The sequence below is a fragment of the Cyanobium sp. NS01 genome (genome assembly GCF_014280235.1).
Lineage (GTDB): Bacteria > Cyanobacteriota > Cyanobacteriia > PCC-6307 > Cyanobiaceae > NIES-981.
In genome coordinates this window covers 280341-332715 of sequence record NZ_CP047940.1, presented here as the reverse complement: position 1 = coordinate 332715, position 52375 = coordinate 280341, and the positions used below count along the sequence as shown (strand labels likewise).

The window sequence follows — 52375 nt, the reverse complement described above, 5'->3', positions numbered from 1 at the left end:
GGGGTCGTTGAGCGCCACCAGGCCGCTCACCAGCACGATCGTGAGGGCGCTGGCATAGGGCACAAGGGTAGTGAAGCCGATCGCCACGGCGAAGAGCACCCCATAGGGAATGGCCAACAGGGTGAACACAACGATCTGAAGGCCGCTCAGGATCATCGCCAGCACCACCTGCCCGGCGAAATAGCCCCGGAACGTGCGGCTCAGGGTATCCACCACCAGGGATCGGACACCCGCCGGCAGCCACTGGGCCAGGCCAGCGCTGATCGACTCCCCGCCGAGCAACAGAAACACCGCCAGCACCAGCACGATCACCGTATTCACGGTGAGACCGACGGTCGCCCCGAGCAGACCCAGCAGCCGCTGGCTCAGCTGGCTGGCCAGCTTGCTGAAGCGGGTCAGGAGTTCACTGCTGAGGTTGCCGAAATCCGTGGGGATCCCCTGCTCCTGAGCCCAAGCCTCCAGCGCATCGAGCCACACCTCTCCCTGGGCCAGCCAACCCGGCAGCGCTGCGATGAGTTCGGCCAGCTGATCAATCAGGCGCGGCACCAGCCAGAGCAGGGCCAGGGCCAGTAACCCCATCGCCAGCCCCAGCACCAGCACCATCGCCAGACTGCGAGGCAGGCCCCGCTGGCGCAGCCAGCGGCTGGGGATATCCAGCAGGAAGGCGATGAGAGCGGCGGTGAGGAAGAGGGCTGGGAACGGCGCCAGCGGCAGCAGCAACTGACGCAGCACCCATAGGTTGAGCACGAGCAGGGGCAGGGCCAGGCCGATCTTCAGCCAGGGGGGGAGGACCAGACGCTCGAGCATCGCGGGGTGATCGCAAGGGGGAGAAAGAACGCCTCAGTCCATCTGGGCCAGGTAGGCCTCGCTGCCCAGCTGGCCGAGGCGCCCATCCTTGGCGCGCACCTGGCCATGCAGCTCAGCGCGGTAGGCCAGCAGGGCCTCCGCCAGCCGCCCATCGGCCGTGGCCAGGATCTGCACCGCCAGCAGGCCGGCGTTGGTGCCGTTGCCGATCGCCACCGTGGCCACCGGAATCCCGGCGGGCATCTGCACGATCGAGTGCAGCGAATCCACCCCGGAGAGGGCCCGGCTCTGCACCGGCACGCCGATCACCGGCAGGGTGGTGAGCGCCGCCACCATGCCGGGCAGGTGGGCCGCACCGCCGGCGCCGGCGATGATCACCTTGAGCCCCCGCCCAGCCGCCTGCTGCGCGAAGGCCACCATCTCCAGCGGTGTGCGGTGGGCGGAGAGCACCCGCACCTCGACCGCCACGCCAAAGCGCTGCAGCACCACCACCGCCGGCTGCATGGTGGGCAGATCGGAATCGCTGCCCATCACCACGGCCACGCGGGGTTCGGAGCTGGAACGGTCGCTCAAGGGGGCGGGCGCAGGATGGTCGCATTCTCCCGTGTGCCGCTGCGATGCGCTGGATCCGCAACGTCCGCCTGCCCCAGGCCCGCCGCTGCAGCCACGGCCGGCAGCAGCGCTGGCGGCTCGGCCTCGACGCCCACGACTGGATCGAGGTGCTGGAGCCGATCGACCCCGGCAGCAGCGTGGCCGGCGACGACTGGCAGGGCGACTGGCTGAGCCCTGCCGGGGTGGACCTGCAGATCAACGGCGGCCTCGGCCTCGCCTTTCCGGAACTCACGCCCGCCGATCTGCCCCGGCTGCTGGAGCTGCTCGAACTGCTGTGGCGCGATGGGGTGGAGGCAATCTGCCCCACCCTCGTGACCTGCGACAGCGCCGCCCTGCGCCAGGCCCTGGCCGTGCTGGATCGGGCTCGCCAGCAGCATCGCGACGGCCGCTGCCAGCTGCTCGGCGCCCACCTGGAGGGGCCCTTCCTCCACCCGGCTCGCCGGGGCGCCCACCCCCGGCAGCACCTGGTGGCCCCCAGCCTGGAGGCCCTGGCAGCGCGCATCGACGGCTTCGAGGACCAGATCGATCTGATGACCCTGGCTCCCGAACTGGAGGGCGCCGGCGCCGTGATCGCGGCCCTGCGCGAGGCAGGGGTGGTGGTGAGCCTGGGCCACAGCAGCGCCGATGAGCACCAGGCCGCCGAAGCGTTCAGAGCCGGCGTGGGCATGCTGACCCACAGCTTCAATGCCATGGCGGGCCTGCAGCACCGCAACCCGGGCCCGATCGCCGCGGCCGTGCTCGATGGCGGCGTGGCGCTGGGGCTGATCGCCGATGGCGTGCACGTGGCGCCGTCGATGGTGCTGCTGCTGCAGCGCCTGGCTCCCGAGCAGCTGGTGCTGGTGAGCGATGCCCTGGCCCCCTACGGCCTCGGCGAGGGCCGCCACCGCTGGGACGAGCGGGTGCTGCTGGTGCAGAACGGCTGCTGCCGCCTGGAGGACGGCACCCTCGCCGGGGTGACCCTGCCGCTGCTGAACGGGGTGCGGCGGCTGGTGGACTGGGGCGTCGCGGCTGAGCAGGCGATCGCCGCGGCCACGATCACGCCCCGGCGGGTGCTCGGAGATGGCCGCGACACCGCCACCATGCTGGTGGGCTCACCCCTGGCGGAGACCCTGCGCTGGAACTGGGAGGAGGGGGGAACCCTGGGCTGGCGGCGCTGCGCCTGAGCAGCCGCGGACCTGCGGGGCCCTGGGCCGCTCCTTAGGATCCGAGCCACTTTCTTCTGCCCCGATGCCTGCTGAGTCCACGGCCGTTGAGAAGGACGAGGTGAAGGGCTACTTCGAAACCACGGGTTTCGAGCGCTGGAACCGGATCTACAGCGACAGCGAGGACGTCAACAAGGTGCAGCGGAACATCCGCCTGGGGCACCAGAAAACAGTGGACAACGTGCTGGCCTGGTTGCAGGAGCAGGGTGATCTCTCCGGCCGCAGCTTCTGCGACGCCGGCTGCGGCGTGGGCAGCCTCAGCCTGCCCCTGGCCGGACTCGGCGCCGGCAGCATCGCCGCCAGTGATCTTTCCGAGGCCATGGTGGCGGAAGCCGCCCGCCGGGCCGCCGCTGCCGGCCTCAGCACCAGCCAGCTGCAGTTCCACGCCTCCGACCTGGAGAGCCTCACGGGGCGCTACGACACCGTGATCTGCCTGGATGTGTTCATCCACTACCCCCAGGCCGCCGCCGAGGACATGGTGCGTCATCTGGCCGCCATGGCCGAGAAACAGCTGATCGTGAGCTTCGCCCCCTACACCCCCCTGCTGGCGCTGCTCAAGGGCATCGGCCAGCTGTTCCCCGGGCCCAGCAAGACCACCAGGGCTTACACCCTGCGGGAGGAGGGCATTGTGAAGGCCGCCGCTGAAGCCGGCTTCACCCCCGTGCGCCGCAACCTCAACCAGGCCCCCTTCTATTTTTCGCGGCTGATCGCCTTCGAGAGGCAAGGCTGAAGCCTGGGCTCAGCCGGGCTCCAGCAGCAGCGCCTGACTGTCCTGGAACAGGATCGGCTCGCGGCCGGCCAGCTGCGCAGCACTGGGCTCCAGCCCGGGAGAGGCCAGCAGCAACCGCCAGGGCCCGGCCTGCTCCGGAAAGAGCTCGGGCAGGCCGAGCGCCATCGCCGCACCGCCCATGTGGGCCACCAGGGCCACGGTGGAGGCTTCAGGTTCAGGAGCCCGGCGCATCCCGTAGAAGATCGTCGTGGAGGGCGTGGTGAGCAGATCCAGCCGCTCGTCGTTGCTCAGGTTCTCGGCCAGCCAGGGCCGGGAACGGCGGAACTCGCGCAGGGCCAGGTTGAAGCCGGCCTGAACCGGATCCACCCGATCGGCATGGAGCCAGATGTTGCAGGCGGCATGCATGTCTTCCATGAAATGGCGGGCAAAGGCCTTCAGCCAGGCCACGTCCACCACCGCCGTGGTGCCGTCGTCGCCGGTGGGCACCCCGACCTGGCAGGCCAGGGCGATCTGCTCGAGGTCGTAGTCGTTGGCAGCGATGGAGCCGGTCAGCAGGGCCAGAAACTGGCGCAGCTGCGCCAGCTCAGCGAAGCCCAGCTGCTTGATCGCCTGGAACAGCCCGTCGGCGGCGTACAGCGCGTCGCTGAGCTGCCAGTCGAGGAAACCCGGAGCCTCCTCCGCCACCACCTTGACGCCGAAGCGGTCGTCGGTGTTGCGAAAGAAGCCCCAGGGCGCCCGCATCAGGCAGTGGATGAAATCCATGGGCAGGCCCGGACCGAAGCCATAGGTGAGGGCCCCGATCGCGCCGTTGTCGTAGGCGTTGGCCAGCACCTCCGGCAGCGTGCTGCCCAGGTGGGGATTGATCGGCTCGCCGGGATCCACCTGGGTGCCGCGCCGCAGGGTGTCGTGGTTGCCGCAGCCGGTGACCCAGCGGGACCCCAGCTGCATCTTTTCGCAGACCCGCCGCCACTTGCGGGCCCAGAAGCCATGCAGGGCCGGGGTGTTGTGGGCAAAGATCATGGGGCCCCACTGAAAGGCGTCGGGACGCTGCTCCACCAGGTCGCGGTAGCTGGACACCTCTTCCCAGCCCTCAGCCGGCCAGGGCCGGCCGTCTTCATAGATCACAAAGGGCCGCCAGCGCGCCGGGCCGATCTCCTGCACCAGATCGCCCATGCTCAGCAGGTAGGGATCGTCGTAGGCGACCCGGCCGGTGATCGGGTCGAAGTACTTGAAATCCTGGCCGCCGTCGATGCGGATACCGTCGGCGCCGGTGTTGACCTTGCGGCGCTGCATCTCCAGCAGGATCGCCCGCACCTCAGGGTTCTGGTGGTTCACATCCTGGCCATACATGTTCGGCCCCTTGAGAAAGCGGCCGTTCAGCAGGTCGATGGCCTGGTTGTCGGCGTGGCCATAGACCAGGTCGTACACCACTCGGATCGGGCCGGTGGGGAAGGTGTGCAGTTCGCTGATGAAGGCCACCAGCTCATCGGGCCGCAGGGTTTCGAGCAGGGCCGGATTGGTGGCGGCGCTGCCGAAGATCACGATGTCGTAGCCCCAGTTCTCCAGGTTGGGGCGCCGCAGCCGCACCCGCACATCCCCCGCCTCAGCCACGATCCCCTCGATTTCGGGATCGAGCACGTCCTCATCGTCTGGCCGCAGGCTGAAGTGGTCGTCGTCACCGCCTTGGCCGGAGCGCACCTCCACCGTGGGTTCGGTGGGCAACAGCTGCACCGCCTCGTAGCCGATCAGGTTGGTTTCGGCGGGGGTCAGCGCCTCGCCGCAGCGCAGTTTCGCGGCCAGCTTGCGGTAGAGCTGCGTGAGCCCGGAGAGGTAGCCATTGGGTGAGGCCGTGCGCACATGCAGCTGCAGGATGTTGCAGGGGGCCGGAATGGTGACGGGCTCATCGGCGATGAGGGCGTCGTAGTAGGCGCGATCGGCCCGGCGGGCCTGCAGACCCTCCAGGTCATAGATCTCGGCGGGGGCGTAGACGCCGTAGGGGAAGGAGTTGCCGAGGCAATCCCCCAGGGCGGTCACGGCATTGGTGTCAGGGCTGAGGTAGCGCAGCCAGTAGAGCGAACCGATCGTGGTGGCATCGCCGACCCGCAGGCCACTGATCACGCCCCAGTGGTAGTCACCCCACTTCTCGAGCTGCAGGTAGTCACGGTGGAAGCGCACCGTCTGCTCGGCCAGGGAGGGATCGATCGTCTGGCGGGGGGTGAACACTTCCAGCTGGATGTTCTTCGGCTGGATCACATCGCCGGAGAGTTCCGGCGTCCAGAAGCCGATCTCCACCAGCCCGTCGGGGCGCACGTGGGCCCCGAGCCGCGTGGCCAGCAGCCGCGCCTTCTCGAACAGGGTGCCCTCACCGGCCTCCACCGCCTCGGCCCAGGCCAGCAGCGCGGCGGTGGGCTCGGATTCCAGCTGGATGGAGGCGTCCCGTTGGAGGCTGGCAGAGGGGGGCTGGGGCATGGCCTGGCGGCGGGAACAGCCGGGGGCTCACCCTGGCATGGGGTCGGGGTCAGAGGCGCTGGCCCCATCGGCGGAACCGAGCAGGGGCGGGGGCAGCGGCGCCTCCAGCGCCAGCACCTGCCCGCCCGGCAGGGGCAGCCACAGCCGGTGGGCGTGGAGCCGGTAGCCGCCCTGCCCCGGCAGCACCGTGGGCCGGACCCCGCCACCCGGCAGGTAGAGGGGATCGCCCAGCAGGGGGGCGCCGAGGGCGGCGGCATGGATGCGGATCTGATGGGGCCGGCCGCTGGCGATCACCACAGCCACAAGACAGCCCTCAGCGCGGCGCTCCAACAGGGTGAAGTCGCTCTCAGCCGCCAGGGCTCCGTCGCCGCCAGCAGCCCAGATCCGGCCCAGCAGGGGGTGCGGGCACCGGCCGATCGGGGTGGTGATCCGCCGGCAGGAGCCCACGGCCAGCGACGCGGGCAGGGGAGCCGTGAGGGCGCGGTAGAGCTTGCGGCATCTCCCCAGGGCAGCCCCGGCGGCCGGGGGAGCCGCGGTGCTCTCCCGCAGCAGGGCACTGAGCCAGGCACGGGTGGCCTCACGGCGGGCACACACCAGCAGGCCTGAGGTGAAGCGACCCAGCCGGTGAACCGGGCGCGGCAAGCCGGCGGCAGCGTCAAGCTGGCCCTCCGCCACCTGCCGCTCCAGCAGCCGCAGCACGGTGTGCTCCAGGAAGCCACCGGCCGGCAGCACCGGCAGACCGCTGGGCTTGTCGATCACCAGCAGGTCGCCGTCATCGAACAGGGGGCTGGGCAACCCCGGCACGGCGGCCTCCTGCCAGGGGGGCCGATGCCACACCAGCCGATCCCCCGGGGCCAGAGGCCCATCGGCCTGGAGGCACTGGCCGTTCCTGCAGATCTCCCCGGCGGCGAGCCGCTGCCGCCACAGGGCCCGGGAGGAATGGGGGTAGCGGCGGGCGTAAAAGCCGCTGAGGCTGGGTTGGTGCAGGGGGTCGCCAGACGGATTCACCAGGTCGGCCGGCCGTACCCGGTCGCGATAGGCGTGCCCCTGGTTGAGGGCGACCGGCAGCCACGCTCCGGGTCGCCCTTCAGGCTTCACTCCACCAGGCCATGTTCCAGGGCGTAGCGCACCAGCTCAGTGCGGCTGGCGGTGCCGGTCTTGATGAACAGGCGGCTCACGTACTTCTCCACGTTGCGGATCGAGGTTTCCAATCGCCGGGCGATCTGCTTGTTCATCAGGCCCTCCGCCACCAGTTGCAGCACCGAGGCCTCCCGGGGGGTGAACACCAGGTCGCTGCTGCCCGGGGAGGATTTCGCCTGGCCGCCGCTGGCCAGCAGCGAGCGGATCTCGGTGATCTGCTTGGCCATCTGGCCGATGTCGGCATCGGCGAAGCGGGCGGCCTCGGCCAGCAGCCGCTCCTGCCGGCGCACGGCATTGCGCACCCGGGCCACCAGCTCGTCGGGATCGAAGGGCTTGGGGATGTAGTCGTCGCAGCCGGCCTGGAAGCCGGCGATGCGGTCAGCGGTCATGCCCTTGGCGGTGAGGAAGATCACCGGGGTGCCGCCGAGGCGCTCATCGGCACGCAGCTTGCTGAGCAGGCCGTAGCCGTCGCAGCGGGGCATCATCACGTCGCTGATCACCACGTCGGGCAGCAGCTCCTGGGCCTTCTCCCAGCCCTCCTCGCCGTCGGCGGCGGTGGTCACCGCGAAGCCCTCGTCCTCCAGGTAGGCCTGCACGGCCGTGCGCAGGCCCGGCTCGTCGTCGACAAGCAGCAGACGCGCCGGCGCCGGGGGGGTCTCGGCGGTGCTGGGGTCGGGCCCGGGGTCAGGGGAGGCGGGCGCTGCGAGGGGGTCGGTGCTCATGCCGTGCAGTCTGCAGAGCCTCAGCGGGGTCGTCCAGGCAGCACCTGCTCGGATTCCCGCAACGTGGTGCTGTAGCCCAGCTCCAGAGCGGTGGCCTTGAGCTCAGCAGGGTCGCGGCCCGCCTGCTCCGGATGGCAGACCGCCCACCACACCAGGTGATCCACCCGATTGGCGGGGGTGATCACGCCGCCGGGGTTGAGGGAGCGGATCACCAGCCGCCCCCCGTCCTCGGTGATCCACATCGGCTCCTCTTTGTCGCAGCGCACGGTGTCCGTCTGGATCGACACATCCGGCCCCAGCTGCCGCCAGAGCTGCATCCGCCAGAGGCCCGCGATGGTGGCATCGGGCTTGGGACCGTAGACCCCAAGCACCAGCATCCCCTCCGGACGGGGCCGCTCATCGAGCACCACCAGCCCCGGCGGCCGCTCCACCGCCGTGGCCTGGGCCTCTGCCGCCGGCGGCGGCGGCAACATGCTGCTCAGGAGGGCAAGGCCGGTGGCCGCCAGGGCCCAGGGCCCCCACGTCGTTGGCAGCATGGTGGGCGGCTCGGCTCCCCATGCTCGCCTATCTCGACCACCAAGCCAGCACCCCCTGCGATCCGGCGGTGCTGAACGCCATGGAGCCCTGGTGGCGGGAGCACTGCGCCAACCCCTCCAGCCGCCTGCACCGCGAGTCCCTGACGGCGGCTGCGGCCGTGGAGCGGGCTCGGGCCCAGGTGGCCGCGGCCCTCGGGGCTGAGCCCGGCGACGTGGTGTTCACCAGCGGCGCCACCGAGGCCAACAACCTGGCCCTCAAGGGGGTCTGCGAGGCGGCCCTGGCCCAGGGCGGCGAGCGGCGGCGGCTGCTGACCCTGGCCACCGAGCACCGGGCCGTGCTGGATCCGCTGCGCTACCTCGAGCGCCACGGCTTCCCACTCACGGTGCTGCCGGTGGACTCCGGCGGCCTGGTGCAGGAGGAGCTGCTGGCGGCGGCCCTGGGCCCGGATGTGCTGCTGGCCTCCGTGATGGCGGCCAACAACGAGATCGGCGTGCTGCAGCCGATCAGCACCATCGCGGCCCACTGCCACCACCACGGCGTGCTGCTGCATGTGGATGCCGCCCAGGCCGCAGGCCACATCCCGCTGGCGATGGCGGAGCAGGGGGTGGATCTGCTCAGCCTCAGCGGCCACAAGTGCTACGGGCCCAAGGGGGTGGGGGCCCTGCTGGTGCGTCAGGGGGTGGCGCTGGCGGCCCAGTTGCACGGCGGCGGCCAGGAGCAGCAGCGGCGCGCCGGCACCGTGGCCGTGCCGCTGGTGGTGGGCCTCGGGGAAGCCCTCAGCCGGGCCGTCGCCGATCAGCAGGAACGGGCAGCGCGGCTCGGCAGCCTGCGCGATCAACTGCGCCAGGAGCTGCTGGCGCTGGGGGGCATCACGCTGAACGGGGCCGCTGCGCCGCGTCTGGCCCACAACCTCAACGTCACGGTGGGCGGGGTGGACGGCGCCGCCCTGCACCGGCTGCTGCGCCGGAGCATCGCCGTGAGCAGCGGCTCGGCCTGCAGCCAGGGGTCCCCCTCCCACGTGCTGGCGGCCCTGGGCCGCAGCCGCAGCGAGGCCGCCGCCTCGATCCGCTTCGGGCTCGGCCGCAGCACCGGTGCGGCGGAGATCGAACGGGCCGTGGCCAGCGTGGAGGCGGCGCTGCGCCAGCTGCGCCCCTGACGGGCACTGTTCGGTGGCGAAGACCGCACCGGGCTGCTCAAACCCGCAGGCTGGTGAGCAGCACAAAGCCGGCGGCGCCCACCAGGGCCAGCAGGGCCTGGGCCACCTTGATCACCAGCATCCCGGCCACCACGGCCAGGCCCACCACCAGGGATCGCCGCAGCCGCAGCAGCCCGATCGGCCCCAGGGCCGTGGGGGCCGTGATCAGCTCCCCGAGGCTGGCCCCGAGCAGCGGGCCCAGCAGGGCCCCCAGCAGCGGGCCGCCCACGGGCAGGGCCGGCAGCAGGCCCAGCAGCCCCACCAGCAGGCCGAGCCCGGCGCCGATGTAGGCCCAGCGGGTGGCCTTCAGCCGCGCCGGCCCCAGCACCAGCCCCAGGGCGTCGGCGCCCCAGCCCAGCAGCAGCAGCAGGCAGGCCAGGGCGAAGGGCGGCCAGGCGGTGCTCCAGCCCACCGCCCAGACCCACAGCCCAGCCCCCAGGGGCAACAGCGCCAGGCCGGGCAGCAGGGGCAGCAGAGTGCCGGGAATGGCCAGCAGCTGGATCACCAGGGCGGCCCACCAGAGGCCATCCACCAGGGTGAGCGCAGGCAACGTGACCCCTGTCACCGCGAAACCACTCATGGCCGCCGGCGCGCCAGGCGGGCCTTGGCCGAACGGCTGCGGGGATTGGCCTCGGCCTCCTCGGCACTGGCCACCAGCGGCTTGCGGCTGATCCGCTCCAGCAGCGGATCAGTGCGGAAGGCCGTCTTGACCCGGCGGTCTTCGAGGGAGTGAAAACTGATCACCGCCAGCAGCCCTCCCGGCAGCAGCCAATGGGGCACCTGCTCCAGCCAGCGCTCGAGCACCCCGAGCTCATCATTGACGGCGATGCGCAGGGCCTGAAAGGTGCGGGTCGCCGGATGCAGCCGACCCCGGCGGGCCGCCGGCGGGTAGCAGCCCCCCACCAGCCAGGCCAGCTCAGCGGTGGTGCGCGGCTGGCGCGGGTCGTCCCACGGCCCCTGCTCCTTGATGCGGCGGGCGATGCGCCGCGACAGCCGCTCCTCGCCGTAGCCATAGATCAGATCGGCCAGGGCGCCCTCGTCGAGGCGATCCAGAAGAGCGGCGGCCGTTTCCCCGTCGCCGGGGTTCATGCGCATGTCGAGGGGACCCTCGCTGCGGAAGCTGAAACCCCGCTCAGCCACGTCCAGCTGGGGGCTGCTGACGCCGAGATCGGCCAGCACCGCCAGGGCGGGTGCGGGCGGGCGGTAGTCGGCGAAGTTGGTGGCCACGATCTCCACCCGGTTTCCGAAGGGGGCGAGGCGCTCGGCGGCGGCGGCGCGGGCGCTCGGGTCCTGGTCCAGCCCGATCAGGCGCAGGCCGGGATGGGCCTCCAGCAGCAGGGCGCTGTGGCCGCCGCCGCCGAGGGTGCAGTCGATCAGCAGGCCACCACCGGGATGCTGCCCCAGCAGCTCCCCCAGGGGCTCGAACCCCGCCAGCACCTCTGCCGCCAGCACGGGCCGGTGCTCAAACCCGGGCGGATCGGGGGGCAGCTCAGGTGGCAGGGGAACAAAGCGGGGCGCCAAACCTTCCTAAGATCCCGACACTCTTCCTCCGCCCCCCGGCCCCATGACGCAGCTGGAAACGCGCACGGAGCCGATGGTGGTCAACTTCGGCCCCCATCACCCTTCGATGCACGGGGTGTTGCGGCTGGTGGTGACCCTCGACGGCGAGGACGTGGTGGACTGCGAGCCGGTGATCGGCTACCTGCACCGCGGCATGGAGAAGATCGCCGAAAACCGCACGAATGTGATGTTCGTGCCCTACGTGAGCCGCATGGACTATGCGGCCGGCATGTTCTACGAGGCGATCGTGGTCAACGCTCCCGAGCGGCTGGCCAATGTGCCGGTGCCCCGGCGCGCCAGCTACATCCGGGTGCTGATGCTGGAGCTCAACCGCATCGCCAACCACCTGCTCTGGCTTGGACCCTTCCTGGCTGATGTGGGCGCCCAGACACCGTTCTTCTACATCTTCCGCGAGCGGGAGATGATCTACGACCTCTGGGAAGCGGCCACCGGCCAGCGGCTGATCAACAACAACTACTTCCGCATCGGCGGAGTGGCCGCCGATCTGCCCTACGGCTGGCTGGAGAAGTGCCTCGACTTCTGCGACTGGTTCGGCCCCAAGATCGACGAATACGAGAAACTGATCACCAACAACCCGATCTTTCGCAAGCGCATCGAGGGGCTGGGGGCGATCACGCGTGAGCAGGCGATCAACTGGAGCCTCTCGGGGCCGATGCTGAGGGCTTCCGGCGTGCCCTGGGATCTCCGCAAGGTGGATCACTACGAGTGCTACGACGATTTCGACTGGTCGGTGGTGACGGCCCAGGAGGGTGACTGCTTCGCGCGCTACCGGGTGCGGGTGCAGGAGATGCGCGAGTCGCTGAAGATCCTGCGCCAGGCCTGCGCCATGATCCCCGGCGGCCCCACCGAAAACCTGGAGGCCAGGCGCATGGCCGAGGGCAAGGGTGGCGAGGCCAGCGGCTTCGACTACCAGTACGTGGCGAAGAAGGTGGCCCCCACCTTCAAGATCCCCTCCGGCGAGCTCTACACCCGGCTGGAATCCGGCAAGGGCGAGATCGGCGTGTTCATCCAGGGCAACGACGACGTCACCCCCTGGCGCTTCAAGATCCGCGCCGCCGACCAGAACAACCTGCAGATCCTGCCCCACATCCTCAAGGGCGCCAAGGTGGCCGACATCATGGCCATCCTCGGCTCCATCGACGTGATCATGGGATCGGTCGATCGCTGAACTCGGAGCGTCCCGAAGCCCGCGCCGCCGCTTCCTGAGCCAACTGCAACGGGCCGGCTTTCTCCTGCCCGCCGGCCTCACCGGCTACCTCTGGTTCAAGGGCCTCCATCCCTCCCTACCGGGTTGGCCCTGCCCGCTGCGAGCCCTCACGGGACTTCCTTGCCCCAGCTGCTTCCTCACCCGCGCCACCAGCTCCAGCCTGCAGGGGAACTGGTCGGAGGCCCTGGCGCAGCATGCCTTCGGACCGCTCGTGGCCGGAGCCCTGCTGGTGTGGTCGCTGCAGGCGATCCGGCAGCGACGGCTCTGGCCTGGCGGCCTCAGGCTCAGACCCTGGCAGGGGGGCGCCGGCATCGCCCTGCTGCTGGGCTACTGGGGGGTGCGGATGGTGCTGCACTACCGCCTGGGGATCCCAGCCTTCCCCAGCCCATGAGACGCGCCCCTCAGCTCAGCACGCCCCGGTGATAGGCCACGTTCTGGATGTAGAAGCTGGAGACGGGAACTGCCACCAGGGCCCCCAGGCCGCAGGTGGCCACGGACACAACGGCGACGACCAGGCCCGTGAGGATCTCGATCCCCACGAATTCCCAGCCCCGCTGGGAGCGGTAGACGGCCTGAAACGAAGTCCGCAGGGCATCGAGCACCGGCAGGTCGGTGTTGAACACCTTGTTGACGTACACGGGTCCCACCAGGGCCACGGCAATCCCGGGCAAGACGCACAGCAGCAGGCCGATCACCACGGCAACGGTGAACAGCACACCCGCCAGCAGATAGCGCCAGGGGCGGGCCCACAGGGCCTGGAACGCCGCCTCGATGCCGATGGTGTCTCCCGTGGCGTAGTGAATGGCCGGGACGGCGGTGAACAGCACGCCCACCAGGCTGGAGAGGATCGAGAAGGGCAGCTGACCCAGCTGGCCCACGACCAGCGCCGTTCCGGCAGCGGCATCGGACATGTCCTCGCCGCCGGCCGCGGCGAACACGATCAGGTTGACGATCAGATAGATCGCCACCCCCACCCCACTGATCACCGCCGTGGCCACCCAGATCAGCAGCATCGTGGGCACATGGGCCAGGAAGGCTTCCCAGGCACGGATCAGGGTGGGCTGTTCTGTGGCGGCGGGGGAAGCCAAGGGCTTGGAGGCGCACTGTGGCGACTGTACGAACCCCTGGCGGGACTAAAACGCTGGGGTGACCACCGCCCGGCGTCATGGAACCCTCCCATTGGTTGCAGCTCAGCCGCACGGTGCGCTTCGGGGACACCGACGCCGCCGGGGTGATGCACTTCCAGCGCCTGCTGGGCTGGTGCCATGAGGCCTATGAGCAGAGCCTGGAGCGCTTCGGCGTGGCGGCGGCGGAGGTGTTCCCCACCCCCGGCAGCTCCCTGGCCGTGGCCCTGCCGATCGTGCACTGCCAAGCCGATTTCCTGCGTCCCCTGGGGTGCGGCGATGGGCTGGCGATCGCCCTGAAGCCGCGACGGCTCGATCCAGGCCGCTTCGAAGTGGGTTACAGCTTCTGCTGCAACGGCGATTCCGTGGCCCGGGGGCTCACCTGCCACGTGGCGATCGAAACAACAAGCCGCCGGCGCTGCCCCTTGCCGGCGGCGCTCAATCGCTGGCTGGAGGCCTCGAGCCTGGGGGGGGTGCAGCCGCTGTAGCCCAGTACAGAGCGGCCAGCTGCAGGGGCAGCAGGCTGGCCAGCACGGCGAGGAGGTGCAGAGAGCCGTCCTGGGGAATGGAGCCGAAGGCCCCAACGCTGATGCCGGCCGCAGCCAGCAGGATCAGCCCGCTGAAGCGCCGGGCCGGTTTGGCTGGAGCCGCCATCAGAACCAGTCCTTGACGGCATCGATGTAGGTGACCTGGAACTCCTCGTTGGTCTTGGTGAGGTAGAGGATCCCCTCGATCAGCCCGATCACCCCCATCACGAAACTGGCGATGCCACAGGTGACCAAGCCCCCGGCCAGGGACACCACGAGCATGATGATGCCTGCCTTGGTGTAGCCAAGGATGAATTTGTGTACGCCAAAGGCGCCCAGGAAGATCCCGGTGAGGCCCACAGCCAGTTTCTTGTTGCTCAGCTCGGCATCACTCAGGGTGGTCATTGCGGGGGTGACAGGCGATGGGGTCGTCCCCCGCTTCTAGCGATTCGAGCCAGCGCTGCCAACGGGCCCGGGGCCACTTGCCCAGGGCCGTGGGTGCCAGCGTGGTGCAGAGCTGCCAGGTTCGAGGCCGTTCGGCAGGGGGCCAGGCGGCCACGGCGGCCTGCAGCTGGGCCAGCAGGGCAGGGCCATGCGCCGCGGGCTGAGCCCGCACCAGGGCCACCAGGCGCTGGCCCCAGAGCGGATCGTCCACCGCCAGCAGCAGCACCTCCCTCAGCGGCAGGTTCGTGCTGGCGGCGAGGGCCCGCAACCTCGCCTCCAGCTGTTCGGGAAACACCGTTTCGCCGCCGCTGTGGATGGCGCCATCCAGCCGCCCCAGCACCTGCAGGCCAGCCCCGCCCAGCCGGGCGGCATCGCCGCTGCGCCACCAGCCCCCCGCCGCCAGCGGCAGCGGCTGCAGCACGCCCGCGCCCAGATAGCCCGGGCTGAGCCTGCAGCAGCGCATCTCCAGGGCGCCCTGCTGCGCCGCCAGACGCAGCTCCACCCCCTCCAGGGGCGGGCCGCAGCCCACCGCGCCGGCCAGGAACGCTTCGGGATCCAGGGCGGCGACCATGGCGGCGGTCTCGGTGGCGCCATAGCAGGGGGCCAGCCGCAGACCGGCCTGGCGGGCCTTCTGAGCCAGGGCCGGCGGCAGCGGCGCGCCACCCACCCAGATCACCGCCAGACGCTGCAGCCAGGCCAGCCCGGCCGGGTCGGCCAGCAGACGGGCCAGCTGGGTGGGCACCAGCGACAGCAGGGCCGGCGACTGCGTCGCGATGGGCAGATGGGCGGCCAGGGCCTGGGGCTGGCGCATCAGTGCGGAGGAAATCTGCCGGTGGGCGCAGCCCCAGCGACGCGAGCGCAGCCAGGGCAGCAGGCCGCTCACGTGGTGGCTGGGCAGGGGGTTGAGGTGCACGCAGGCGGCGGGGTCGAGGCCGATCCCCTCCAGCCAGCGGCCCGTGGCCGCGGCTGAGGCCTCCAGGTGGGCGAGCGGTTGCAGGCACCAGCGCCGCCCGCCCGGGCCACGGCTGCCGCCGCTGCCCAGCACCACCCCGGCCCCCCAGCGCTCCGCCAGCTGATGCAGCGTCCTGACCCCCGCCGCCCCGAGCGCCAGGGCCAGCGCCTGCTGCTCCTGGGGGCCGGCCAGGGCCACCAGCTCACCGCGACGCCAGGCCGCCTCCAGCTGCTCTGGCCCCAGGGGTTGCTCGGGCCTCACAGGGCCGCCCGCCACACCGCCTCCGGGCTTGTCGAGCCCAGGCTGCCCAGGGGCTGCCAGGCCCTGGCCAGGCCAGGGGCCACCGGGGTGGGGCCGCGCCACTGCAGGGCAGCGAGGTGCTCCAGCCAGCGGCGGCCGATGCCGGTTTCAAAGCCGCTGCTCAGCATCAGGAAGGAGCTGCCCCGCTCCAGTGCGGCCAGCAAGGGCCTTGGGTCGCCCTCCTGGCTGGGACGCCGCACCTGCCAGGAGGGCCAGTAACCCGCGAGTTCGGGGTGGCACTCCAGCGACTCATCCAGGGCCACCGGCAGCTGGCGGACCAGCAGCTCCAGCCCCTCCCGATCGGCAGGGGGCAGGGGCTGCTCCAGCCACTCCAGCCGTGGCTCCTGCCGCAGCCGTTCCGCCCAGGTCCAGGCAGTGGCCCGGGTCCAGCCCCCGTTGGCATCGAGGCGCAGACGGGCCGAGGCGGGCAGGCGCTCCAGCAGCTGCTCCAGCAGGCGGCGCTCCAGCTGATCGGGCTCGGCGGCCACCTTCCACTTCAACACCAGCGGATCAGGGCAGGAGCCCTCGGCCAGCAGACGCTCCAGTTCGGCCAGGGCCGCCTCGCCGGCCGGCAGCAGCGCCGCCCCGGCGGGGGCGTCCAGCCAGCGCCCCTCGGGCAGGCCGTCGAGCTCCGCCAGGGCAGCCCCCAGGGCGAAGGCCAGACAGCGCGGGCAGCCGGGCCGGGCCAGCAGGTCTTCCAGAGCGGCGCGGTCGCTCTCGGGGGGGAGGGCTGCGATTGCCTGATCAAGGCTGCGGGAATCGCCCTCCAGCAGCGCCGCCTCGCCCCAGCCCACGGCGCCATGGCGGGGGGCCTCCAGGCGCAGCAACCAGCCCTGTTTCACCTCGATGCAGCCGCGGGCGGTGCGCAGCGGCCGGGGCAGCGGCGCCCGGAACGGCCGCCACTCCAGGCTGAGCACCTGGGCCGCCGACGTTTCACCCAGGAGGGGAGGCTGGGCCATGGCCTTCAGAGCCAGCGCCCGAGGGCCAGACCCAGAGCCAGGCCGAGGCCGTTGAAGGTCTGGAAGCGGAGGGCCAGAAACTTGCTGCCCGCAATCGCACTGGGGCTGTCGTGCTGCTGTTGGAGCAGACCGATCAGCTGGCGGCCTGGGGCCAGCGCCAGCCCGCCGAGCAGGGCGGTGAGGGGCCAGTGGCCCAGCAACACCGGCGCCCACTGCAGCGCCAGGGTGAGGGCCACGAACCAGGGCACCAGGCCCGCAGCGGTGGCGGTGCCCAGCTGCACCACCGGGGAGCGCTTGCCGTGATCCGCATCCTCCTCCACCTGATGGAAGTGGGAGCAGAACAGCACCAGGGTGGTGGCCACGGCCGCTCCACTGCCCAGCAGCAGGGCGGTGCGCCAGGGGATGGTGCTGGCGGCGGGGCCCAGGGCCAGCAGCGCCGCCGCCGTGGCCAGGGGCCCGAAGGCCAGCCAGCACAGCGGCTCCCCCAGACCGTGATAACCGAGGCGAAAGGGCGGGCCCTGGTACAGGTAGCCGAGGGCGCAGCAGCCCAGCACCAGCGCCAGCACCAGCGGCGTGCTGCGCCAGGCCACCAGGGCCATCAGCAGCAGCCCGGCCACCAGAGCAGTCCGGGCCCAGCGGGCCACCGTGGCGCGGCGGCCGGTGAGGTTCACCAGGGAGTGGGGCTTGCCGTGGGTGTCCACGCCGGTCTCGGCGTCATGGACGTCGTTGGCGAGGTTTTCCCAGGCCAGCAGCAGCACGGCCGCCAGCAGGAACAGCAGCAGCTGGTCGAGGCGCAGCACCTCGCCCTGCCCCCAGCGCCAGCCGGCCGCCAGCAGCGCCGGCATCACCGCCACGGCATACATGGGCCACTTGATCGCCGAGCGCCAGAGGAGGCGCCGCTGCTCGGCCGCGCCCGCCGCCTGCCCTGAACCCACGGCACCCAGTGCCGCCACGGACCCGGGCGCTGCGGCGTAACGGCTTGCGACGACCTCGGGCTCAGGCATGGGGACCGGGGGCGGCAACCGCGACAGGACCCATACATTTGAGCAGCTCTTCGCGGCGCCCCGGGCCCCAGCCGTTGCCGGCTCCTGATTCCTTCACCGATCTGCTGGCCCTGGCCAGCGAGGGCGCCCGCCAGGCGGACGAGGAGGGCGTGCTCAGCCTGGCCATGGCGATCGCCCCGGGGGATCCGATGGCCCTGCTGCCCCACCTGGAGGGCGGCGACAGCTTCCGCTTCCTCTGGGACGGCGCCCCGGGGCTCTGCATCGCCGCCAGCGGCCGCACCAACAGCCTGGAGCTGAGCGGTCCGCGGCGCTTCGAGCTGGCCCAGCGCTTCGCCAGCGCCAGCCTCAATCGGCTGGCCGGGGCCCAGGTTGCCTGTCCGCCCCTGGCCAGGCCCAGGGTGCTGCTGGCCTTCGGCTTCTTCGACGCCCCCCTGGACACCAGCGTCGCCGCGATCCCGGGGGTGCAGGCCGTGCTGCCCCGCTGGCAGCTGAGCCGCCATGGCCAGCACTGCTGGCTGCGGCTGCAGCGGCCCCTGGGCGGCGGCGTCACGGCCCGCAGCCTGGCCGAGGAGCTCTGGGAGAAGGCCCGCCAGCTGGAGCGCCACAGCCACGCCTCGGCGGCCAGCGCCACGGTGGCGGTGGCCCTGCGCACGCCCTGGCAGGAGAACTACCGCCAGGCGGCGGCCCAGGCCCTGGAGCTGGTGGAGGGCGGCGCCCTGCAGAAGCTGGTGCTGGCCGTGCGCCAGCAGCTCACCCTCAGCGCCCAGCCCGATCCCCTGGGCCTGCTCGCCCCCCTGCGCCGCCACCAGGGCGGCAGCTGCCGGCTGCTCTGGCAGCGCTGCGCCGGATCGGCCCTGATCGGCGCCTCGCCGGAGCGGCTGCTCACCGTGCGCCAGGGCCAGCTGCGCAGCGATGCCCTGGCCGGCACAGCGCCCGCCGATAAACGGGCCGCCAGCCTGCTGCACTCCACCAAGGACCGCCTCGAACACGAGCTCGTGGTGGACACGATCACCGCCGTGCTCAGCCGGGCCGGCCTGAACCCGCGGCGGCCTCGGCATCCCCGCCTGGCCCGCCACGGCCAGCTGGTGCATCTGCACAGCCCGATCAGCGCCTGCCTGGGACGGCAGCAACCCCTGGCCATCGCCGCCGCCCTGCACCCGACGCCGGCGGTGGCGGGCCTGCCGCGCCGCGAGGCCATGGCCTGGCTGCGCAACCTGGAGCCCTTTGAGCGGGGCCACTACGCCGCCCCGATCGGCTGGATCGACAGCGCCGGCGACCTCGACCTGCGGGTGGCGATCCGCAGCGGCACGGTGGAGGGCCGCCAGCTGGAGCTCACCGCCGGTGCCGGGCTGGTGCCGGGTTCGGCGGTGGACCGGGAGCTGCAGGAGGTGGCCCTCAAGCTGGGGGTGCTGCAGCAGCAGCTCAATCTGCCCCAACCCACGCGGCTGGCCGGGCCAGCCTGATCGACACCCCCATGACACAAGCGCTTCATGCCCTGCTGGCCAGGGCCCTCGCCGGCTCAGGGGTGCTGGCGGGCCTCGATCCCAGCTGCATCACCGCCCTGGGCCCAACCCAGCTGGCCATCGAGGAGGGAGAGCTCCTGTTTCGCCAGGGTGATCCCGGCGACCACGCCTATCTGGTGCTCACGGGGGTGGTGGGGCTGCACACCGGGCCGCCGGGCCAGCCGGAGGGCTTCTTCCGCAAGGTGGTGCCCGGGGAGCTGGTGGGGGACTACGGCCCCCTCAGCGGGGAGCCCCGCTCCGCCTCAGCCCTGGCCCTCACGGCGGTTCAGGTGCTGCAGTTCGACGGCGACCAGCTCAAACAGCTGCTGGAGTGCGAGCCCGGGGTGCCATCCCGCTTCATCACGGCCCTGGCCGAGGCCGCCTCCGTGGGCCGCGACCCCGGCCGCATGCCGCTGCAGACGATCGTGATCCACGACGCCTGCCCCGGCTCGCCCCTGACCACGGCAGTGCGGCGCCTGCTGCCGGAGCAGCTGCGCCAGCTCAGCCAGGGCCTCAACGGCCTCGACGACCTCAGCATCAGCGGACCCTCCGAAGCTGACGACGACCCCGAAGCCGCCCTGCACGCCCGGCTGGTGGAGGCCACCCGCACAGGCCGTCCCGAGGTGATCGTCAGCGACGATCCAGACGCCCTCAGTCGCCGCAACCGGCTGCTGGTGGATCGGCTGCTGATCCTCAGCGAGGGGGAGGCCAGCAGCATCCGCCTGCCCCAGGCCGAAGCTGGCGAGGCCCTGCTGGTCAGGCTCTGGCCAGCCCAGGAGCAGACCCCCCGCTCGCGGGACTGGGCCACCGCCCAGCCCTTCGCCCAGGTGCTGAATCTCAAGCCCGAGCGCCCGGATCACCTGGAGCGGCTGGCCAGGGCCACCCTGCGGCGCCAGCGGGTGCTCGTGCTGGGTGGCGGCGGCGCCAGGGGCTTCGCCCATGTCGGCGCGCTTTCGGCCATGGAAGAGCTGGGCCTGCGCGACTTCGACATGGTGATGGGCGTGAGCATCGGCGCGCTGGTGGCCTCCCTGGTGGCCTTTGAGCTGCCCGCCAGCGAAATCCTCAGCAACCTGGAGCGGGTGATCATCAAGGCGCGGCCCTACTCCTTCACCCTGCCGCGGGGCTCCCTGTTCACCCTGCGCAACTCCCGGCTGGAACTGGAGCGCTTCTTCGGCAGTGCCCGGCTGCAGGACAGCTGGCTGCCGCTGCGCACCTTCTCCACCAACCTCGCCACCAACCAGCTGCAGGGCTGGGGCAGCGGCGACATCGCCACGGCGGTGATCGCCAGCATGTCGGTGCCGGGGATCTTTCCCCCCGTGGCAGACGGGCAGGGCCAGCTGAACGTGGATGGCGGCATCCTCAACAACCTGCCGGTGGCCGAGGCGCGCCGGCGCAGCAATGGCCGGGTCGTGGCCCTGTCGCTCGATCCCGATCCCGAACTCAGCCCTGAAGCTGGCGCCGATCCCGCCATGAAGCCCAGCAGTGAGCTCCAGCACCCCTCCCTGGGGCGCACCATCATCGACGCGATGATGTGCGGCTCCCACGCCACCACCCGGGCCCAGGAGCGGCTCGCCGATGTGATCCTGCGACCCGATATCGGCAGCTTTCCCTTCCTCGACTGGAAGCGCTACCAGGAGATCCACACGGTGGGCTACGAGGAGGCCATCCGGCAGCTCCAGGCTGGCTGGCCGCAGAACCGCTGAGGGCTAAGGCTGTGGCGGCAGGCCCACGGCCTGGCGCCAGCTGGCCAGGGGACGCGTCCAGCCGCGTTCCCAGCGCTGGGCCAGCAGCGGCTGGGCCTTGTAGCCCAGGAGGTCGCTGTTCACCGCCACCTTTCGGTAGTAGTCGGGATCGAAGCCATGGTCCTGGAGGTGGCGGGCCAGGGCATGGCCGAGACTCTCGGTGGGCATGGCGTAGCCCCTCACCGCAAGGTTTCAAGCCTGGCTGAGTCGGGCCACGGTGAGGTCGGCGAGAGGCACCCCGCCGAGGCGCTCCACCTCGCGGATGCCGGTGGGGCTGGTCACGTTGATCTCGCTGAGGCGGCCGTCGATCACATCGATGCCCACAAAAAACAGCCCCTCGGCCCGCAGGGCCGGAGCCAGCTCGGCGCAGATGCGGCGCTCCTGGTCGGTGAGTTCGGTGGCCTGGGGCGCTCCCCCCACGGCGAGGTTGCTGCGGAATTCACCGCCGCTCGGCACCCGGTTCACGGCCCCGAGAGGCTCGCCATCCACCAGCAGGATGCGCTTGTCGCCCGCCTTCACCCCCGGCAGGAAGGCCTGCACCATCACCGGCAGCTGTTCCTGGGCCGTCACCAGCTCCAGCAGGGCCCGCAGACCGGGGCTGGAGGCCGAGGCGAACACCACCCCCTGGCCGGCCCGGCCGCCCAGGGGCTTGAGCACCACCTCGGCGTGCTCGGCGGTGAAGGCCGCCAGGGCCTCCATCCGGCTGGCCACCAGGGTGGGAGCCATCAGGTGGCTCCAGCGCAGGGCACTGAGCTTTTCGTTCCAGGCCCGCAGGGCGGCGGGCCGGTTGATCACCGCCACCCCCTGGCGCTCCGCCAGATCGAGCAGGTGGGTGGCATAGAGGTAGGCCTCGTCCACCGGCGGGTCCTTGCGCATCCACACGTGGGCAAAGGCCGTGAGCGGCAGCAGCTGGGGCTCCCCCAGGCGATACCAGGGCTCCGGCACGATCCAGCCCTCGGGCCCCAGCGCCATCGGCTCCAGGGCAATGGGCCAGGCCCGTACCCAGGCCTGATGGCCTGCAGGGGCGGCGGAGGCAGCGCAGCGGGCCGAGAGGTCGGCCGGGGTGGCCACCCACACGGGCCGGCCGGCCCGCTGCGCTGCCTGCATCAGGGCGGCGGTGGAGTCCTTGGCGGGGTTGAGGCGACCGATCGGATCGATCACGAACAGCTGGGCGCCCTCCTGCTGGAACGGCATCGCCACCGTCAGGAGGCCAGCAGGGCGTCGAGCCTGCCGCTGCGTTCGAGGGCGTGCAGGTCGTCGCAGCCGCCCACGTGTGCGCCGTTGATGAAGGTCTGGGGCACGCTGCGGCGGCCGCCGCTGAGTTCGGCCATGGCCGCACGGGCCCGCTCATCGCCGTCGATGGCGAATTCGGTGTAGGCCACACCCTTGCGATCGAGCAGGGCCTTGGCCCGCACGCAGAAGGGGCAGGCCCGCCACGTGTAGATCTCGACGGTGGGGGCCATGGGCGCTCGCGGCTTGATGAAGGAATCCTAAAAGCGGCCCCAGCCCCTCGCTGGTACGGTCGATTCACCGACCGCCCGTGCCCGGTGCTCGATCTCACCGACTTCAAACGCGACCTCTCCGAGCTCACTGACCGCCTGGGCAACGCCCAGGACTGTCTTTGACGTTCCTGCCCTGAACGCCCGGCAACAGGACCTCGAGCAGCTCGCCTCCCAGCCGGATTTCTGGAACGACCAGCAGGCGGCGCAGAAGCAGATGCGCCAGCTCGACGACGTGAAGGCCCAGCTGCAGCAGCTGCAGCGCTGGCAGACCGCCGTGGGTGACGCCGAAGCCACCCTGGAGCTCTACGAGCTGGAGCCCGACGCCGAGCTGCTGGAGGAGGCCCATGGCGGCCTGGGCCAGCTGCGCAGCGAGCTGGATCGCTGGGAGCTGGAGCGGCTGCTCTCCGGCCCCTACGACAAGGAGGGGGCTGTGCTCACCATCAACGCCGGCGCCGGCGGCACCGACGCCCAGGACTGGACCCAGCTGCTGCTGCGCATGTACACCCGCTGGGCGGAAGACCACGGCATGAAGGTGAGCGTCGATGAGCTCAGCGAGGGGGAGGAAGCGGGCATCAAGAGCTGCACGATCGAGATCGAGGGCCGCTACGCCTACGGCTACCTGCGCAACGAGAAGGGCACCCACCGGCTGGTGCGCATCTCGCCGTTCAACGCCAACGACAAGCGCCAGACCAGCTTCGCGGGGGTGGAGGTGATGCCCAAGCTCGACGAGGAGGTGAAGCTCGACATCCCCGACAAGGACCTGGAGATCACCACGTCACGCTCCGGTGGTGCCGGTGGCCAGAATGTGAACAAGGTGGAAACGGCGGTGCGCATCCTGCACATCCCCACAGGCCTGTTCGTGCGCTGCACCCAGGAGCGCTCCCAGCTCCAGAACAAGGAGAAGGCGATGGCGCTGCTGATGGCCAAGCTGCTGGTGATCGCCCAGGAACAACGGGCCTCGGAAATCGCCGACATCCGTGGCGACATCGTGGAGGCCGCCTGGGGCAACCAGATCCGCAACTACGTGTTCCACCCGTATCAGATGGTGAAAGACCTGCGCACCCAGCACGAAACCACCGATGTGCAGGGAGTGATGGACGGCGACCTCGACCCCTTCATCCAGAGCCTGCTGCACGCCGGCGTGGCTGGGGGCGAAGCCGAGGCAGACAGCGATGGCTGAGCCCAGTCCAGACGCCAAGCCCAGCTTCGTGAAGCTGGCGATGCGCAACATGGTGCGCAAGGGGCGCCAGAGCCTGCTGCATTTCGGGCTCACGGCCGTTGGCCTGATGGCTTTCCTGGTGCTGGTGGCCTGGCTGGGCCGGCCCCAGCTGCCCGGGGGCTGAGCCATCGAACTCGATCTCGCCTTTGACGCCTCCGCCACCGGTGCCGCTGAGCTGGCCGACCCCGAAGCTGGCGCAGCGCTGTGGCAACAGCAGCTGGAGCGCTGGCTGGACCTGCTGCAGCTTGAACTGCCCGCCGCCCTGCAGGCACCGGCCTACAGCCTGGGGCTGAGCCTGGTGACCGATGCGGCCATCGCCGCCCTCAACCAGGACTGGCGCTCCCTCAGCGGCCCCACCGACGTGCTCGCCTTCGCCGCCCAGGATCCAGACCTCGACGGCCTGCCGGCTCAGCCGGCCGGACCCGGCGCAGAAGCGGCCGCCCTGGAGCTGGGCGACATCGTGATCTCCCTGGACACGGCCGAGCGCCAGGCCCCGGAGCACGGCCACAGCCTGGAGCGCGAGCTGCTGTTTCTGGCCAGCCACGGCCTGCTGCACCTGCTGGGCTGGGACCATCCCGACGACGAGGCCCTGGCGGCGATGCTGGCCCGGCAGGAGGCCCTCCTCAGCGCCTGCGGGCCCCAGCCGGGGGTGGTCGCCCGCGTAGCCGGCAGACCTTTTCAGAGCTGAGAACGGCGGTAGGGTGCGGCTCAGCCATGACCAGTCCCCGCCCGCTGCCCGAACCCCGTCCCCTGCTGATGGAGGCGCCCCCGCCAGTGTCACGCAGGAAGGTGCCCAAGCGGATCGGAGCCTGGCGGGTAGCCGGCGATCTGCCCTCGAGCTTTCGCTACGCCGCCCAGGGCCTTGCCTACGGCCTGCGCAGCCAGCGTAACTTCCGCATCCATACGGCCACCGGCGCCGTGGTGTTCGGCCTGGGGTTGTGGCTGCAGCTCAGCGCCGACCGCATGGCCCTGCTGGTGCTCACGGTGGCGGCCGTGCTGGTGCTGGAGCTGCTCAACACCGCCACTGAGGCCGTGGTGGACCTGGCCATCGGCCGCCAGTTCCACCCCCTGGCCCGGGTGGCGAAGGACTGCGCCGCCGCCGCCGTGCTGGTGGCGGCCATGGCGTCGCTGGTGATCGCCGCCCTGCTGCTGGTGCCGCCGATGCTGAGCCGCTTCGGCCTCTGAAGCCGGCTCGGCCTTTGAATGGGCCGAGGCCCCGAGCATTCATGCTTCTCGTTCTCGACAACTACGACAGCTTCACCTTCAACCTGGTGCAGTACCTGGGCGAGCTGGCGGCCGACCATCCCCTCGCCGCCGAGGTGCGGGTGGAGCGCAACGACGCCCTGAGCCTGGAGCAGATCCGGGCCCTGCAGCCGGCGGCGATCCTGATCTCGCCGGGCCCGGGGGATCCGGATCAGTCGGGCGTGTGCCTGGAGGTGCTGCGGCAGCTGAGCCCCACGGTGCCCACCCTGGGGGTATGCCTGGGCCACCAGGCCCTGGCCCAGGTGTACGGCGGCCGGGTGGTGCGGGCCCGGGAGCTGATGCACGGCAAGACCTCGCCGGTGCTGCATGAGGGCGCCGGGGTGTTCGAGGGCCTGCCCAGGCCACTCACGGCCACGCGTTACCACAGCCTGATCGCGGAGCGCGACTCGCTGCCCGACTGCCTGGAGATCACCGCCTGGCTGGAGGACGGCACGATCATGGGCCTGCGGCACCGCAGCCATCCCCACCTGCAGGGGGTGCAGTTCCACCCCGAGAGCGTGCTCACCCAGGGCGGCCACGCCCTGCTGGCCAACTTCCTCAACCAGGCGGCAGGCTGAACCCCGCCGGCCGGCCAGGCCAGGCAACGCTGCTAGTTTCGCGCCAGCAAAGCGGCCCGATTCGATGGTGAGCGCCACCCAGACCCGCCGAAGCCGGCCGCGGCCCAGCCGCAGCGGCAGCGCCCTGGTGGCCCTGGCCCTCGGCGCCGGCCTGGGGCTGAGCCCGGCGGCGGCCCTGGCCGGCAGCGGCGTGAGCATCACCAGCTACGGCCACAGCGCCCTGATGATCCGTGGCGGCGGCGCCAGCGTGCTGCTCAACCCGTTCAAGGCCGTGGCCTGTGCCGCCGGGCTGGCTGAGCCGCGGGTGAGTGCCACGGTGATCCTGGCCAGCAGCCGCCTGCTGGATGAGGGAGCGCCCGTGGCCAGCGGCAAGTTCCTGGTGGATCCGGGCTCCTACCGGGTGGGCGGCCTCAAGATCGAAGGCATCGGCGGCCCCCACGACCGGGTCGGCGGCCGCCGCTTCGGGCAGTCCACGCTGTGGCGCTGGCAGCAGGGGGGGCTCACCTTCGCCCACCTCGGCGGCACCGTGGCCCGCCTCAGCCCCGCAGACAAGGTGCTGCTGGGCCGCCCCGACGTGCTGATCATCGGTGTGGGTGGCGGCGCCAAGGTGTACGACGGCAGCGAGGCCGCCGAGGTGGTGCGCGAGCTGCAGCCGGCGGTGGTGATCCCGGTGCAGTACGTCTCCGGCTCAACGCCCGCCGACTGTGATCAGGGCAGCGTGGATGGCTTCCTGCAGGCCATGGGCGGGGTGCCGGTGAAGCGGCCAGGCCGCAGCCTCAACCTGCCCGGCAGCCTCAGCGGCGGACCGGTGATCCAGGTGATGCGCTGAAGAACGTCAGGTTGAGCTGATGGCCGTGTAGGCGGCCCAGAACTGCTGCATCTGGGCGGTGGTGCCGAGGCTCACCCGCAACGAGCCCCCGATCAGCGGCTTGCCCGCCATGGAGCGCACCAGGATGCCGGCCTCCCTGAGGCGCCGCTCCACCTCCTCAGCCGGGCGCTCGGGCCAGAGCAGAAGGTAGTTGCCGCCGGCGGCGTGGTGCCGCACGCCCTGCTGCTGCAGCTGGCTCAGGAGCCAGTGGCGGGCCCGCAGCACCTCGGCCACGTAGGCATCGGTGTAGGGCTGATCGGCCAGGGCCGCCAGGGCGGCCGTCACCGCGAAGCTGTTGATGTCGTAGGGGCCGGTGACGCGGCTGAGACGATCCACCACCGCCTCAGCACCGATCGCAAAGCCGATGCGCAGCCCGGCCAGGCCGGCCGTCTTGGCCAGGGAGCGCAGCACCAGCAGGTTGGGCATGGCGGCGAAGTCGGCTGCGGGCAGCACGCTGTCGCCCGTGAAGGCCTCGTAGAGCTCATCCACCACCACCAGCGTGGCCGGCGCGGCGGCGGCCAGCTCCAGGATCCGCTCTGGTGCCAGCCGGGTGCCGGTGGGGTTGTTGGGGTTGCAGAGCAGCAGGATGCGCGGGCAGGGCTCGGCGAGCAGGGCCTGGCGGATGGCCTCGAGCGGAAAGGCGAAACCGGGCAGCTCATAGGGGATGGCGGTGATCACCATGCCCTGCATCTGGGCGCAGGGGCTGTAGTAGCCGAAGGTGGGGCTGGTGGTGAGCAGCCGGTCGCCCCGGTTGCCGTAGGCGTGAAAGAGGGCATGGATCGCCGCATCCACCCCGTTGAACAGACCGACCTGGGCCGGGGCGAGCGGCCTGGCCAGGCCTGAGGGGGAGGCGCTGAGGTTGGCCACCACCGCCTCGCACAGGCCGTCGTACTCGGGGTAGATGGCGTAGTGATCCGCCGGGATGGCGCGCAGCGCCTCCACCACGCGTCGGCTGGGGCCCACGGTGTTCTCGTTGAAATCCAGCCGCAGCAGGCCGCGGCGGCCTTCCAGCGGGGCGCTGTAGGCCTGCAGGCTCTCCACCTCGGGCCGGGCCGGGGGGCCATCTGGCAGGCAAGAGATCAAGGAGGAGCCGGCGGGAACCATGGGCAGCGTAGAAAGCGGCCTGCGGGGTGGAAATGCTGAAGAGGAAGCAGCAGCAACCGTCATGCAGCCCAAGCCATCCCCGCCAGGACTGATCCAGCGCTACCGAAAGGAACTGCAGGCGCGGCACTACGCCCGCCGGACGGTGAACACCTACGCACAATGGCTCAGGCGCTTTCTGCGGTTTCACCACCTGCGCCACCCAAGGGAGATGTCCAGCGACGAGGTGAATGCCTTCCTCAGCCATCTGGCAGTGGAACGGCAAGTTAGAGAGATGGGGCGCTCGCTACCGAGCCGACCAGCGGTATAGTCTTTGTATAGCCGCCGCTGGGGCATGCAGACGAGAGTTCAGAAGTGGGGAAACAGCCTTGGCGTGAGGATTCCACGCGGCTTGGCAGATGAGGTCGGCTTGGGGGCTGGTACGGAAGTCAGCCTCACCGCGAAGGATGGTGAGCTGGTCTTGAGGCCCTCATTGCCTAGCCGGCTCAGGCTTGTTGATCTTCTTGCTGATATCACTCCAGAGAACATTCACGCCTCCGTTCATACGGGGGATGCCGTAGGTTCCGAAGCGTTCTGATGTCTACCTACGTGCCTGATCGTGGCGATTTGGTGTGGCTGGAGTTCACGCCACAGGCCGGAAGCGAGCAGCGTGGAAGACGGCCAGCACTGGTTATATCTCCAAAGGCCTACAATGGAAAAGTAGGGCTGGCACTATTTTGTCCAATTACATCCAAGATCAAGGGTTACCCTTTTGAGGTTCTGCTGCCTGATGGATACTCTGTGAGTGGAGTTGTCCTGTCCGATCAGCTGAAGTGCCTAGACTGGCGAACGAGAAAAGCGAAGTTCATTGAGCGGATTTCTTTAGATGTAATGGAGATGGTTACTGCGAGAGTATTACCGCTTCTTGAACCTGACACTCCTACCACTCTCTAACACCACCATGCACCTGAGCCGCCACCGCATGGCTATCTTCTTCGCCGTGCACTCCTTGCGGCCAGGTGATGGCGAGCGTTTGTTTGACCTTGCAAAGCCCTTGATGCAGGTTCTCTTGGGGGGGGGGTGCCTGGGCTTCAGGTTAGAGTGGGCTTAGGAGGTGTGTCATGTCAATAATTATCGACGAGAAGCTAGAGGAGATCGCCGCAGTTTGCAAGCGATATGGGATTGAGCGTCTGTTTGTCTTTGGCTCAGCTTTGAGAGAGGACTTTAGGCCTGGAGAAAGCGATATTGACCTTCTTGTTGAGTTTGGCCCACTGGAAATCACCAAGCGCTTCCATGCTTACCTTGACGCTCGCGAGGCGTTCAGGAATATCTTTCAGTCTGACGTTGACTTGGTGATGCAAGGAGCGGTGAAAAATAAAGTTATTGCAGGCGAGATCGATCGTACAAAGCAGCTGGTTTATGGCGCGTGATCTATCCGCCTATTTGCAGGATGTCCTTGATGCCTGCAATTCGATTCAAGACGTCATGAGCGGCGTCTCGTTGGAGGACTACCGAAGCACGCGTGCCATGAGATCTGCTGTCGAGCGCGAGTTCATCATTATTGGTGAGGCCCTTAGAAGGGTCAGAAACCTTGATGAGACGCTGTTTAGCTCCATATCCAATTCTCATGCGATCGTTGATTTTCGAAACCTGCTTGCTCATGACTATGGAGCAGTTGATGACGATGCCGTTTTCGGGCTTGTCTACTCAGACCTGATCGTGCTGAAGGCGGAGGTCAGCGCGTTGTTGGATGACTGTCATGACGCAAACTAACCATGCCATTCACCAAAGCCGCATCCGTGGCGTTTCTGATTCCGGCCCGAGCTCGCTGCGGCCAGGTGATGGTAAGCGTTCGCCGAATCTCTGTGAAGGGCGGCGGGCTGAGCAGAGGAACAGGATGCGCTCTAGCATTTGGGATATTGCTACAGTGGTTTTAGGTCGGAGCCAAACATGAATTTCACTTTGGAGTGCGAACAAGAAGTAGACGGTCGGTGGATGGCCGAGGTGCCGGAGCTACCTGGAGTCCTTGCATACGGGAGTTCCTCTGCTGATGCAATATCAAAGGCTGAAGTACTAGCCCTTCGTGTTATCGCTGATCGGCTTGAAAATAGCGAGGCCGAGCCAGTCAGCTTTCGGTTTTCGCTTCCACTCTCTGCATGAGTAACTGGCCTTCAGCCAAAGCCCAAAAAGTATTAGCAGCCCTTCAGTCCATTGGATGGAGAGTTAAGCGTCAGTCAGGATCTCACAAGACGCTTGAACATGCAGACCATCCGGACTATGTCTTTGCTTTCCATGATGGCGAGGAGATTGGCCCCAGGATGCTGTCGCGAATCGCCAAGCACACCGGCCTCAAACCAGGTGATCTGTGATGCAGGCGAGAAATCGGCTAACAATGCAATACATCTGAGCCGCCCCCTGATGATCTTTGTTGAGCTTCCTGGCCATTGGCGGCCAGGTGATGGTGAGCGTTATCAGTCATGCCTTGGCCGACCGACTATACCTCTGATCTGTGGAGTCGGCCGGGATTGAACCAAGACAATCGATTCCTCAGCGGAGCGCCACCTCCATGGCCCAGTCAGTTCAAGCTCTGCTGGATCAGATTCACTTGCTCGGAGAAGAGCAGTTTCAAGTGCTCCAGGCAGTGCGAAACCTTGCCAGGGAAACCATCATTCCAATGACAGAAGAGGTCAAGTATGGAGGCATTCTTTTCACTTCTGACGTCCAGTTCGGTGGTGTTTTTGCGTACAAGGAACATGTCTCCGTGGAGTTCAGCCTGGGCGCCAACATCAAGGATGAAGACGGGTTCCTGGAAGGCGGTGGCAAGCGGCGCCGTCACCTCAAGCTCAGACATCTTGACGATATAGCGGGTAAGAAGTTGGGGAAGTACCTTCAGATGGCCCTGGAGGCCGCCAGGAGAAAGCCGTAATTTAACCTGCTAAGATTATTTTCTTTCGCAACTGAGAGGACTTTCAGTGGCAGCAAGCAACATATCTGCACATCCAATCCATCTGGGTCTTGGTGCAACCGCCGAGGTTGAGCTTCTGTTCACCGGTGGCATGGATTGGTACTCAGAATACATCAACCGCCATAGCGTAGACGGTGCGGAGGGGCGACTCGTAAGCATGCATCAATTCAACGCCTCGTGGGACATGTGGGAGATGCATCCGCACGGGAGCGAAGTTGTTCTTTGCACCTCTGGTGCAATGATCCTCTATCAGGAAGATCCTGATGGCCGTCACTGCTCCATCACACTGGGGCCAGGCCAGTACGCCGTCAACCCACCAGGCACCTGGCACACCGCTGATGTGGAGCACGAAGCAACGGCACTGTTCATCACCCCAGGATTGGGCACTACGCACCGGCCGCGATGAGCACTGTTTGATCCATCCACAACGGCAAGTCGATGCGGAACTCCCCTTACTGAGGTGGACCAGTTTTCGTGTCGCCGCTGGACCAGTTTTCGCTGTCGCCTGACATGGCGTTCACCGGCGCTGATCTTCCAGCTCCAACGACGCGCCTGCACACCTTCCTGGCGGGTGATTCCAAGGCCCGGGAGTGGCTGCTGGGAGTGGTCGATATCGTTGAAACCCTGCTGCCAGCCATGGTGAGGCTCAATGTGGTGACAGCCGAGGAGGTTGACCTGGCGACACTGCGCAAGCGTTTGCTCGACGAGGTGACGGCAAACCGCAGCGTGATCATGGGCCGCTCCGAAATCGGTATCTGGACAACCGTGTGAGGGAACGCCACCCATCAGTGGGGCTGGAATAACGCCCGCCACTGCTGCTCCTGCAGCTCGGCCTCACGAGTGCCCTCGGCGGGGAATTGCGGCAGGAAGTCCTTGTCCCTGGAGGGTTGGTACGGGCCCTGCTTGAGCTCGAACATCACCGCATCGGCGCTGAGGGCCACGAGCGTATGGAACTGACCTTCAGCCAGCTCGATGCCCTGCACCGGCCCGCCGGCATCAAGGCGCAGGGTCTGGGTCACCTGGCCGTGCTGATCCAGCAGCAGCAGGCCGATGGCGCCCTGCAGGACCAGGAAGCACTCGAAGCCGCTGCCGGGTTGCTCCCTCAGGTGCCTGTGCGGGCGCACGTAAGTGCCGGGCTGCAGAGCATTCAGAAACCGCTGCACCAGGTCGGGCAGATGGTGCAGGTTGTGGTTGCGGCGGCGACGCGGCGAAGCCGAGGCCTGCCCGCTCAGCTGATCGAGCAGGGCCTGATCCATCAGCTGCAGGGCAGGCCGCTCAGCTGCTGGCCGTTCAGGATGGGGCAACGGTTCAGGGCATCGGGCGGACGGCGGCATGGGCACAGACCGGCAGTACAACAGCTTTGCCGACTTCTACCCCTTTGATCTGGGCGAACACGCCAACCGCAGCTCCCGGCGCCTGCACTTCCTCGGCGCCAACCTCGCCATCGTGCTGGTGCTGCTGGCCCTGGTGAGTCAGCGCTGGTGGCTGCTGCTGCTAGCCCCGCTTCAGGGCTACCTGCTCGCCTGGGCGGGACAACGGCCTCTTCGAGCGCAACCGCCCCGCCAGCTTCCGCTATCCCCTGTTCAGCCTGCGCGGCGACTGGTGCCTGTGGTGGGGGATTCTCAGAGGCCGCATCGAGCTCTGAGCTTCAGAGCCCCGTGGGCCGCACCCGCAGCAGGCGGCCCTGCTCCTCATCGGTGAGCACATAGAGCGCTCCATCGGGCCCCTGGCGCACATCCCTCACCCGGGCGCCGATCGGAATCACGGATTCGGCGATCACGGCACCGTCGGCATCGAGCTGCAGGCGCCGCACCCCGCCGGCCACCAGACCACCGGCGAACAGGTTGCCGCGCCATGGCGGCACTGCCTCGCCCGGGAGCAGCGCCAGGCCGGAGGGGGCGATCGTGTCCATCCACACCCGGCTTGGGTCCACGAATCCCGGCGCGCTGCTGGTAGGCGCCACGGAGTCGCCGCTGCTGTATTCGAGGCTGTGAGAAACCACCGGCCAGCCGTGGTTGGCGCCGGGCCTGATCAGGTTGAGTTCGTCGCCGCCCCGGGAGCCGTGCTCCGTGGCCCACACCCGCCGGTGCACCGGGTCGTAGGCCAGGCCCTGGATGTTGCGGTGGCCCAGGCTCCACACCGCTGGGTCAGTCCCCGCCTGGCCCACGAAGGGGTTGTCGGGGGGGATGGAGCCGTCGTCCTGGATGCGGATCAGCTTGCCCAGGTGGCTGGCCGGGTTCTGGGCCTGGAGCCGGATCCAGGCGCCATCGAGGCTCACGGGCGGGTTGCCGCCATCGCCGATCGACACCAGCAGCGTGTCATCCGGCAGCCACAGCAGCCGCGAGCCGAAGTGCTGGCCGCCGCTCTTGTCACGGTTCACCGTGAAGATCACCTGCCAATCGCTCAGGGCCCGGCCATCGAAGCGGGCCCGGGCCACACGGGTGCCGTTGGCCTCCCGGCTGCCATGGGCGTAGCTGAAATACACCCAGCGGTTCTGCGCAAAGCGGGGGTGCAGGGCGATGTCGAGCAGGCCCCCCTGGCTGGAGGCGAACAGCTGGTTGGCGGCCACATCGGCCACGGGCGCCACGCCTGGGACCGGCTCTGGATCCAGCACACCGGCGCGCACGACCCGGAGCCGGCCGGGGCGCTCGGTGATCAGCAGGTCGCCATTGGGAAGCCAGGCCACACCCCAGGGGCGGTTCAACCCCTCCACCACAGGCTCCAGCGCCACAGCCTCCACGGGAAGCCGGGCCGGATCCGGGCTCAGCAGCGCCGCTGCGCCGCCGGCCTGGCCATCGCCCGGCTGGGCGACGCAGCGAGGCAGACCCGCCATCGCCAAGGCCCCGATGGCGAGGCACATCGCCAGCGGGGCCAGAGGCCGGTCACGAGGGGGAAACCAGGGCAGGGAGGGTGCCACGTGGGACTGGGGCTTGAGGCCCCCAGTCTGCTGGCTTCAGCCGAGGGCCTTGGCCTTGGCCACCACGTTGTCCACCGTGAAGCCGAACTGCTCCATGCACACCGGACCCGGGGCCGAGGCGCCGAAGCGGTCGATCGACACGCTGCCGCCCTCGAAGCCGGTGTACTTGTGCCAGCCGAAGGAGCTGGAGGCCTCCACCACCAGGCGCTTGCGCACCGCCGCCGGCAGCACGCCTTCGCGGTAGGCGGCATCCTGCTCCTCGAACAGCTCCACGCAGGGCATCGACACCACCCGCACGCTCTGGCCATCGGCCCGCAGCTGGGCCGCCGCCTTGACGCAGAGGTCGAGCTCGGTGCCGGTGCCGATCAGGATCAGGTCCGGGGTGCCGTCGCTGTCCTCGAGGATGTAGCCACCCTTGGCCACGGCAGCCGCGGTGGAGCCGGGCTGGTTGGCCATGCCCTGGCGGCTGAGGATCAGGGCGGTGGGGCGCTTGCGGTTGGCGATCGCCACCTGGTAGGCACCGCTGGTCTCGTTGCCGTCGCCGGGGCGGATCACCAGCAGGTTGGGCAGGGAGCGCAGGGTGGCGAGGGTTTCGATCGGCTGGTGGGTGGGGCCGTCTTCGCCGAGACCGATCGAGTCGTGGGTGAGCACGTAGATCACACCCAGCTCGCTCAGGGCCGAGAGGCGGATGGCGCCGAGGGCATAGCCGGCGAACACCGCAAAGGTGCCGCCGTAGGGGATCAGGCCACTGCCGTGGTAGGCGAGGCCGTTGAGGATCGAGGCCATGGCGTGCTCGCGCACACCGAAGTGGAGGTAGCGGTTGGCTTCGCCGCCCTTCTGGAAGCTGGCCTCACCCTTGATGTCCGTGAGGTTGGAGTGGGTGAGGTCGGCCGAGCCGCCGATCAGCTCGGGCAGGTTGGGGCCGATGGCATTGAGGCAGTTGAAGGAGTGCATCCGGGTGGCCAGGCCCTTGTCCTCCGGGGTGTAGCTGGGCAGGGCGGCATCCCAGCCCTGGGGCAGCTCGCCCCGCAGCTGGCGCTCGAACTGGGCGGCCTCGGCGGGGTAGGTGCTGCGGTAGGTGGCCAGGGTTTCGTTCCAGGCGGACTCGGCGGCGGCACCGCGGCTGATCGCCTGGCGCCAGTGGTCGTAGGACTCCTGGGGCACCTCAAAGGCGCCGTAGGTCCAGCCCAGATTATTGCGGGTGAGCTCGGCCTCATCGGCGCCCAGGGCGGCGCCGTGCACCCCGGCGGTGTTGGCCTTGTTGGGGGAGCCGTAGCCGATCGTGGTGGTCACCTTGATCAGCGAGGGCTTGTCGGTGACGGCCTTGGCCTCGGCGATGGCCCGGGCAATGCCGGCCACGTCCGTGTTGCCGTCAGCCACGTGGATGGTGTGCCAGCCGTAGGCCTCGTAGCGCTTGAGCACATCCTCCGTGAACGACACCTGGGTGTTGCCGTCGATGGTGATGTGGTTGTCGTCGTAGAGGGCGATCAGCTTGCCCAGGCCCAGGTGGCCGGCCAGGGAGGCGGCTTCACTGCTCACGCCCTCCTGGTGGCAGCCGTCGCCCATGATCACGTAGGTGTGGTGATCGATCAGGTCGCAGCCGGGGCGATTGAACTTGGCCGCGAGATGGGCCTCGGCCATGGCCAGGCCCACGGCGTTGGCGATCCCCTGGCCGAGGGGGCCGGTGGTCACCTCGACGCCGGCGGTCTCGAAGGTTTCCGGGTGGCCCGGGGTCTTGGAACCCCACTGGCGAAACTGCTTGAGGTCGTCCAGGCCCACCGAGTCGTAGCCGGTGAGGTGCAGCAGCGCATAGAGCAGCATGCAGCCGTGGCCGGCGGAGAGCACGAAGCGGTCGCGGTTGAACCACTTGGGGTTCTTGGGGTTGTGCTTGAGGGTCTGGTCCCACAGGGCATAGGCCATGGGAGCGCAGCCCATGGGCAGGCCGGGGTGACCGGAGTTCGACTTGTTGATGGCGTCGACAGCCAGGAAGCGGATGCTGTTGATGCAGAGCGTTTCCAGCTGGCTGGCGGAGGCGGTGGAGGTGGTGGGGGTGGCGACCATCGGGAGGGAGCTAGGGGGTAAGGGTGATCAGGCTCGACGCAACAGGCAATGCCGGGCGGTGGGGCTAACGGACCATCAGCTCAGACGCCGGAAGGCCAGGCAGACGTTGTGGCCACCGAATCCGAAGGAGTTGGAGAGCACCACGTTGAGTTTCCGTTCACGGGCCTGGTTGGGCACGACATCCAGATCACAGGCCGGATCCGGATTGAGGTAATTGATCGTAGGCGGCACCAGGCCATGCTTCATGGCGAGCACGGCGGCAACGGCCTCGATGCCGCCGCTGCCGCCCAGCAGATGGCCGGTCATCGACTTGGTGGAGCTCACCGGAATCTGGCCGGCCCGCTCGCCCAGGGCACTCCTGATGGCGGCGGTCTCATTGCTGTCGTTGGCCTGGGTGCTGGTGCCATGGGCATTCACATAGTCCACCGCCTCCGGCTCCAGCTGGGCGTCCCGCAGGGCGAGCCGCATCGCCTGGGCCCCCCCGCGGCCGCCGGGGGCAGGGGAGGTGATGTGGTGGGCATCGCAGCTCATGCCGTAGCCCACCACCTCGCCCAGGATGGTGGCGCCACGGGCCTCGGCATGGTCCAGGCTCTCGAGCACCAGCACGCCGGCGCCCTCGCCGATCACGAAGCCGTTGCGCTCGGCATCAAAGGGGCGACTCGCCGTGGCCGGATCGTCGTTGCGGAAGGAGAGGGCCTTGGCACTGGCGAAGCCCGCCAGGCCCAGGGGCGTGATCGCCGACTCGGCACCGCCGCACACCATGGCATCGGCCAGGCCCAGCTGGATCAGGCGGTAGGCATCGCCGATGGCATTGGAGCCCGCCGCACAGGCCGTGGCCACGGCGGAGCTGGGTCCCTTGGCACCGAGGGCGATCGCCGTGAGCCCCGTGGCCATGTTCGGGATCATCATCGGCACGCAGAACGGGCTCACCCGGTCGGGGCCGCGATCGGCCAGCACGTGGGCCTGGCTCTCCATCATCAGTAATCCGCCCACGCCGGAGCCGATCGCCGTTCCCACCCGCTCGTCGTTGCTGGCGTCGATCGTGAGGCCGGCATCGGCCACGGCCTGCTTGGCCGCCACCACCGCGAACTGGCAGAAGCGGTCCCAGCGCTTCGACTCCTTCGGCTCGAGCCAGCCGCTGGGGTCGAACTGCTTCACCTCAGCGGCGAAGCGACAGGCATGGCGGCTGGCGTCGAACAGGGTGATCCCCGCCACGCCGTTGCGGCCGCTGCTCAAGCCATCCCAGTAACTGGAGACGTCATTGCCGATCGGTGTGACCGCGCCGAGGCCGGTGATGACGACCCGCTGGAGACCTTGGACCATGGAGCGGTTCAGGCCTGCTTGTCCTGGATGTAGGTGACGGCATCCCCCACGGTGGCGATGCCCTCAGCCGCCTCATCGGGAATCTCGATGTCGAAGGCCTCCTCCAGCGCCATCACCAGCTCAACGGTGTCGAGGGAGTCGGCCCCGAGATCGTTCTGGAAGTTGGACTCAGACTTCACTTCTGCGGTGTCGACGCTGAGCTGTTCAGCAACGATGGAGCGCACTTTCTCGAAGATCGCTTCCTGGGACATGGCCGCTTTGTTGGTCGAGGCACTCTACGGGTCGTCCCGCCTGGGGCTCCTCAGGGGCCGCTCAGGCGCCAGTGAGGGCAGACTTATGAACAAGGATGACGGCCGCGGCGTCGGGGGCGATCGGACCCGAACAGCTTCGGTACCTTTGCCACACGCCGAGTCTCAGCACACCGGAGTCCAGATGTCCCACGCCGTCAAGATCTACGACACCTGCATCGGCTGCACCCAGTGCGTCCGTGCCTGCCCCCTCGACGTTCTCGAGATGGTGCCCTGGGACGGCTGCAAGGCCTCCCAGATCGCCTCCTCCCCCCGCACCGAAGACTGCGTGGGCTGCAAGCGCTGCGAAACCGCCTGCCCCACCGACTTCCTCTCGATCCGCGTCTATCTGGGCGACGAGACCACCCGCTCCATGGGCCTCGCCTACTGAGTTCTCAGCGGCCGCCCAGCCGGCCTGGGCCTTCCCTGCAGCTCCCATAAGCTCATGCCCGGCCCGCGCCGGGCTTTTTTTGTGATCCCTGGCCTATGTGCGGCATCGTTGCCCTGATCGGTTCCCGGGAGGCGGCTCCCCAGCTGCTGGAAGGGCTGCGCCAGCTGGAATACCGCGGCTACGACTCCGCCGGCATCGCCACGGTCGAGCTGCTCGGCGACGGTCCGGCAGGGGAGCTCCACTGTCTGCGGGCGGAGGGCAAGCTCGTGAACCTCACGGGTCGCTTTGAGCAGGAGGGCGCTCCGGGCCACTGCGGCATCGGCCACACCCGCTGGGCCACCCACGGCAAGCCCGAGGAACGCAACGCCCATCCCCACCTCGACGGCCGCGGCGAGCTGGCGGTGGTACAGAACGGCATCATCGAGAACCACCGCAGCCTGCGCGAAGGGCTGCAGCAGGAGGGGGTGGTGTTCCGCTCCGACACCGACACCGAGGTGATTCCCCACCTGCTGGCGCGGCGGCTCGACCAGCTGCTGGCCGAGGGCACTGAGGCGGGGCCGGCGCTGTTGCTGCAGGCGGTGCAGGAGGTGCTGCCGCTGCTGGCGGGGGCCTACGCCCTCGCGGTGGTGTGGGGCCGGGTGCCCGGCGCCCTGGTGGTGGCCCGCCGCGCCGCCCCTCTGCTGATCGGCCTTGGCGAGGGGGAATTCCTCTGCGCCAGCGACACCCCCGCCCTGGCGGGCTTCACCCGCACCATCCTGCCGATGGAAGACGGCGAGGTGGCCCTGCTCACCCCCCTCGGCATCGAGCTGTACAACGCCGAGGGCCAGCGGGTGCAGCGGGCTCCCAGCCTGCTGAGCGGCACCCAGCACGTGGCGGACAAGCGCAGCTTCCGCCACTTCATGCTCAAGGAGATCCATGAGCAGCCCGAAACCGCCGCCCTCTGGGTGGCACGCCATCTGCCCCCCGAGGGGGGAGCGCGGCTCGTGGCCCTGGCCCTCGACGAGGGTCTCTACGAGGGGGTGGAGCGGATCCAGATCCTGGCCTGCGGCACCAGCCGCCACGCGGCCCAGGTGGGCGCCTACCTGCTGGAGCAGCTGGCCGGCATCCCCACCAGCGTGTTCTATGCCAGCGAGTTCCGCTACGCGCCGCCGCCGCTCAGCCGCCACACCCTCACGATCGGGGTGACCCAGTCGGGCGAGACCGCCGACACGCTCGCGGCCCTGGCCATGGAGCGCGACCGCCGCCAGCAGGTGGCCGATCCGGCCTACGCGGCCCGGCTGCTGGGGATCACCAACCGGCCGGAGAGTTCCCTGGCCCGCATGGTGCCCCACCTGCTCGACATCGGCGCCGGCATCGAGGTGGGCGTGGCCGCCACCAAGACCTTCCTGGGCCAGCTGCTGGCCTTCTACGGCCTGGCTCTGGCCTTCGCCGAGCGCCAGGGGGGCGCCCCGGGGGTGGGGGAGCCCGAGCAGTTGCGCCAGCTGGTGGGCCAGCTGCGCCAGCTGCCGCTGCTGCTGCGCCAGCTGGTGGACGACCACGACCAGCGCTGCGAGGCCCTGGCCCATCTGTTTGCCGACACCCAGGACGTGATCTTCCTGGGCAGGGGCATCAACTTCCCGATCGCCCTGGAGGGTGCCCTCAAGCTCAAGGAGATCAGCTACATCCATGCTGAGGGCTACCCGGCCGGAGAGATGAAGCATGGCCCGATCGCCCTGCTCGATTCGCGGGTGCCGGTGGTGTCGATCGCGATGCCGGGCCCGGTGTTCGAGAAGGTGCTCAGCAATGCCCAGGAGGCCAAGGCCCGCGATGCCCAGTTGATCGGGGTGGCGCCCCAGGGGCCCGACACCGACCTGTTCGATGTGCTGCTGCCGCTCCCCGAGGTGTCGGAGCTGCTCAGCCCCCTGCTCACCGTGATTCCGATGCAGCTGCTGAGCTATCACATCGCTGCCCATCGGGGCCTGGATGTGGATCAGCCCCGCAACCTGGCCAAGAGCGTCACGGTGGAGTGAGGGATCAGCTGCTCCTGAGGGATCAGGCGCCCTTCAGCACGGCATCGCTGCGCCCGTAGCGATCTTCGAAGCGCACGATGTCGTCTTCGCCGAGATAGGCGCCGCTCTGCACCTCGATCAGCTCCACGGGGATCTTGCCCGGGTTGCTGAGCCGGTGCCGGGACCCCAGCGGGATGTAGGTGCTCTGGTTCTCGCCCACCAGCTCCTGCTGGCCGTCCTTCTCCACCACCGCGGTGCCCTTCACCACCACCCAGTGCTCGGCCCGGTGGTGGTGCATCTGCAGCGAGAGGCTGGCGCCGGGATTGACCATGATCTTCTTCACCTGCCAGCGCTCGCCCTCCACCACGCCGTCGTAGGAGCCCCAGGGGCGGTAGATCTTGCGGTGCGCCCTGCTCTCGGGGGCGCCGGCCCGCTCCAGGAGTCCCACCACCGTCTTGACGTCCTGGGCCTTGTCGCGGTGGGCCACCAGCACCACGTCGTCGGTCTCGACCACCACCAGGTCTTCCACCCCCAGGCCCACCACCAGCCGGTGCTCGCTGCGCAGGTAGCAGTTGCGGCTGGCCTCGCTGATCACCCGGCCCCGCAGCACGTTGCCGGCGCCGTCCTGGTCGGCGGTTTCCCACAGGGCACTCCAGCTGCCCACATCACTCCAGCCGGCCTGGAGGGGCAGCACACAGCCCAGCTCCGTCTTCTCCATCACCGCCACGTCGATGGCCACCCCCGGGCAGCCGGCAAAGGCCTCCCGTTCCAGCCGCAGGAAATCGAGGTCGGCGGAGTCGTGCTCCAGGGCGGCGCGGCAGGCGCTCACCACCTCGGGGGCCAGGCGCTCCAGTTCCGCCAGAACAGCGCTGGCGCGGAACAGGAACATGCCGCTGTTCCAGGTGAAGCGCCCGGAGGCCAGGAAGCGCTCCGCCGTGGCGGCGTCAGGTTTTTCCACGAAGCGGGCGATCGGCACCGGCTGGGGGTCAGCGGCACCAGCGGTGGGCAGGGGTTCGGCGGCCTCGATGTAGCCGTAGCCGGTTTCAGGCGCCGTGGGCACGATGCCGAAGGTCACCAGCTGGCCCGCCATGGCGGCCCCCAGGCCGGCCTCCACCGTGCGGCTGAAGGCGGCGGTGTCGCGCACCACGTGGTCGGCTGCCAGCACCAGCAGCAGGGGGTCGTCGCCGCGAGCCGTGGCGTGCAGGGCGGCCACCGCCACGGCGGGGGCGGTGTTGCGGCCGATCGGCTCCAGCAGGATGCCACCGGGCTCCACCTCGATCTGCCGCATCTGCTCAGCCACGATGAAGCGGTGGTCTTCGTTGCAGATCAGCAGCGGCGGCGCCAGCCCCGGCAGGCCCGCGAGCCGCTGGTGGGTCTGCTGCAGCAGGGTTTCCTCCCCACTGCCGCCCAGGGCCCAGTACTGCTTCGGGTAGCTGGCCCGCGAGAGGGGCCAGAGACGGGTGCCGGTGCCCCCGCAGAGGATCACGGGAACCAGGTTGGGAGTGCTGCTCATCGCTGTCGTGCCGTGCCGCCATTCAAGGCCAGCCCGCCAGGTTTCAGAGGTCAAGCAGACCGGGAGGAGGGGTGATGCCGATCCAGCCCTCCGCCAGCCTCACCTCCGGCACGATCGCCCGCACGAAGGGGATCAGCAGCCGGCGGCCGTCGCTGCGGGCCACTTCCAGCAGGTCGTTACCCGCGTGGATCAGGTTGGTGACCGTGCCCAGCACCACACCCGCCCCGTTGCCGCTCTCAGCAACGCCCTCAACGCCGCCCTCGAGCAGGCGCACCTCGAGGCCCACCAGATCCATCAGGTAGAACTCGCCGGGGCCCAGCCTGGGACGGTCGCTGGCGGGCACCAGCAGCTCTTCGCCCACCACGGCCTCGGCCGCCTCGCGGCTGTCGACCCCGGCCAAGCGCAGCACAAACAGCTCCTTACCTGGCAGGGGCCTTCCAGAGAGCAGCTCCAGGGGGCGGGCCGCCTGGCCGCGCCGCTGCAGCCAGCGGCGGCCGGGCCGGGTGAAGCGCTCGGGGAAGTCGCTCATGGGCAGCACCCGCACCTCCCCCTTCAGCCCCTGGGCCGCCACCAAGCGGCCCACCACCAGCAGTTCTTCGGTTTCCGTCATCGCTGGGGCTCGTCGATCGCAGTCATCGCTGGCGCTTACAGCCGATAATGGCCCCACGCCGGTTTTCCACCATGACTGACCTTCCGATCCTGCCGGGCAGCACCGTGGTGGTGCGTGACGGGCGCTCGATCTACAACGGCTACAAGGGGTTCGTGCAGCGGATCAGCGGCAACCGGGCCGCCGTGCTGTTCGAGGGCGGCAACTGGGACAAGCTGGTCACGGTGCCCCTGCTCACCCTCGAGCAGCTCTGAGGCGGGCGAGGGCCAACCGGGCCGCGTCCTGCTCAGCGGCCCGGCGCGACCCACCCCAGCCCTCGGCCGGTTCCGGCCCGCTCGCCTCAAAGCTCACGCGGCAGTGAAACCTCCGGGGATCCCCGTGGGTCGGGCTCGCCTCGCGGCAGCTGTAGCGCGGCAGCCCCAGGCCCTGGCCCTGGGTCCACTCCTGCAGCGCCGACTTCCAGTTGTGGCGGTCGGGATCGGCCAGCAGGGCCGCGCTGCTGCGCTGCCAATTGGGGGTGAGCCAGCGGTGCACGGGCTGCAGGGAGCCCCAGGCCTGATACAGGCCACCGATCAGGGCCTCGCACAGCTCCGCCCGCACGGTGGCCTCGCCGGCGCGGTCGCCCTGGGCCATCGGACCGATCAGGGCCACGCTGGCCACGCCACACTCCTGGCCCAGTTCCGCCAGCCAGCGGTCACTCACCAGCTGGCTGCGCAGGGCGGCATGGCGGCCCACGCTGAGGCCGTGGTGGTGCTGACGCAGGTATTCGGAGGCCGCCAGCCGCAGCACGGCGTCGCCGAGGAACTCCAGCTGCTCGTGGTTGCGGGGCAGGCGGGCGGAGGTGTGGGTGAGGGCCTCATCCACCGGGGCCAGGGCCTCCGCCGTCGATCCGGGGCCGCCGGGGCCGTCAGGATCGAGGCCAAGGGCGGCCAGGAAGGTCACCAGTTGACGGCGGCGGTCGGGGGTCACGGCAACGGGATGGGGCGGGGCGGCGCAGGCCAGCCGAAGGGGTGAAAGCAGGGCGTAAGCCGGGTTCTGTTCCGGAGCCGGGCGAACCCTCGCTCCGGGGCGATCATCTGTCTGGGACCGCCGTCTCCGACGGCCTCGAGCGGCGCACTTGTGGCGGGACGGGTGTCATGGCCAACCGTTGTCCCTGGGCCTTGCTCCCGGCCGGGGTTTACCGAGCCAGCACCTCTCGATGCTGCTGGTGCGCTCTTACCGCACCTTTGCACCCTTGCCTGTGCGCGGGGACAAGCCCCGGCCATCGGCGGTGTTTTTCTGTGGCACTCTCCTCGCGGTCACCCGCACTGGGCGTTACCCAGCAAGCCTGGCCATTGGGGAGCCCGGACTTTCCTCAACCGGGCGGACCGGCGGCCCGAAGACCGCTGCCCCCCGATCGCGATCACCTCGCCTGCTTTCACCCCCCATGATGCCTTTCGGTCCGGCGGCCAGGGCTGCGGACCCGGTGGGGTGCCGGTCGCATAATGGCGTGGCAGGGGGCTGTAGCTCAGCCGGATAGAGCGACGGTTTCCTAAACCGTAGGTCGTGGGTTCGAGTCCCGCCAGCCCCGTATGGCCCACGCGGTGAAGCCTCGAGCACCACCCTTGGCAGTGGCCTCAGCGGCGCTTGAGGCTGCCCACCCACTCGCGCAGCTGCTCGGCCGCCACCTCGCGACCACCCAGGCCGAAGGCCACGGCGGCAGCCACGGCCAGCGACCCGAGCACCAGGCCGAAGGCCAGGCCCACGATGTTTGGGGCCACGCCGATCTGCTGCAGCGCCATGGCGCCGCTGAAGCCGATGATGGCCACCCGGGAGATCTGGCCCAGCAGAGGGGCCTGGTGCCCGCTGGAGCCGCTCACCAGGTGGTGGGCCAACTGAGCCAGGTAGAGGCCCACGGCGAACACCACCAGGCCCGAGAGAATCTGGCCGAACAGCAGCAGCAGACCCTCCACAACCACGGCCAGGCCTGGCAGGTTGAGCACATCGGTGGCGGCCACGGCCGCGAACAGCACCACGCCCACCTGGGCCACCACTCCCAGCAGCTCCGAGGGACGCCGGCCGATGGGGTTGTCGCCGTCGCGGTTGAGCCCCTCCAGCCCCATCCAGGTGTAGAGGCGGTCGAAACCCACCCCCGCCAGCAGCCGACTCACCAGCTGGCCGATGAAGCGGCCCGCCACCACGCCCAGGGCCAGCACCAGTGCAGCGGTGAAGATCAGGGGCAGGGCCGAGAGGATGCTGTTCAGCATCGCCGTGGCCGGCGTGGAGATCGCCGGGATGGCCAGGGCGTCGAGGGCGGCGGTGGCAGTGGGAATCAGGATCAGCACATACACCACGGTGCCCACCAGCCAGGAGAGCTTGCGGCCTCCCTGCTTGGGATCAAGGCCGAAGCCGGCACCCACCTGGTCGATGCCGCTGGAGGCGAGCAGGTTGGCCACCAGCAGGCGCACCGTGCGGGCCAGGAACCAGCCCACGGCCGCAATCGCGGCGGCCTTGGCGATCTGGGGCAGGGCACCCAGGAAGCTGTCGAACAGGTTCACCACGGGGGTGACCTGGGAGCCCAGGTTGAGGGCGTTGAGGATCAGCGGCAGGAAGAACAGCAGCACCAGCCAGTACACAACCTCGGCCAGGGTGTGACCCACCTGGCCGACCAGGGCAACCGGCTGAGCGGCCTCGGCAGTCGTGGTGTCGGGGGCGGCATCGGCAGCGGCCTCCGGGGCTGCAGCGGCAGCAGCCAGAGGCCCACTCTCCGGCTCGGGGGAGGGGCTGAGGCCCTGGGTCACGCGCCGCAGGGCAGCGCGGGCCAGGGAGGCCAGCAGCCAGCCCACCGCCGCCAGCACGGCGGCCGCTCCCAGCTGGGGCAGGAAGGCAAAGATCTGATTGAGGAACTGGTTGAGCGGCTCCGAAACGGTGGTGAGCTGCAGCACGTTCAGGGCCGCCACGATCGACAGCACCATCACCACCCAGAACACCACCCCGGAGAGCAGTCGGTCGAGCTGGGGCATCGAGCCGGAGCTGCCAGCGCCCACGGCACCGCTGATGCGACGGTCGAGCCCCGTGCGGCGCAGCAATCGCCGCACACCCCGGGCCAGCAGGGCGGCCACCACGTAGCCCAGCACCAGGATGCCGAGGGCCCCGAGCAGGTTGCCCACCAGGCCCAGCATCTGCGGCCCCACCAGAGCCTTGATCGGATCGGTCATCGGCACTCTGAGGAGGGGGATCGGGGCTGTCAACTTCAACCCTGTGCAGAGCGTCCCCAGATGTCAAGCAACGGCCGCGAATGGGACTTGTCGTAGCTGACGCTACCTATGGTGGCCTGTTGATTTCCACCACTGCCGCTAGCGTGGGGCCAACGTCGGGACCTCCATGACGCAACTGCATGATCTGCGCCTGCGCCTGTTGGTGCAGCAGGAAAGTGAGCGCATCGCCGACGGGCATCTCGACGAACTGGATCTCTCGGTGATGCAGGCCCGCTGCCTCTGCTGGCTGGCGCTGCTGGCCCAGGCCCACGAGGAGCAGGCCGGGGACGCCGAGCAACGCGGCGATACCGAGCAGGCCATGGGCTGGTTTGCCGATTCGATGCGGCTGAGAGATGTGATTCAGGTGGTGAGCACCATTGAGATCCCGATCCCCTCAGCCTGCGACGACAGCGAGGACGACAGTGACGACGACGCTGGAGCCGGCGACTGCAGCCAGGGAGACGGCCTGGCCGCCTGAACCCTCAAAGCGGCTGACCCTGGCCCTCGGTGCCATGATGGGCATTGACTTCCCTGGGGAGCGCGGTGCCCGAAGAGCCCTGCCAGTGCCCTGATTGCCAGCGGTTCTATCGGGAACATGACCGATTGATCCGCGAAAACCCCACCCTGCGCCAGCAGCAGGAGCTCAACTGGGCTGCCCTGCAGTCCTTCCGGACGCTGGCTGGCCGGGTGATGGATGAATTGCAGAAACAGGCCGATGCCGCTGAGGAGGCGGCCCCGGCTGCCGCCACCCCTCCCCCCTCAGACAGCGGCGGGGCTGCCGTGGCGCCTGAGCAGGCCCCGGAGCCGGATGCCTTCCAGCAGGCCCTGGCGGACCTGGAGAACATCAACGCCCACCTGTTCTCGATCGAGGCGCTGATGGAGCGCATCTTCGATGTGCGCATGCCGGATGAGGTGGAGCAGAAGTTCCGCGAGGTGGCTGGAGAGCTGGCCCCCGATCCGCTCAACGCCGATCGGCTGCGGCTCAACCGCCTACTGCACCAGACCCCGGATCTGCCCGACCGGGGCTGAGATCGAGCTTCCTGCCCCTACGCATATCCAAAAGTGTTGTAATCAACAAGAAAACGAGATTCCAGCGCGATTCTGGCCTTGTTGCTCACGATGTCTGGCTTCAGCATGATCTTGTTGCTCCTATTGGCATGGGGTATGGGTGTAGAGGCACCCGTGAAGGCCTCGAGGCAGGCCTTGGCTCTATCACCAGCCAACTCCTCCGTACGCAGCACAGTGAGTTTGTCGACGAGCTTCTCGTTGATGCTGAGCTGGGAGTATTGGCTGCAAAATGCTCGTGCTCTGTCCAGGTTGGGATTATGCACAAATGCGTCGAAGTTGCCCTCTGATTCCAGGTAGGCAATCGAAGAAGGCCAGCTCAGCTGGCGATGATCAGCACTGAGGCTGGCACGTCGCTGCCTGAGCTCTGATGGGGTGAGCTTGGTGATCAAGCCGATTTGCTCGATAATGCCAGCCATGAAGTTGAACAGTGAGACGGCACGATGAAGAGGGTGGCGGACCACGCTCAGCACCTGATAGGTACGCAGGTTTGTGCTGGCCCGTAAGGCGTAGATATCTGAGATTGAGCTGTGCTTCGTGATTCCAAAGCGCTGGGAGAAATGGCGGTTGGCCTGTTCACCAAAGGACGTGGAACCCAACATGACATCTTGCCATTGAAGAGAGCGCTCCAGTGCGATTTCGACACTTGACCCTCCAGTCTTGTGGATATGAATAAAGATATACCGGTTAGAATGGCATATGATCATGGCTTTTGGAGGCCCAAGAATGCATCCATGCAGGTTGTCGAGAGGTTTGCAAAACTCCCAGAGCTCTGAAATACGGAATTCGCAAGGCCACCATCGCCTGCGACGAGTAGCATCCACCGAGAGTTGGATGAAGCCTGCTACAGGGTGCAGCTCTCAGGTCAGCGTTGCTGCAGCGGCGAAGGTGTGGTCGTAGAAGTCGGCGTAACTCACTTCAAGGATACGATCACCATAGCAATGCTAGTAGCTCTGCATGTGCAAATGTTGGAAACAGCAACTGGAGATCCCCCGGTTTCGTGGACACCGAAAAAGACATCACAAGGGTGAATGCAAGAGCAGAGACGGTGACTGCCAGGAAAGATGACGCCCCTGCTCCTGCTGTCAGGCGACAGCGAACACTGGTCCTGCGGCGACACGAAAACTGGTCCACCCCGTGGAGCACGACTCCCCATCTGTCCCGATGCCGGCCAGGGCGGCATCTCTGGAGCCGATGTCTGTGGAGACGGCGGTGCAGACCCCTCAGGACGTGGAGGCGATGCAGCGGTTGGCGGCAGTGGGCTGGGGCCGGCGGCGGATTGCCAGGGAACTGGGCTGCTCGCCGGAGACGGTGCGGAAGTACCTGCGGCAGGGCGGCTGGCAGCCCTACGGAAAGCCCAGTCGCAACTCCCTGCTCGATGGCCAGCGGGCCTGGCTCAAGGAGCGGTTTCTGGCCCACCGCGGTAATGCCGACGTGGTGCGCCAGGAGCTGGCCAGCGAGAAGGGGATCGCGGTGAGCCTGCGGACGGTGGAGCGTGCCGTGGAGCCGTGGCGTCAGGAGCTGCGCAACGCGGCCCTGGCCACAGTCCGTTTTGAGACCCCACCGGGCCGGCAACTGCAGGCGGACTTTGGCCAATGCGTGGTGCGGATTGGCGGGGAGCGGGTGCGGGTGCACCTGGCGGTGCTGACGTTGGGGTACTCCCGCCGGCTGCTGGTGCGGGCGTTCCGCAGCGAGAAGCAGGACCACTGGCTCCAGGCGATGGAGGAGGGGTTCCGCCACTGGGGTGGGGTGCCCAAGGAGGTGCTGGTGGATAACGCGAGGGCGTTGGTGAGCCAGCACGATCCGGAGCGGGAGATCCTGGTATTCGCGCAGCGCCTGGACGATTTCGCCCGGTACTGGGATTTCAAGCCCCGTGCCTGCCGGCCCTACCGGGCGCGGACCAAAGGCAAGGATGAACGGGGCGTGGCGTACGTCAAGAAGAACGCGATGGCCGGCCGGGAGTTCGGCAGCTGGGAGGCGCTGGAGGCTCACCTGGTGCGCTGGACCCGTGAGGTGGCCGACGTGCGGATCCACGGCACCACCGGCGAGGCGCCGCTGGTGCGGTTTCGGCGAGAGGAAGCCCAGGCGCTGCAGCCGCTGGAGGCCAAGCCGTCGTTCCTCGCCGAGCGGGAACTGGTGCGGATCGTCCACAGCGACTGCTGTGTGGAGGTGGAGGCGAACTGGTACTCGGCGCCCCAGTCGCTGATCCGTCAGCGGGTGAGCGTGCTGGTGCGGGATCAGCACCTGCTGATCCGCCACGGCGGCCGGATCGTGGCCGAGCACAGGCGGCTGCGGCCTGGCAGCCGAGGGCGCCAGGTGATCGAGGCGCACTGGGCGGGACTGGTGCCGCAACGGCAGCGGCGCGAGGCGGCGGTATCGCTGCAGGAAGCCAGCGCGACCCGTGATCGGGAGCGAGAGCGGCGCACGGTCCGCAGTTCGGAGCTGGCGCGGCCTCTGGCCGTCTATGCCGAGGTGATCGGGGAGGTGGCGGCATGAGCGCCAACCCACGAAACCGATCCACGCCGGCAACGCCACCGGTGCCGACCGAGGAGCTGGAGGCGATGCTCACCCGCCTGCGGCTGCCGGCGATCCGCGATCGACTGGATGCGCTGCTGGAGGAGGCGGCAAGGCGGGAGATGAACCTGCGCGAGGCCCTGGCCTGGCTGTGCGCCGCTGAGGTCGCCCGCAAGGACCAACTGCGGATGGAGATGGCGCTGCGGCTGGCGCGCTTCCCCTAGGTGCGGACGCTGGAGGCGTTCGATTTCGATGCGCAGCCGTCGCTCGATCCGGCCCAGATCCGTGAGCTGGCCACCTGCCGCTGGGTGGCCAACGGCGACACGCTGCTGTTGCTGGGCCCACCGGGTGTGGGCAAGACCCACCTGGCGGTGGCGCTGGGCCGGGAGGCGGTGCGGCTGGGTCACAGCGTCCAGTACGTCGGCGCGATGGAGCTGATCAGCGCCCTGGCCAAGGCCCAGGCACAGCACGCCCTGGAGGCCCGGCTGACGCAGGACGCCAAGAGCCCCCCGGGTTCAGGAAAGATGTCACCCATCTGATCAGTACATCCGGGGGCTCCTCCTTACGCAGCACGGCGAGGTGGTCAACGAGCTTCGCTCGACCGCTACGCCCTGCTGGTGATCGACGACATCGGCTACGTGCGCAAGGACGAGGCCGAGACCTCCGTGCTCTTTGAGCTGGTGATGCACCGCTACGAGCGCCGGTCATTTCTGGTGACCAGCAACCAGCCGTTCAGTGAGTGGGAGAACGTCTTCTCGACCAGCGCCATGACGGTGGCAGCGGTGGACCGGCTGGTGGATCACAGCACGATCATCCAGATCAATGGAGAGAGCTACCGCCGCAAGCGGGCAAGACGCACAGACCGACCTGTGGCTGGCTGACTGGGCGTCCGGACCAGGCGTCAATTACCCGCCAACTGCCTCCACACCCCTGGCGCGAGCTGCCGGTGACGAGCTCCGCGCTGCCGGCGGACTGTGGGGTCCACCGGCTCGTGCGCTCCGTAGCAGCAATCGGGCAGAGGCTGAGCAGGGGCACCGGCCAACCGGATTGACGCCGCCGGATGCCGATCAAGGAACCCCAGCCGTGCTCCGTCTTCTCGACTGAGGGTGGCTCAGTTTTCATGTCGCCTCCCCCCTGCCATGGCAGGGGGGAGAAGGCGGGAAGAACCCGCCAACGTAATTGCACAAAGCCGCCTACGTAGTTGACATCTGGCAGGCTCCTCACCAGCGAGGAGCGCGCCGAGCTCAACCGGCTCCGCAAGGAGAACCGCGAGCTCAGGAGGGAGAAGGATTTTTTCAGGCTGGCGGCAGCGCACTTTGCCAAGGAGCAGCTGCCGCCGAGAGGTTTCGCCTGATCGATGAGCTTGCTGATCGACACTCGGTGGCCTGGCTGTGCCGACAGCTGGGGGTGGCCCGCAGCGGGTTCTATGCCTGGCGGCAGCGGCAGGAGGCGCCGGGAAAGCGGGCGGCCGAGAACGCTCGGCTCACAGCTGAGATCGAGGCAGTGTTCCGGGAGCACCGTGGTTTCTACGGATCCCCGCGGATCCACCAGGAGCTGCGCGCTGCAGGGCATCCGATCGGGCGCCACCGTGTCGCCCGGCTCATGCGCCGTGCTGATCTCAGGGCCAGGACGCGCAAGCCATTTCGGCCCGGCTCCAAGGGCAGTGGCGGGGCTGCTGGGGTGGTGGAGAACCTGCTGCAGCAGGAGTTCGCGCCGCCGCCTCCAAACCGCTGCTGGGCCGGCGACATCACCTACATCCGCACCAGCGCCGGCTGGCGGTACCTGGCGGTGTGGATCGACCTGTTCAGCCGCCGGGTCGTCGGCTGGAAGCTGGATCGCCGTATGGATGCCGCTCTGGTGATCGAGGCTCTCAACCGAGCCCTTGGCCACCGCCAGGTGGAGCCCGAGAAGCTGCTCCTCCATACAGATCAGGGCAGTAACGGGCCACCGACTACCGCGATCTGCTCAGAGAACAGAAGATCGTCTGCAGCATGTCCGCCAAAGGATGCTGCTGGGACAACGCCGTGGTGGAGAGCTTCTTCTCCACCCTCAAGCTGGAGTTGGACCTCGATGACAATCGAGAGGAGCTGATCTCTCCCCAGCAACTCCAGCGTGATCTGGCCTTCTGGATCGAGGGTTACTACAACCGCGAACGGCGCCATTCAACGATCGGTTACATCAGTCCGATCGACTGTGAGCAGAGGTTCATCGCGACCTCTACACTCACCCCTGCGAACCCCTGATCAGTGTCCACGGAATCGGGGGAACCCCACTATTGCCTATTTCACGGGATGGCAGAGAGCGGTATAGATTTTTCGAGGTGCCCTAAAATGAGAGGTTTTGCTTGGGTGCCCCGTTGCGCTTGGTTGTTCTATGGAAGCTCTGAGAAACAAGGGCTTGAGCGGATCCTTACATCAGACATAGCCGGATTGCTCCTCCAGATGTTCTCAGAGATTGATCTGTACCCAATCAAGGTGATCTTATGCTTCTTGTCGCTACCTTGCACCCGTGAATAGCCTCATTCGGGCACACCACGCCCCTTATCATGGAGTCGCAAGCAGCTGACGACGCGCAAGGAACAGATTCGTCAGTGCAGCCAGCACGTTGACCTTGCAGCGGTTCTTCATGCTACGCCGGTGCTGATCCTCCCGAGTTACACCACTCCATGGGACGCCGCTCCGTGACGGTGGCCCCCTGCTCTATCAGCAACAAACTCCTAGATTTTGTATCTCTGTGGCGTTCAGTGCGTCCAGCAGCACTTCCTTCACAGAGCCACACGAGTGGCACGTCAAGATATATGCATATCCATCTTTCGACACAAAAGCTGGAGGGCTTATCCTGGATCGTCTTGCGGACACAGATCGCCTCCACCATGGCGACACTGGTCTTGAACTCGGGGCTATGGGTGCTTCTCTTGCTCATTGGTGGGAGCCTTCTCAGGGGCAGTAAGTACCCCACCTCAGAGGTTAACGATGGGACCTGTCCAGAAAAACCAGACCCACTCAGGCAGCATCCATACAGCTCTCGACAGGACAGAAAGCCGAGAATCACTTTATGGTAGAAATTGCCCAGGCTGAACAGATAGTCTAAATTAAAAATTAATATCCTTGAATTGGCTTAATAGAAATTTTGTTTTTTCTAAGCTGTCCGTAAATCATTCCGCAGTTGGTGAGGATTTCAATAATTTTGCGCCTTTGGTTTTCATCAAGAATGCCGAGTTGTTGCAAAGAAATGTCGAGATTATGTGTTACCCCATCAGAAATCAGTCTATGTTCAGCATATTTGGACTTCCACTTTGCCTCTGCTTTGGATTGTGCATCCGAAACTAAATCATTCTCAGTTGCAAAGAAAACTAATAACCCAGAATCTATTTTCCGGCATTCGTAGCGGTAGCTCACAAGCTTATTTGATGAATAATATTAATTTATAGCATAGAGTTTGGTGCGGATTGGGCTTTTTGTGACACTTGAATAAGCGACTAAAGCAGGGTGTAGGGTGGGCTGTCGGGCGAAGGCTAAGTTAAACTTGTAGATATTTTGGACAAATGCAAGACAAACCATTTTTTCTTGACGACTGGCGGCGCACTCCAAAGGATGTGCAAGGCACCATAGCTCCAAAGCTTTGCTACAAGCCTGCTCCACTTCATGAGCTTGCTGGAAACGACTTAATTATATGCGCAGCTGATAGAAGATTTCTGGAGAGAAATCTGCCTAGATACTTAGATTCTATAACGGATTGCTCCATTGCTACGGCAATTTTCCTTTTCTCGCCCGAGTCAGAAATTCCCACGATAGACTATCTAGAAGAACTAAACCAAGAGGCGCGAAGCAAGCGTGTATTTATTTATTGCTGCACCCAACCTCGCCTTTCCAGAATCCTCTCATCATTAACACCGCAATCCCGCAGAGAGTATTCCATAAACTACATAAAAAGCTTGCGCTACTTCTACGCTCTTTCGGCGCTAAGTTCATTTCGGGAGAGGCGGAATCAGACAGATCGATATGTTATCACTGCCGACTTGGACATTGCTGTCAAGAGCGACTTCGGTGCTAGCCTCCGCAAGTCGTATCCCAATTCGGAAATAATCGCCACATTCAACTCCATGGGAAAGATTACGAGAGCAGACTTCCCAAGCACTCTTTCTTGCACAGCAGACCTGTCATCTATCAAGCCCCATACGCATGCTAATCGATTAGGGTTGGACATCCCATTTCATGTGATTAAGGGTGGACTCGCGCTCCGCCATACATTGACTGGAGAAGACCT

General features: G+C 68.1%; 61 protein-coding genes, 1 tRNA gene, 1 other RNA gene and 3 pseudogenes (1 of these 66 running past the window's edge). 36 read left to right on the top strand and 30 right to left on the bottom strand.

Annotated features, from left to right (window positions below):
- Together CyaNS01_RS01645 and purE are read right to left on the bottom strand one after the other, a co-directional pair.
- A protein-coding gene (locus CyaNS01_RS01645; RefSeq protein WP_186698334.1) for an AI-2E family transporter crosses the window boundary here: on the bottom strand, positions 1 to 807 show its 5' portion. 273 nt of this gene lie to the left of the window's left edge; 807 of the gene's 1080 nt are visible here — the first part of the coding sequence; its start codon is at positions 805 to 807; its stop codon lies beyond the left edge, outside the window.
- Between the two features lie 33 nt (positions 808 to 840).
- Entirely contained in the window at positions 841 to 1377 is a 537-nt protein-coding gene (purE, locus tag CyaNS01_RS01640) for a 5-(carboxyamino)imidazole ribonucleotide mutase (RefSeq protein ID WP_255460121.1), read from the bottom strand.
- A gap of 44 nt (positions 1378 to 1421) precedes the next feature.
- Between purE and CyaNS01_RS01635 the strand changes: the two genes are divergently transcribed.
- The gene (locus CyaNS01_RS01635; RefSeq protein WP_186698332.1) at positions 1422 to 2579 is read left to right on the top strand and encodes an N-acetylglucosamine-6-phosphate deacetylase; all 1158 of its coding nucleotides are present in this window, start codon (positions 1422 to 1424) and stop codon (positions 2577 to 2579) included.
- 64 nt (positions 2580 to 2643) lie between these two features.
- On the top strand, positions 2644 to 3348 hold the full coding sequence (gene bchM, locus CyaNS01_RS01630) for a magnesium protoporphyrin IX methyltransferase (protein ID WP_186698330.1): 705 nt from the start codon (positions 2644 to 2646) through the stop codon (positions 3346 to 3348).
- A gap of 9 nt (positions 3349 to 3357) precedes the next feature.
- On the opposite strand, the gene gghA is transcribed toward bchM, so the two are convergent.
- Genes gghA through CyaNS01_RS01610 form a run of 4 tightly spaced genes read right to left on the bottom strand, consistent with a single transcriptional unit; the run spans position 3358 to position 8215 of the window.
- The gene (gene gghA, locus CyaNS01_RS01625; RefSeq protein WP_186698328.1) at positions 3358 to 5817 is read right to left on the bottom strand and encodes a glucosylglycerol hydrolase; all 2460 of its coding nucleotides are present in this window, start codon (positions 5815 to 5817) and stop codon (positions 3358 to 3360) included.
- A gap of 27 nt (positions 5818 to 5844) precedes the next feature.
- Positions 5845 to 6915, bottom strand: coding sequence for a pseudouridine synthase (locus tag CyaNS01_RS01620; RefSeq protein WP_186698326.1), 1071 nt, complete (start codon positions 6913 to 6915; stop codon positions 5845 to 5847).
- Positions 6912 to 7679, bottom strand: a complete 768-nt coding sequence (locus CyaNS01_RS01615; RefSeq protein ID WP_225875741.1) for a response regulator transcription factor — start codon at positions 7677 to 7679, stop codon at positions 6912 to 6914. Before CyaNS01_RS01615 ends, CyaNS01_RS01620 begins: the two co-directional genes overlap by 4 nt.
- A 20-nt stretch (positions 7680 to 7699) precedes the next feature.
- Entirely contained in the window at positions 7700 to 8215 is a 516-nt protein-coding gene (locus CyaNS01_RS01610; protein ID WP_225875740.1) for a hypothetical protein, read from the bottom strand.
- A gap of 20 nt (positions 8216 to 8235) precedes the next feature.
- Here CyaNS01_RS01610 and CyaNS01_RS01605 point away from each other — a divergent pair, with 20 nt between their 5' ends.
- On the top strand, positions 8236 to 9372 hold the full coding sequence (locus CyaNS01_RS01605; RefSeq protein WP_186698324.1) for a cysteine desulfurase family protein: 1137 nt from the start codon (positions 8236 to 8238) through the stop codon (positions 9370 to 9372).
- 37 nt (positions 9373 to 9409) lie between these two features.
- On the opposite strand, the gene CyaNS01_RS01600 is transcribed toward CyaNS01_RS01605, so the two are convergent.
- Positions 9410 to 9991, bottom strand: a complete 582-nt coding sequence (locus CyaNS01_RS01600; protein ID WP_186698322.1) for a DUF456 family protein — start codon at positions 9989 to 9991, stop codon at positions 9410 to 9412.
- The gene (gene rsmH / locus CyaNS01_RS01595; protein ID WP_370561747.1) at positions 9988 to 10911 is read right to left on the bottom strand and encodes a 16S rRNA (cytosine(1402)-N(4))-methyltransferase RsmH; all 924 of its coding nucleotides are present in this window, start codon (positions 10909 to 10911) and stop codon (positions 9988 to 9990) included. The genes CyaNS01_RS01600 and rsmH overlap by 4 nt, the downstream gene beginning before the upstream one ends.
- 64 nt (positions 10912 to 10975) lie before the next feature.
- Here rsmH and CyaNS01_RS01590 point away from each other — a divergent pair, with 64 nt between their 5' ends.
- Together CyaNS01_RS01590 and CyaNS01_RS01585 are read left to right on the top strand one after the other, a co-directional pair.
- Complete coding sequence (locus CyaNS01_RS01590; RefSeq protein ID WP_186698320.1) at positions 10976 to 12160, top strand: NAD(P)H-quinone oxidoreductase subunit H; 1185 nt, start codon at positions 10976 to 10978, stop codon at positions 12158 to 12160.
- Positions 12153 to 12590, top strand: a complete 438-nt coding sequence (locus tag CyaNS01_RS01585) for a DUF2752 domain-containing protein (protein ID WP_370561745.1) — start codon at positions 12153 to 12155, stop codon at positions 12588 to 12590. The genes CyaNS01_RS01590 and CyaNS01_RS01585 overlap by 8 nt, the downstream gene beginning before the upstream one ends.
- 10 nt (positions 12591 to 12600) lie before the next feature.
- Here the strand turns inward: CyaNS01_RS01585 and CyaNS01_RS01580 are convergent, their stop codons facing one another.
- Positions 12601 to 13287 carry a hypothetical protein gene (locus CyaNS01_RS01580; RefSeq protein ID WP_186698318.1) on the bottom strand — a complete coding sequence of 229 codons (687 nt, stop codon included), beginning with the start codon at positions 13285 to 13287 and terminating at the stop codon, positions 12601 to 12603.
- Positions 13288 to 13364: 77 nt separating this feature from the next.
- Here CyaNS01_RS01580 and CyaNS01_RS01575 point away from each other — a divergent pair, with 77 nt between their 5' ends.
- Entirely contained in the window at positions 13365 to 13811 is a 447-nt protein-coding gene (locus tag CyaNS01_RS01575) for a thioesterase family protein (RefSeq protein ID WP_186698316.1), read from the top strand.
- On the opposite strand, the gene CyaNS01_RS01570 is transcribed toward CyaNS01_RS01575, so the two are convergent.
- From CyaNS01_RS01570 to menA, 5 genes are read right to left on the bottom strand one after another with little or no spacing between them, the layout of a single operon-like run.
- Positions 13762 to 13977, bottom strand: a complete 216-nt coding sequence (locus CyaNS01_RS01570; protein ID WP_186698314.1) for a hypothetical protein — start codon at positions 13975 to 13977, stop codon at positions 13762 to 13764. The genes CyaNS01_RS01575 and CyaNS01_RS01570 overlap by 50 nt on opposite strands.
- A complete protein-coding gene (locus tag CyaNS01_RS01565; RefSeq protein WP_186698312.1) occupies positions 13977 to 14255 on the bottom strand; it encodes a TM2 domain-containing protein in 279 nt (92 codons plus the stop codon). Before CyaNS01_RS01565 ends, CyaNS01_RS01570 begins: the two co-directional genes overlap by 1 nt.
- The gene (locus CyaNS01_RS01560; RefSeq protein ID WP_225875738.1) at positions 14239 to 15522 is read right to left on the bottom strand and encodes an AMP-binding protein; all 1284 of its coding nucleotides are present in this window, start codon (positions 15520 to 15522) and stop codon (positions 14239 to 14241) included. The genes CyaNS01_RS01565 and CyaNS01_RS01560 overlap by 17 nt, the downstream gene beginning before the upstream one ends.
- Entirely contained in the window at positions 15504 to 16505 is a 1002-nt protein-coding gene (locus CyaNS01_RS01555; RefSeq protein WP_186698311.1) for an enolase C-terminal domain-like protein, read from the bottom strand. Before CyaNS01_RS01555 ends, CyaNS01_RS01560 begins: the two co-directional genes overlap by 19 nt.
- A 5-nt stretch (positions 16506 to 16510) precedes the next feature.
- Complete coding sequence (gene menA, locus CyaNS01_RS01550) at positions 16511 to 17509, bottom strand: 2-carboxy-1,4-naphthoquinone phytyltransferase (protein ID WP_186698309.1); 999 nt, start codon at positions 17507 to 17509, stop codon at positions 16511 to 16513.
- A gap of 38 nt (positions 17510 to 17547) precedes the next feature.
- Here menA and CyaNS01_RS01545 point away from each other — a divergent pair, with 38 nt between their 5' ends.
- Positions 17548 to 18972 carry an isochorismate synthase MenF gene (locus CyaNS01_RS01545; protein WP_225875737.1) on the top strand — a complete coding sequence of 475 codons (1425 nt, stop codon included), beginning with the start codon at positions 17548 to 17550 and terminating at the stop codon, positions 18970 to 18972.
- Between the two features lie 11 nt (positions 18973 to 18983).
- Complete coding sequence (locus CyaNS01_RS01540; protein WP_186698307.1) at positions 18984 to 20714, top strand: patatin-like phospholipase family protein; 1731 nt, start codon at positions 18984 to 18986, stop codon at positions 20712 to 20714.
- Positions 20715 to 20717: 3 nt separating this feature from the next.
- On the opposite strand, the gene CyaNS01_RS01535 is transcribed toward CyaNS01_RS01540, so the two are convergent.
- From CyaNS01_RS01535 to grxC, 3 genes are read right to left on the bottom strand one after another with little or no spacing between them, the layout of a single operon-like run.
- A complete protein-coding gene (locus CyaNS01_RS01535; RefSeq protein ID WP_186698305.1) occupies positions 20718 to 20921 on the bottom strand; it encodes a hypothetical protein in 204 nt (67 codons plus the stop codon).
- A gap of 24 nt (positions 20922 to 20945) precedes the next feature.
- Positions 20946 to 21947, bottom strand: coding sequence for a glutathione synthase (gshB, locus tag CyaNS01_RS01530; protein WP_186700049.1), 1002 nt, complete (start codon positions 21945 to 21947; stop codon positions 20946 to 20948).
- Positions 21948 to 21955: 8 nt separating this feature from the next.
- Positions 21956 to 22216, bottom strand: a complete 261-nt coding sequence (grxC, locus tag CyaNS01_RS01525) for a glutaredoxin 3 (protein WP_186698303.1) — start codon at positions 22214 to 22216, stop codon at positions 21956 to 21958.
- Positions 22217 to 22300: 84 nt separating this feature from the next.
- Between grxC and prfB the strand changes: the two genes are divergently transcribed.
- From prfB to CyaNS01_RS01495, 6 genes are all read left to right on the top strand, one after another.
- A protein-coding gene (gene prfB, locus CyaNS01_RS01520; RefSeq protein WP_186698301.1) for a peptide chain release factor 2 occupies positions 22301 to 23435 on the top strand; the annotation gives its coding sequence in 2 pieces (ribosomal slippage) (positions 22301 to 22375 and positions 22377 to 23435; 1134 coding nt in all).
- On the top strand, positions 23428 to 23598 hold the full coding sequence (locus tag CyaNS01_RS01515; protein ID WP_186698299.1) for a DUF3285 domain-containing protein: 171 nt from the start codon (positions 23428 to 23430) through the stop codon (positions 23596 to 23598). Before prfB ends, CyaNS01_RS01515 begins: the two co-directional genes overlap by 8 nt.
- 3 nt (positions 23599 to 23601) lie before the next feature.
- Positions 23602 to 24162, top strand: coding sequence for an rRNA maturation RNase YbeY (ybeY, locus tag CyaNS01_RS01510; RefSeq protein ID WP_186700047.1), 561 nt, complete (start codon positions 23602 to 23604; stop codon positions 24160 to 24162).
- A gap of 68 nt (positions 24163 to 24230) precedes the next feature.
- Positions 24231 to 24659 (top strand): diacylglycerol kinase family protein, encoded by a 429-nt coding sequence (locus CyaNS01_RS01505; protein ID WP_186700045.1) that lies wholly within the window; start codon positions 24231 to 24233, stop codon positions 24657 to 24659.
- 41 nt (positions 24660 to 24700) lie between these two features.
- Positions 24701 to 25294, top strand: a complete 594-nt coding sequence (locus tag CyaNS01_RS01500) for an aminodeoxychorismate/anthranilate synthase component II (protein ID WP_186698297.1) — start codon at positions 24701 to 24703, stop codon at positions 25292 to 25294.
- Between the two features lie 64 nt (positions 25295 to 25358).
- Positions 25359 to 26123: an MBL fold metallo-hydrolase gene (locus CyaNS01_RS01495; RefSeq protein ID WP_186698295.1), complete on the top strand. Its 765-nt coding sequence runs from the start codon at positions 25359 to 25361 to the stop codon at positions 26121 to 26123.
- 6 nt (positions 26124 to 26129) lie between these two features.
- Here CyaNS01_RS01495 and CyaNS01_RS01490 read toward each other — a convergent pair whose 3' ends face one another.
- On the bottom strand, positions 26130 to 27266 hold the full coding sequence (locus CyaNS01_RS01490) for a histidinol-phosphate transaminase (RefSeq protein ID WP_186698293.1): 1137 nt from the start codon (positions 27264 to 27266) through the stop codon (positions 26130 to 26132).
- On the opposite strand from CyaNS01_RS01490, the gene CyaNS01_RS01485 reads away from it, so the two are divergent.
- The 9 genes from CyaNS01_RS01485 (at position 27265) to CyaNS01_RS01445 (ending at position 30978) form a co-directional block, all read left to right on the top strand.
- The gene (locus CyaNS01_RS01485; RefSeq protein WP_370561626.1) at positions 27265 to 27573 is read left to right on the top strand and encodes a site-specific integrase; all 309 of its coding nucleotides are present in this window, start codon (positions 27265 to 27267) and stop codon (positions 27571 to 27573) included. The two genes, CyaNS01_RS01490 and CyaNS01_RS01485, sit on opposite strands and share 2 nt — an antisense overlap.
- Positions 27574 to 27597: 24 nt before the next feature.
- Positions 27598 to 27840 (top strand): AbrB/MazE/SpoVT family DNA-binding domain-containing protein, encoded by a 243-nt coding sequence (locus tag CyaNS01_RS01480; RefSeq protein ID WP_186698291.1) that lies wholly within the window; start codon positions 27598 to 27600, stop codon positions 27838 to 27840.
- Positions 27840 to 28196 carry an endoribonuclease MazF gene (mazF, locus tag CyaNS01_RS01475; RefSeq protein ID WP_186698289.1) on the top strand — a complete coding sequence of 119 codons (357 nt, stop codon included), beginning with the start codon at positions 27840 to 27842 and terminating at the stop codon, positions 28194 to 28196. The genes CyaNS01_RS01480 and mazF overlap by 1 nt, the downstream gene beginning before the upstream one ends.
- A gap of 167 nt (positions 28197 to 28363) precedes the next feature.
- Complete coding sequence (locus tag CyaNS01_RS01470; RefSeq protein ID WP_186698287.1) at positions 28364 to 28672, top strand: nucleotidyltransferase family protein; 309 nt, start codon at positions 28364 to 28366, stop codon at positions 28670 to 28672.
- A complete protein-coding gene (locus CyaNS01_RS01465; RefSeq protein ID WP_186698285.1) occupies positions 28662 to 29015 on the top strand; it encodes a DUF86 domain-containing protein in 354 nt (117 codons plus the stop codon). Before CyaNS01_RS01470 ends, CyaNS01_RS01465 begins: the two co-directional genes overlap by 11 nt.
- A gap of 383 nt (positions 29016 to 29398) precedes the next feature.
- On the top strand, positions 29399 to 29611 hold the full coding sequence (locus tag CyaNS01_RS01460) for a type II toxin-antitoxin system HicA family toxin (protein WP_186698283.1): 213 nt from the start codon (positions 29399 to 29401) through the stop codon (positions 29609 to 29611).
- A gap of 197 nt (positions 29612 to 29808) precedes the next feature.
- On the top strand, positions 29809 to 30168 hold the full coding sequence (locus CyaNS01_RS01455) for a DUF1801 domain-containing protein (protein WP_186698281.1): 360 nt from the start codon (positions 29809 to 29811) through the stop codon (positions 30166 to 30168).
- Positions 30169 to 30214: 46 nt separating this feature from the next.
- Positions 30215 to 30613 (top strand): cupin, encoded by a 399-nt coding sequence (locus tag CyaNS01_RS01450; protein WP_186698279.1) that lies wholly within the window; start codon positions 30215 to 30217, stop codon positions 30611 to 30613.
- 68 nt (positions 30614 to 30681) lie between these two features.
- Positions 30682 to 30978, top strand: coding sequence for a hypothetical protein (locus CyaNS01_RS01445; protein WP_186698277.1), 297 nt, complete (start codon positions 30682 to 30684; stop codon positions 30976 to 30978).
- Positions 30979 to 30992: 14 nt separating this feature from the next.
- On the opposite strand, the gene CyaNS01_RS01440 is transcribed toward CyaNS01_RS01445, so the two are convergent.
- Complete coding sequence (locus tag CyaNS01_RS01440; RefSeq protein ID WP_225875887.1) at positions 30993 to 31463, bottom strand: WbuC family cupin fold metalloprotein; 471 nt, start codon at positions 31461 to 31463, stop codon at positions 30993 to 30995.
- A 76-nt stretch (positions 31464 to 31539) separates the two neighbouring features.
- Here CyaNS01_RS01440 and CyaNS01_RS14905 point away from each other — a divergent pair.
- Both CyaNS01_RS14905 and CyaNS01_RS14900 read left to right on the top strand, forming a co-directional pair.
- Positions 31540 to 31731, top strand: a pseudogene (locus CyaNS01_RS14905) (Mpo1-like protein); the annotation flags it as partial.
- Positions 31732 to 31756: 25 nt separating this feature from the next.
- A pseudogene (locus CyaNS01_RS14900) lies at positions 31757 to 31852 on the top strand (Mpo1-like protein); the annotation flags it as partial.
- Between the two features lie 3 nt (positions 31853 to 31855).
- Here CyaNS01_RS14900 and CyaNS01_RS01430 read toward each other — a convergent pair.
- From CyaNS01_RS01430 to acpP, 4 genes are all read right to left on the bottom strand, one after another.
- Positions 31856 to 33124, bottom strand: a complete 1269-nt coding sequence (locus CyaNS01_RS01430) for a PQQ-dependent sugar dehydrogenase (protein WP_225875735.1) — start codon at positions 33122 to 33124, stop codon at positions 31856 to 31858.
- A gap of 36 nt (positions 33125 to 33160) precedes the next feature.
- On the bottom strand, positions 33161 to 35185 hold the full coding sequence (tkt, locus tag CyaNS01_RS01425; protein ID WP_186698274.1) for a transketolase: 2025 nt from the start codon (positions 35183 to 35185) through the stop codon (positions 33161 to 33163).
- Positions 35186 to 35260: 75 nt separating this feature from the next.
- Positions 35261 to 36508: a beta-ketoacyl-ACP synthase II gene (gene fabF / locus CyaNS01_RS01420; RefSeq protein ID WP_186698272.1), complete on the bottom strand. Its 1248-nt coding sequence runs from the start codon at positions 36506 to 36508 to the stop codon at positions 35261 to 35263.
- Positions 36509 to 36516: 8 nt separating this feature from the next.
- Positions 36517 to 36759: an acyl carrier protein gene (gene acpP / locus CyaNS01_RS01415; RefSeq protein WP_186698270.1), complete on the bottom strand. Its 243-nt coding sequence runs from the start codon at positions 36757 to 36759 to the stop codon at positions 36517 to 36519.
- A gap of 181 nt (positions 36760 to 36940) precedes the next feature.
- On the opposite strand from acpP, the gene psaC reads away from it, so the two are divergent.
- Together psaC and glmS are read left to right on the top strand one after the other, a co-directional pair.
- Positions 36941 to 37186 (top strand): photosystem I iron-sulfur center protein PsaC, encoded by a 246-nt coding sequence (gene psaC, locus CyaNS01_RS01410; protein WP_011295528.1) that lies wholly within the window; start codon positions 36941 to 36943, stop codon positions 37184 to 37186.
- A 95-nt stretch (positions 37187 to 37281) separates the two neighbouring features.
- Positions 37282 to 39195, top strand: a complete 1914-nt coding sequence (glmS, locus tag CyaNS01_RS01405) for a glutamine--fructose-6-phosphate transaminase (isomerizing) (protein WP_186698269.1) — start codon at positions 37282 to 37284, stop codon at positions 39193 to 39195.
- A 22-nt stretch (positions 39196 to 39217) separates the two neighbouring features.
- Here the strand turns inward: glmS and CyaNS01_RS01400 are convergent, their stop codons facing one another.
- Complete coding sequence (locus CyaNS01_RS01400) at positions 39218 to 40687, bottom strand: mannose-1-phosphate guanylyltransferase/mannose-6-phosphate isomerase (protein WP_186698267.1); 1470 nt, start codon at positions 40685 to 40687, stop codon at positions 39218 to 39220.
- 43 nt (positions 40688 to 40730) lie between these two features.
- Positions 40731 to 41297 carry a ribosome maturation factor RimM gene (gene rimM, locus CyaNS01_RS01395; protein WP_186698265.1) on the bottom strand — a complete coding sequence of 189 codons (567 nt, stop codon included), beginning with the start codon at positions 41295 to 41297 and terminating at the stop codon, positions 40731 to 40733.
- 71 nt (positions 41298 to 41368) lie between these two features.
- On the opposite strand from rimM, the gene CyaNS01_RS01390 reads away from it, so the two are divergent.
- Complete coding sequence (locus tag CyaNS01_RS01390) at positions 41369 to 41548, top strand: NAD(P)H dehydrogenase subunit NdhS (RefSeq protein ID WP_186698263.1); 180 nt, start codon at positions 41369 to 41371, stop codon at positions 41546 to 41548.
- Here CyaNS01_RS01390 and CyaNS01_RS01385 read toward each other — a convergent pair.
- Positions 41529 to 42263 carry a ribonuclease III family protein gene (locus tag CyaNS01_RS01385; RefSeq protein ID WP_186698261.1) on the bottom strand — a complete coding sequence of 245 codons (735 nt, stop codon included), beginning with the start codon at positions 42261 to 42263 and terminating at the stop codon, positions 41529 to 41531. The genes CyaNS01_RS01390 and CyaNS01_RS01385 overlap by 20 nt on opposite strands.
- Before the next feature lie 39 nt (positions 42264 to 42302).
- An RNA gene (gene rnpB / locus CyaNS01_RS01380) (RNase P RNA component class A) lies at positions 42303 to 42713 on the bottom strand.
- A gap of 77 nt (positions 42714 to 42790) precedes the next feature.
- Here rnpB and CyaNS01_RS01375 point away from each other — a divergent pair.
- A tRNA-Arg gene (locus CyaNS01_RS01375) sits at positions 42791 to 42864 on the top strand.
- 46 nt (positions 42865 to 42910) lie between these two features.
- Here CyaNS01_RS01375 and CyaNS01_RS01370 read toward each other — a convergent pair.
- On the bottom strand, positions 42911 to 44491 hold the full coding sequence (locus tag CyaNS01_RS01370) for a mechanosensitive ion channel (protein WP_186698259.1): 1581 nt from the start codon (positions 44489 to 44491) through the stop codon (positions 42911 to 42913).
- A gap of 166 nt (positions 44492 to 44657) precedes the next feature.
- On the opposite strand from CyaNS01_RS01370, the gene CyaNS01_RS01365 reads away from it, so the two are divergent.
- Positions 44658 to 45008 carry a hypothetical protein gene (locus tag CyaNS01_RS01365; RefSeq protein WP_186698257.1) on the top strand — a complete coding sequence of 117 codons (351 nt, stop codon included), beginning with the start codon at positions 44658 to 44660 and terminating at the stop codon, positions 45006 to 45008.
- 65 nt (positions 45009 to 45073) lie between these two features.
- Positions 45074 to 45559, top strand: a complete 486-nt coding sequence (locus CyaNS01_RS01360; RefSeq protein ID WP_186698255.1) for a hypothetical protein — start codon at positions 45074 to 45076, stop codon at positions 45557 to 45559.
- A 17-nt stretch (positions 45560 to 45576) separates the two neighbouring features.
- Here CyaNS01_RS01360 and CyaNS01_RS01355 read toward each other — a convergent pair whose 3' ends face one another.
- The gene (locus CyaNS01_RS01355; protein ID WP_225875886.1) at positions 45577 to 46302 is read right to left on the bottom strand and encodes a sulfotransferase family 2 domain-containing protein; all 726 of its coding nucleotides are present in this window, start codon (positions 46300 to 46302) and stop codon (positions 45577 to 45579) included.
- Positions 46303 to 46789: 487 nt separating this feature from the next.
- On the opposite strand from CyaNS01_RS01355, the gene istA reads away from it, so the two are divergent.
- The 5 genes and pseudogenes from istA to CyaNS01_RS01325 all read left to right on the top strand — a co-directional run bounded on the left by istA (position 46790) and on the right by CyaNS01_RS01325 (position 50352).
- Entirely contained in the window at positions 46790 to 48091 is a 1302-nt protein-coding gene (istA, locus tag CyaNS01_RS01350; RefSeq protein WP_222934191.1) for an IS21 family transposase, read from the top strand.
- Entirely contained in the window at positions 48088 to 48333 is a 246-nt protein-coding gene (locus tag CyaNS01_RS14820; RefSeq protein ID WP_186698251.1) for a hypothetical protein, read from the top strand. The genes istA and CyaNS01_RS14820 overlap by 4 nt, the downstream gene beginning before the upstream one ends.
- Positions 48334 to 48990: pseudogene (locus CyaNS01_RS14895) on the top strand (ATP-binding protein). It abuts the gene before it with no gap.
- A gap of 298 nt (positions 48991 to 49288) precedes the next feature.
- A complete protein-coding gene (locus CyaNS01_RS14890) occupies positions 49289 to 50200 on the top strand; it encodes an IS3 family transposase (protein WP_186698247.1) in 912 nt (303 codons plus the stop codon).
- Complete coding sequence (locus CyaNS01_RS01325) at positions 50101 to 50352, top strand: integrase core domain-containing protein (RefSeq protein ID WP_225875734.1); 252 nt, start codon at positions 50101 to 50103, stop codon at positions 50350 to 50352. Before CyaNS01_RS14890 ends, CyaNS01_RS01325 begins: the two co-directional genes overlap by 100 nt.
- Positions 50353 to 51207: 855 nt before the next feature.
- On the opposite strand, the gene CyaNS01_RS01320 is transcribed toward CyaNS01_RS01325, so the two are convergent.
- Positions 51208 to 51507, bottom strand: coding sequence for a hypothetical protein (locus CyaNS01_RS01320; protein WP_186698243.1), 300 nt, complete (start codon positions 51505 to 51507; stop codon positions 51208 to 51210).
- Positions 51508 to 52375 lie beyond the last annotated feature (868 nt).

What these genes read in the sequence shown, in the direction of transcription:
- CyaNS01_RS01635 (WP_186698332.1), top strand. Translation starts at nt 1,422, where the DNA reads ATGCGCTGGATCCGCAACGTCCGCCTGCCCCAGGCCCGCCGCTGCAGC.
- bchM (WP_186698330.1), top strand. Translation starts at nt 2,644, where the DNA reads ATGCCTGCTGAGTCCACGGCCGTTGAGAAGGACGAGGTGAAGGGCTAC.
- gghA (WP_186698328.1), bottom strand. Translation starts at nt 5,817, where the DNA reads ATGCCCCAGCCCCCCTCTGCCAGCCTCCAACGGGACGCCTCCATCCAG.
- CyaNS01_RS01615 (WP_225875741.1), bottom strand. Translation starts at nt 7,679, where the DNA reads ATGAGCACCGACCCCCTCGCAGCGCCCGCCTCCCCTGACCCCGGGCCC.
- CyaNS01_RS01610 (WP_225875740.1), bottom strand. Translation starts at nt 8,215, where the DNA reads ATGCTGCCAACGACGTGGGGGCCCTGGGCCCTGGCGGCCACCGGCCTT.
- CyaNS01_RS01605 (WP_186698324.1), top strand. Translation starts at nt 8,236, where the DNA reads ATGCTCGCCTATCTCGACCACCAAGCCAGCACCCCCTGCGATCCGGCG.
- CyaNS01_RS01600 (WP_186698322.1), bottom strand. Translation starts at nt 9,991, where the DNA reads ATGAGTGGTTTCGCGGTGACAGGGGTCACGTTGCCTGCGCTCACCCTG.
- CyaNS01_RS01590 (WP_186698320.1), top strand. Translation starts at nt 10,976, where the DNA reads ATGACGCAGCTGGAAACGCGCACGGAGCCGATGGTGGTCAACTTCGGC.
- CyaNS01_RS01575 (WP_186698316.1), top strand. Translation starts at nt 13,365, where the DNA reads ATGGAACCCTCCCATTGGTTGCAGCTCAGCCGCACGGTGCGCTTCGGG.
- CyaNS01_RS01570 (WP_186698314.1), bottom strand. Translation starts at nt 13,977, where the DNA reads ATGGCGGCTCCAGCCAAACCGGCCCGGCGCTTCAGCGGGCTGATCCTG.
- CyaNS01_RS01565 (WP_186698312.1), bottom strand. Translation starts at nt 14,255, where the DNA reads ATGACCACCCTGAGTGATGCCGAGCTGAGCAACAAGAAACTGGCTGTG.
- CyaNS01_RS01555 (WP_186698311.1), bottom strand. Translation starts at nt 16,505, where the DNA reads ATGGCCCAGCCTCCCCTCCTGGGTGAAACGTCGGCGGCCCAGGTGCTC.
- menA (WP_186698309.1), bottom strand. Translation starts at nt 17,509, where the DNA reads ATGCCTGAGCCCGAGGTCGTCGCAAGCCGTTACGCCGCAGCGCCCGGG.
- CyaNS01_RS01540 (WP_186698307.1), top strand. Translation starts at nt 18,984, where the DNA reads ATGACACAAGCGCTTCATGCCCTGCTGGCCAGGGCCCTCGCCGGCTCA.
- CyaNS01_RS01535 (WP_186698305.1), bottom strand. Translation starts at nt 20,921, where the DNA reads ATGCCCACCGAGAGTCTCGGCCATGCCCTGGCCCGCCACCTCCAGGAC.
- gshB (WP_186700049.1), bottom strand. Translation starts at nt 21,947, where the DNA reads ATGCCGTTCCAGCAGGAGGGCGCCCAGCTGTTCGTGATCGATCCGATC.
- grxC (WP_186698303.1), bottom strand. Translation starts at nt 22,216, where the DNA reads ATGGCCCCCACCGTCGAGATCTACACGTGGCGGGCCTGCCCCTTCTGC.
- CyaNS01_RS01515 (WP_186698299.1), top strand. Translation starts at nt 23,428, where the DNA reads ATGGCTGAGCCCAGTCCAGACGCCAAGCCCAGCTTCGTGAAGCTGGCG.
- CyaNS01_RS01505 (WP_186700045.1), top strand. Translation starts at nt 24,231, where the DNA reads ATGGAGGCGCCCCCGCCAGTGTCACGCAGGAAGGTGCCCAAGCGGATC.
- CyaNS01_RS01500 (WP_186698297.1), top strand. Translation starts at nt 24,701, where the DNA reads ATGCTTCTCGTTCTCGACAACTACGACAGCTTCACCTTCAACCTGGTG.
- CyaNS01_RS01495 (WP_186698295.1), top strand. Translation starts at nt 25,359, where the DNA reads ATGGTGAGCGCCACCCAGACCCGCCGAAGCCGGCCGCGGCCCAGCCGC.
- CyaNS01_RS01485 (WP_370561626.1), top strand. Translation starts at nt 27,265, where the DNA reads ATGGGCAGCGTAGAAAGCGGCCTGCGGGGTGGAAATGCTGAAGAGGAA.
- CyaNS01_RS01490 (WP_186698293.1), bottom strand. Translation starts at nt 27,266, where the DNA reads ATGGTTCCCGCCGGCTCCTCCTTGATCTCTTGCCTGCCAGATGGCCCC.
- CyaNS01_RS01480 (WP_186698291.1), top strand. Translation starts at nt 27,598, where the DNA reads ATGCAGACGAGAGTTCAGAAGTGGGGAAACAGCCTTGGCGTGAGGATT.
- mazF (WP_186698289.1), top strand. Translation starts at nt 27,840, where the DNA reads ATGTCTACCTACGTGCCTGATCGTGGCGATTTGGTGTGGCTGGAGTTC.
- CyaNS01_RS01470 (WP_186698287.1), top strand. Translation starts at nt 28,364, where the DNA reads ATGTCAATAATTATCGACGAGAAGCTAGAGGAGATCGCCGCAGTTTGC.
- CyaNS01_RS01465 (WP_186698285.1), top strand. Translation starts at nt 28,662, where the DNA reads ATGGCGCGTGATCTATCCGCCTATTTGCAGGATGTCCTTGATGCCTGC.
- CyaNS01_RS01460 (WP_186698283.1), top strand. Translation starts at nt 29,399, where the DNA reads ATGAGTAACTGGCCTTCAGCCAAAGCCCAAAAAGTATTAGCAGCCCTT.
- CyaNS01_RS01455 (WP_186698281.1), top strand. Translation starts at nt 29,809, where the DNA reads ATGGCCCAGTCAGTTCAAGCTCTGCTGGATCAGATTCACTTGCTCGGA.
- CyaNS01_RS01440 (WP_225875887.1), bottom strand. Translation starts at nt 31,463, where the DNA reads ATGGATCAGGCCCTGCTCGATCAGCTGAGCGGGCAGGCCTCGGCTTCG.
- tkt (WP_186698274.1), bottom strand. Translation starts at nt 35,185, where the DNA reads ATGGTCGCCACCCCCACCACCTCCACCGCCTCCGCCAGCCAGCTGGAA.
- fabF (WP_186698272.1), bottom strand. Translation starts at nt 36,508, where the DNA reads ATGGTCCAAGGTCTCCAGCGGGTCGTCATCACCGGCCTCGGCGCGGTC.
- acpP (WP_186698270.1), bottom strand. Translation starts at nt 36,759, where the DNA reads ATGTCCCAGGAAGCGATCTTCGAGAAAGTGCGCTCCATCGTTGCTGAA.
- psaC (WP_011295528.1), top strand. Translation starts at nt 36,941, where the DNA reads ATGTCCCACGCCGTCAAGATCTACGACACCTGCATCGGCTGCACCCAG.
- glmS (WP_186698269.1), top strand. Translation starts at nt 37,282, where the DNA reads ATGTGCGGCATCGTTGCCCTGATCGGTTCCCGGGAGGCGGCTCCCCAG.
- CyaNS01_RS01400 (WP_186698267.1), bottom strand. Translation starts at nt 40,687, where the DNA reads ATGAGCAGCACTCCCAACCTGGTTCCCGTGATCCTCTGCGGGGGCACC.
- rimM (WP_186698265.1), bottom strand. Translation starts at nt 41,297, where the DNA reads ATGACGGAAACCGAAGAACTGCTGGTGGTGGGCCGCTTGGTGGCGGCC.
- CyaNS01_RS01390 (WP_186698263.1), top strand. Translation starts at nt 41,369, where the DNA reads ATGACTGACCTTCCGATCCTGCCGGGCAGCACCGTGGTGGTGCGTGAC.
- CyaNS01_RS01370 (WP_186698259.1), bottom strand. Translation starts at nt 44,491, where the DNA reads ATGACCGATCCGATCAAGGCTCTGGTGGGGCCGCAGATGCTGGGCCTG.
- CyaNS01_RS01365 (WP_186698257.1), top strand. Translation starts at nt 44,658, where the DNA reads ATGACGCAACTGCATGATCTGCGCCTGCGCCTGTTGGTGCAGCAGGAA.
- CyaNS01_RS01355 (WP_225875886.1), bottom strand. Translation starts at nt 46,302, where the DNA reads ATGATCATATGCCATTCTAACCGGTATATCTTTATTCATATCCACAAG.
- istA (WP_222934191.1), top strand. Translation starts at nt 46,790, where the DNA reads ATGTCTGTGGAGACGGCGGTGCAGACCCCTCAGGACGTGGAGGCGATG.
- CyaNS01_RS14820 (WP_186698251.1), top strand. Translation starts at nt 48,088, where the DNA reads ATGAGCGCCAACCCACGAAACCGATCCACGCCGGCAACGCCACCGGTG.
- CyaNS01_RS01325 (WP_225875734.1), top strand. Translation starts at nt 50,101, where the DNA reads ATGTCCGCCAAAGGATGCTGCTGGGACAACGCCGTGGTGGAGAGCTTC.